Below are 54,168 nucleotides of genomic sequence, written 5' to 3'. Positions count from 1 at the left end.
GTCCTCCTCGTGATCGTCTTCTCAAGGGGGAGATTACTCGCTGGGGCATCGGATTTCGCGGTCGCCCCCATGGGCTTAGGACAAAAGTCCAGCGTCGCGGTCGGACCGGTGAGCGAATGTACGGGGCGGTACGGCAGCATGCGGGAGTGACGAGGAGGTCGCGCATGGTGGAGAACCGCTGCCGACGGTTTGCGTTCGAGGTGCTGGAGGTGACGGGGCCGTCGATGGTGCCGACGCTGCTCCACGGGGACCGGCTGGTGGTCCGCTACGGGGCGGCGGTCCGCCGCGGCGCCGTGGTGGTGCTGCGGCATCCCTTCCAGCAGGACCTGCTGGTCGTCAAGCGGGCGGTGGAGCGCCGGCCGGGCGGCTCGTGGTGGGTGCTCGGCGACAACCCGTACAACGAGACCGGCGACAGCACCGTGTACGGGGCGGTGCCCGCCGACCTGGTGCTGGCGACGGCGGTGCTGCGCTTCCGGCCGCCGGCGGCGGATCAGCGGTCGCTGAGGGCGCGGCTGTCCTGGGCGGTGTCGGCGCTGCGGCCGCTCTGGGCGGACCCCTCGGCCTCGCGCCGCTTGCGGGCACGGTAGGCGGCCACGTTCGCCCGGGTGGCGCAGCGGTCGGAGCAGTAGCGCCGGGAGCGGTTGGTGGAGGTGTCGAGGTAGGCGTTGCGGCAGGGCGGCGCCTGGCACAGGCCGAGGCGGTCGGGGCCGTGCTCGGTGAGGTGGAAGGCCAGGCCCATGGCCGCGATGGCGGCGTAGCCCGCGGAGGCGTTGGAGGGGTGGTCGGCGAGGTGGATGTGCCAGTGGGGGCTGCCGTCGTCGGCGAGGCTGTCGTGGCCGGTCACCTGCGGGCTGACGGGGAACTCCATGAGCAGGGAGTTCAGCAGGTCGACGGCCAGGGCGTGGTCGCCGCCGTCGGCCGCCTCGAAGACGGCGCGCAGCCGGCCGCGGACGTTGCGGAAGCGGGTGACGTCGGTGTCGGTGACCCGGCGGGCCATCTGCACGCTGGCGCCGAACAGGGCGCGGACGGCGTCCACCGAGGTGAGCGAGTCCTTGTTGCGGGCCGGCTCCTCGGTGTTGACCAGGCGCACGGCGTAGTCCGAGTAATGGGCCAGTTCCACTTGTAGTCCTTACGGCTGCGGATTAGTGTCTCGGTAACGGCTGACACAGGTTCGAGGGTATTACGTGCAGAGGGGTTCGTGATGGCGGATACGACGGAAACAGCGGCCTACTGGCAGGCGTGGCAGGACAGCTGGGACCGCCAGCAGGAGTGGTACATGCCCGACCGCGAGGAGCGGTTCCGGGTGATGCTGGACATGGTCGAGGCGCTGGCCGGCCCCGCCCCCCGGGTACTGGATCTCGCGTGCGGTACGGGAAGTATTACGGACCGCGTCCTCAAGCGGTTCCCGGATGCCACCAGTACGGGGGTCGACCTGGACCCGGCGCTGCTGGCCGTCGCCCGGGGCCACTTCGCGGGTGACGACCGGGTCACCTTCGTGACCGCCGACCTCAAGGACCCCGCCTGGCGCGCGGCCCTCCCCCACGACACCTACGACGCCGTGCTGACCGCCACCGCCCTGCACTGGCTGCCCAGCGCGGACCTGGCCGTCCTGTACGGGCAGCTCGCTCCGCTGGTCCGGCCGGGCGGGGTGTTCATGAACGCCGACCGCATGCCCGACCCGGCCACCCCGGGCATCGACGCCGCCGAGCGCGCCCACCGGCACGCCGGGATGGACCGGGCCAAGGCCGCGGGGGTGCTGGACTGGCGCGAGTGGTGGGCCGTGGCCGCCGGGGACCCGGTGCTGGCCGAGGCGGTCGCGGAGCGCTTCGAGATCTACGGGGAGCACGCCGACGGCGACACCCCTCCCGAGGCCTGGCACGCCCGCACCCTCCTCGACGCGGGGTTCGCCGAGGCCCGCACGGTGTGGCGCTCGCCCTCGGACGCACTGGTCCTAGGTCTGAATTGACGATCCTCGCCCCCTGAAGGGGCGATTCCCTTCAGCTCGCGTGCGCGGGCCTCGGAGCTTCACGCATCCGCCTCCGGCCGACGGCCGGGACTCGCACCCTGGGGATGCTGCGCGTGCTGTTGATATCCGAGCCACCCGTCCGGCGGGCTCGGGCCTCGATCTCCACCGAGGCATTGTGGTCGGCGTCATCTACGTGCTCGCAGCGGGTGCAGGCGAACAGCCGACCGCATCCCTTACGGGATTCAGGATCCACCAGGCCGCAAGCGGCGCAGGTCTGGGAGGTGTGGAACGGCGGCACGGCGACAAGTACGGACCCGTACATGCGGGTCTTGTACTCAAGCTGTCGCCGCCGTTCCCCGGGGGTGTTGTCGAGGATTGACCGGTTCAGCGCGGCCTTCGCCCGGACGTTCTTCCCCGGCGACTCGGCGGTTCCCTTCGCGGACTTGCTCATGTTCCTCACGCGCAGGTCCTCGATACCGATCAGGCCGTGGTTTTTGGCGAGGTCGGTGGTGAGTTTGTGCGTGAAGTCCCGGCGCCGGTTGGCCCGCAGGGTGGTGAGCCTTGCGATCTGGGCGATCGTCGTGCGCAGGCGGCGGCTGTACTTCCCGCCCTGGTGCTTCTTCGCGTAGGTGATCTGACGGGCCTTGCGCTGCTCCAGCGCCTTGAGACGCTTCTTCTCGTTGGCGGTCAGTGACGGGGGCATGAGGCGGGGTGTCGCCTCGGTGGAGACGAACGCCGACGCGGCGACCCCGAAGTCCACCCCGCAGGCGGGTTTCCCGTTCGGCGCGTCCGGCTTACGCCCGGTGTGGACACCGAAGGAGACGTGCCAGCCGCTGCCGTCCCGGGACACCGTGGCGTTACGGATCGTGCCACCGATGGCGCGGGAGAGCCGGAACCGCAGCCAGCCGACCTTCGGCAGGCGCACCTCGGCCCACTTGCGGTTCACCTTGCGGACCTCGACCGCCTGCCCGGGAAACGGGACCGGCAGACGATGCCCGCGCTTCTTCCGTGACGGAAACCGAGCCGGATGCTCGGGGTTCCAGAAGTTGTCGTACGCCCGGTCCAGCTGACGCAGGATCTGCTGCCCGGACTGCGCCGGCAGATCACCGATCCAGTCAAGATCCGCACGGGCGGCGGTCAGGTACTTGCACTGCTCAACAGACCGCAGCGTGTACCGGCGCTGCTCCCACAGGTACACCCGCTGCTCCAGGGCCACATTCCACAGAGCACGTGCCGAATGCCCCCACCTGGTCAGGACCTCGCCCTGCCCCCCGGTGGGGTACGCACGATATTTGCGCCCCGCGTCTGCCCGCACGCCCCTGATTCTGCTGACGATCTAAGGCTGATACGACCCAGATCCGGAAAAGACAGGTGTTGTCTGCCCATTTAGCCTTCACGACGAAGCCATGGCGAGAAGTGTTCACTTATGCGCATCTCAAGGCATGGAGTCCTGGTGGGGGCATGACGAAGGGGCGGTACGGGAATCCGTACCGCCCCTCCTTCGCACGTCCGCCCGGTGTCAGAGCACCTTGGACAGGAATGCCTTCGTCCGGTCGTGCTGGGGGTTGCCGAGGACGTCGCGGGGGTTGCCCGATTCGACGACCACGCCTCCGTCCATGAAGACGAGGTTGTCGCCGACCTCGCGGGCGAAGCCCATCTCGTGCGTGACCACGATCATGGTCATGCCGTCCTCGGCGAGGCCGCGCATGACGTCGAGGACGTCACCGACGAGCTCGGGGTCGAGGGCCGAGGTGGGCTCGTCGAAGAGCATCAGCTTCGGCTCCATGGCGAGCGCGCGGGCGATGGCCACGCGCTGCTGCTGGCCGCCGGAGAGCTGGGAGGGGTAGTTCCCGCCCTTGTCGCCGAGGCCGACCCGGTCCAGGAGGCGTACGGCGCGCTCGCGCGCCACCGCCTTGGACTCGCCCTTGACCATGACCGGGGCTTCCATGACGTTCTCTATGGCCGTCATGTGCGGGAAGAGGTTGAAGCGCTGGAAGACCATGCCGATGTCCCGGCGCTGGGCCGCGACCTCGCTGTCCTTCAGCTCGTAGAGCTTGTCGCCCTTCTGGCGGTAGCCGACGAGGTTCCCGTCGACGTACAGCCGTCCGGCGTTGACCTGCTCCAGGTGGTTGATGCACCGCAGGAAGGTCGACTTGCCGGAGCCGGACGGGCCGACCAGGCAGAAGACCTCACGCGGGGCGACCTCCAGGTCGATGCCCTTGAGGATGTGCGCCGCACCGTAGGACTTGTGGACGCCCTCCGCCTTCACCATGGCAGTCGTCATCAGGCCACCGCCTTGCGGTCAGAGAAGCTGGACAGTTTCGCCTTGATCTTCTGCAACGGCGTGGGCGGCAGCGAGCGGAGCGCACCGCGGGCGTAGCGGCGCTCCAGGTAGTACTGGCCGACGCTGAACACACTGGTCAGGGCGAGGTACCAGATCGAGGCGACGAAGAACATCTCCATCACCGCGAACGACGTGGACGCGATGTCCTGGGCCGCACGCAGCAGGTCGAAGTACTGCACGGCGACGACGAGCGACGAGGTCTTGAGCATGTTGATGAACTCGTTGCCCGACGGCGGCACGATGACCCGCATGGCCTGCGGCAGCACGACGCGGCGCATGGTCTGCATCCGGGTCATGCCGAGCGCGTGCGAGGCCTCGGTCTGGCCTTCGTCGACCGACTGGATGCCGGCCCGGACGATCTCCGCCATGTACGCGCCCTCGTTCAGGCCGAGGCCCAGCAGGGCGGCCAGGAACGGCGTCATGACCTGGGTCATCTCGTCCTTGTAGAACCCGAGGTTCAGGACCGGGAAGATCAGGGCGAGGTTGAACCAGATGAGGAGCTGCACGTACACCGGGGTGCCGCGGAAGAGCCAGATGTAGAACCAGGCGATGGTGCTGGTCACCGGGTTCTTCGAGAGGCGCATCACGGCGAAGAGGACACCGAGCACCAGGCCCAGGGCCATCGAGGCGACGCTGATCCAGATCGTGTTGCCGACACCACGGATGATGGTGGGGTCGAACAGCTTCTCCGGGACGGTCGCCCAGCGCACGTTGCCCTGTGAGAAGGCGATCGCGAGCGCCACGACCAGGCCGATCACGACCACGGCGCTGATCCAGCGGCCGTAGTGGCGGACCGGGATGGCGCGGATCGCCTCGGGGGGGACGGCCCCGCCCGGCGGGGTGTCCGCCGGGTCCGGGGCCTTGTCGAGCTTGTCAGTCACAGTGACTGCCCTTCAGTGTGCTGCGGTCTGCGCGGAGGTCAGGAACCTGCGTTGATCTTGGCCTCGGTCACGGCGCCGGAGCCCGCGTTCCACTTGTCCAGGGCGGCCTTGTACGTGCCGTCCTTGATGACCGCGTCGAGGGCTTCCTTGAGCGCGTCGCGCAGCTCGGTGTTCTTCTTGTCCACCGCGATGCCGAAGAGGCCGGCGTCGGTCGGGTTGGCGATGGCCTCGAAGTCGTTGCCGCCGCCGGCGGTCTGCGCGATGTACGCGGCGACCGGGGAGTCGTTCAGGTCGGCGACGGCGCCGCCGGCCTTCACGCGGGTCTGGGCCTCGGCGTCGGTCGGGAAGGACTCGATGCTGATCTCGCCCTTGCCCTCCGTCTTGCACTTCTCGGACTGGTCCTTGGCGGACGTCTCGTACGTGGTGCCGCGCTGGACGGCGACCTTCTTGCCGCACAGGTCGTCGAGGGTCTTGATGCCGTCCGGGTTCCCCTTCTTGACGAGGATGCCGGTGGAGGAGGAGAAGTAGTCGACGAAGTCGACGCCGGCGCCCGTCTTGGCGCCCTTGTCGTCCAGGCCCTCCTGACGGGCCTTGGTGTCGGTGAGCGAGGACATGACCAGGTCGCTGCGGCCCGTCTGCATGCTGCCGATCAGGGTGTCGAAGGTGCCGGACTCGAACTTGAACTGCACACCCAGCTGCTTGCTCAGGGCCGCGGCGATGTCGGGGTCGACACCGACGATCTTGCCGCCCTCGGTGAACTCCATCGGCGCGTAGGTGGCGTCCGTGCCGACCTTGATGACGCCGGCGTCCTGGATCTTCTTCGGGAGCTTGGAGAAGAGCGGGGCGCTGCTGTCGGCCGTACCCGAGGGGGCGGTGGAGGCCTTGTCCGTCTGGTCTCCACAGCCGGTGAGGATCAGGGCGCCGGCGACCGCGATCGCGCCGACCGCGGCGATCCGGGACCGAGCGGCGGTCGTACGACGGGTGATGCTTGCGGTCATGAGCTGGTTCCTCCGGCTGGTGGAAAAGCACCGAAAAACGGTCGGGCACGCACCATCGAGTGTCGCGACCTTGTGTGATTACGGCATCTTGCCATTCGGACTGGCGCATTCAGGCTGCCCATCAGGTCAAAATCAGATAACGGACACCCCCGGCTAGCCAACAGGACTGCGGGCAAGGGCCATCGGAGCCGCACAAAACGCCGTGACCTGGCACTTTCGGCGCATGATTTGCGGCGCGTCTCGCCCATCGGACAACGAGGTTTGGACTTTTAGCCAAAACCAGGACAAGCACCCTATGGTCGAGCAGGAATCGACTCGTCTGGGTGAGTGTTCTTCGGGTAGAACAGATCCTTACACCCCTCATCCGGGGCTCAGGGCGCGCGTGCGGCGCGCCCGCGCGTACGAACCTCCCCTCCGCGGAGACGGTCCAACCGTCGAAGTGGAGTACGGACGCGGTGCCCGCCCACCCCTTAACCAGGAGTGGCCACCCTCAATGATCAAAGGACCTAAGGGGTCACACAAAGTGGCAGCGGAGATCGTCAACCCTCGCAGCGACAGCGCGACGGACAACAACCCGGACGCGGTGTTCGCGCTGCACCGGGGCGGCAAGATGGCCATTCAGGCCACGGTGCCGGTCAACAACAAGGACGACCTGTCCCTGGCGTACACACCCGGTGTGGCGAAGGTGTGCAGCGCCATCGCCGAGCAGCCGGAGCTGGTGAACGAGTACACCTGGAAGTCCAACGTGGTCGCCGTCGTCACCGACGGCACGGCCGTGCTCGGACTCGGTGACATCGGTCCCGAAGCCTCCCTCCCCGTGATGGAGGGCAAGGCAATTCTGTTCAAGCAGTTCGGCGGCGTGGACGCGGTTCCGATCGCGCTCGCGACCAAGGACACGGACGAGATCGTCGAGACGGTCATCCGTCTGGCGCCGTCCTTCGGCGGGGTGAACCTGGAGGACATCTCCGCCCCCCGCTGCTTCGAGATCGAGCGCCGCCTCCAGGAGGCGCTGGACATCCCGATCTTCCACGACGACCAGCACGGCACGGCCATCGTGACGCTGGCCGCGCTGCGCAACGCGGCGAAGCTCACCGGTCGCACCCTCGGCGACCTGCGGGCCGTGATCTCGGGTGCGGGCGCAGCGGGCATCGCGATCGCCAAGATCCTGGTGGACGCGGGCATCGGCGACGTCTGCGTCACCGACCGCAAGGGCGTCGTCTCGGCCGACCGCTCCGACCTGACGGACGTCAAGGCGGAGATCGCGGGCCTGACCAACAAGACGGGGCAGACCGGCTCCCTGGAGCAGGCGCTCTCCGGCGCGGACGTCTTCATCGGCGTCTCCGGCGGTACGGTCCCCGAGGCGGCGGTGGCCTCGATGGCGAAGGACGCCTTCGTCTTCGCCATGGCCAACCCGAACCCGGAGGTCCACCCGGACGTCGCGCACAAGTACGCGGCGGTCGTGGCCACGGGCCGTTCGGACTTCCCGAACCAGATCAACAACGTGCTGGCGTTCCCGGGCATCTTCGCGGGCGCCCTCAAGGTGCGCGCCACCCGGATCACCGAAGGCATGAAGATCGCCGCCGCCGACGCCATCGCCGGTGTCGTGGGTGACGAGCTCGCCGCCGACTACGTGATCCCGTCGCCGTTCGACGAGCGCGTGGCCGAGGCCGTCGCCTCGGCGGTCGCCGCCGCCGCGAAGGCCGACGGCGTGGCCCGCCTGGGCTGAGCACCGCGCTGAGCTGTACGGGCAGGGGCCCGGCCGGAGCAATCCGGCCGGGCCCCTGTCGTTGCCGCGGCGCCCGCGCGGTGCGGCCCGGCGGGTCCCGCCGGCCGCCCGCCGCCGCGCCGGACTCCGTCCGACGGAGCCGGCCCGCCCGGCCCGGTGCGACGAAGGCCTCACCCACGCGGTCACGGGAAGGGCTGGAACCCTGACCTACCGAGCGGTAGCGTCGCCGCATGTTCGCTGCCTACGCCGCCCGAATCGACCGTGACCAGCCGCTGAACGGCCTTGAGCTGGGCGACCGCCCGGCCCCGGAGGCCCGCCCCGGCTGGGTGACCGTGAACGTCAAGGCCGCCTCCCTCAACCACCACGACCTGTGGTCCCTGCGCGGGGTGGGCCTCGGCGAGGACAAGCTCCCGATGATCCTCGGCTGCGACGCCGCCGGGACCGACCAGGACGGCAACGAGGTCGTCCTGCATTCCGTGATCGGCCAGAGCGGCCACGGGGTGGGTCCGGACGAGCCGCGCTCGATCCTGACCGAGCGGTACCAGGGGACCTTCGCCGAGCAGGTGAGCGTCCCCGCCTGGAACGTCCTGCGCAAGCCCGCCGAGCTGACCTTCGAGGAGGCCGCCTGCCTGCCCACCGCCTGGCTGACGGCGTACCGGATGCTGTTCACCAACGCCGGGGTCCGGCCCGGGGACTCCGTCCTCGTACAGGGCGCCGGCGGCGGGGTCGCGACCGCCGCGATCGCCCTCGGCCGGGCGGCGGGCCTGCGGGTCTACGCCACCAGCCGGGACGAGGCCAAGCGCAAGCGGGCCGTGGAACTGGGCGCGGTGGACGCGTTCGAGCCGGGCGCGCGGCTGCCGCAGCGGGTGGACGCGGTGATCGAGACGGTCGGCGCGGCCACCTGGTCCCACTCGGTGAAGTCCCTGCGCCCCGGCGGCACGCTGGTGATCTCCGGCGCGACCAGCGGCGACCGCCCGGCGCACGCCGAGCTGACCCGGATCTTCTTCCTGGAGCTCAAGGTGGTCGGCTCCACGATGGGCTCGAAGGAGGAGCTGGAGGACCTGCTGTCGTTCTGCGCGACCACGGGCCTGCGGCCGGTGATCGACGAGGTCCTGCCGCTGGACCGGGCGCGCGAGGGGTTCGAGAAGCTCGCGTCGGGCGACCTCTTCGGGAAGATCGTCCTCACCCCGTAGGCCGTCCGGGTGTCCCGGGGTCAGTTGTCAATACAGGTTGACGCGCCTCCCTTGTCAACCTACATTGACAGGCATGACCGATGCCACCGATCTCGCCGAGCGGGCCGGCGACCGTGACCCGCGCGTGGGCCTGCGTGCCGTAGTCGCCCTCCGGAAGCTGCTGGAGCAACTGGAGGCCGTACAGGTGCGCAGCGCCCGCGCCCAGGGCTGGTCCTGGCAGGAGATCGCGGCCGAGCTGGGCGTCAGCCGGCAGGCCGTGCACAAGAAGTACGGGAGGCTTTGATGTTCGAACGCTTCACCCGCGACGCCCGGGCCACCGTGACGGGCGCGGTGGCCGAGGCCCACCGCTCCGGCGCGGCCACGGTCACCGAGGAACACCTGCTGCTCGCCCTGCTGGCCCTCGGCGCGCTGGACCCCCTGGGCGTGGACCGCGCCGCCGTGGCCGCCGACCTCGCGGAGGCCCGCCGCCGGGGCGGGATGTCCCGGGCCGACCAGGAAGCCCTGGCCGGACTCGGCATCGACCTCACCGAGATCGTCTCCCGCGTCGAGGAGACCCACGGCGAAGGCGCCCTGGCGGCCCCGGCGCCACGCAGGCGCACCCTGGGCACCTCACTCCGCTCGGCCCTGGGCCGCGGCGGGGCCGACGACCGCTCCGGCAGCCACCACGTCCCCTTCACGCAGGGCGCGAAGAAGATCCTGGAGCAGTCCCTGCGCATCGCCCTGGGCCGCAAAGAGCGCCACATCGGCACCCTGCACCTGCTCCTCGCCCTGCTCTCCCGCCCCGGCCCGGCCGCCGAGGTCCTGACGGACCACGGCGTCACCTACACCTCGGTGGAGGCGGGCCTGGCGGCCTGAAGCGGCCGGCCGGGCCCCGGCCCTACGCCCGGAGGGTCGTGGCCAGCCGGGCGGCGGCGGCCGCGAGACCGGCGCGGGCCTCGTCCAGTTGGGCCGGGGTGACCCCGTGGTCGCGGGCCGCGTCCCGTGCCTCGTCGCGGAAGCGGTCCAGCAGGCGGTCCAGGTCACGGACCGGGTCGCCGGTGGGCGTCAGGTCCGCGGCCCACCGGTCCGCCGCCGCATTCCCGGACGGGGCCGACGTGCCGGACGGGGCGGAGGGGGTTGCGGCCGGGCTGCCGCCGAGCCAGGCTCCGGCCAGGCTGCCGAGGACGCCGCCCGACTTCGCGAACTGCTCCTGGAGCTGCCCCGCGATGCGCTGGACCTCCTCGCGGGCCCGCTCCTGGGCCTCCTTGGCCTGGCGGCGGGCCTGCTGGGCCTCCTCGCGGGCCCGGCGGCTCTCGTCCTTCGCCCGCCGCGCCTGCTCCTTCCACTCCTGCTTGGCCTTGCGCAGCTCCTCCTTGGCCGCCTTCCAGGACTCGTCCTCGACGTGGGCCGCCGACGCGGAGGCCGCCGCCCGCATCTCGCGCCGCAGGTCACCCGCGGCCCCCCGGACGTCGTCGCGGATCTCGGCGGCCAGTTCGGAGACGGAGTCGCGGATCTCCAGCTCCAGGTCGGCGAGTTCACCGCCGCGGTCGGCCAGTTCGGCGCGGCCGGCGTCGGTGATCGAGTACACCTTGCGCCCGCCCTCGCTGGCGTGCGTGACCAGGCCCTCGGCCTCCAGCTTGGACAGCCGCGGGTACACGGTGCCCGCGGAGGGCGCGTACAGGCCCTGGAAGCGCTCCTCCAGCAGCCGTATCACCTCGTACCCGTGGCGCGGGGCCTCGTCCAGAAGCTTGAGGAGGTAGAGGCGCAGGCGGCCGTGGGCGAAGACGGGCGGCATGTCAGATCACCTTCTTGTCGAGCGTCAGGGGGGTGTCCACGGCCGGGCGGCGCAGCAGCGCGATCGCCCCCGAGACGGTGGTGGCCCGCAGGGTCCCCGTGCCGGAACCGAGCGTGCCGGTGATCCGCTTGGCGCCCAGCTGTCCGGAGACCCGCAGGTCCTCGAAGGCGTTGGAGACGCCGCCGGTGGCCGTGTTGGCCTCCACGCGGGCGTCGGCCGGATGCGGCAGCCGGATGGCGACCTGACCGGAGATGGAGTTCAGCGCGATGTCCACCGGGCGCGAGGCGGCCGGGTCGAGGTCCAGGTCGATGAGCATGTCACCGCTGACCGAGTCGGCCCGTACGCTCACCCCCGCACCGTCGACCACCGTCAGACCGCCGGACACCGAGTGGAAGCCGAAGTCGCCGGTGACGGACTGGGCCTCGACGCTGCCGGACACGGTGTGCGCCTTGACCCTGCCGGAGAGCGCGACCAGGGTGGCGTCGCCGGAGACCCCGTTGACGTCGGTGCCGCCGGAGATGCCGGAGACGAAGGACGTGGCGTCGACCGCGGCCACCTGGACGCTGGTGGCGGCCGGAACGGTGAAGGTCACGGACGCGCTGCGCTCCCAGGCCTTGCGCCCCGAGGCGGAGCCGGACCAGGCCTTCCACGGCTTGCCCTCGAGCCACTGCTTGAAGTTCTGGGAACCGTTCCAGGGCAGGTCCTCGTAGGACACGGTGAGGACGCCGCCCTCCTGCACCACGTGCAGGGGCGGTCCGTCGACCCCGGTGACCTCCAGGCGGGCGGGGCCGTCCTCGGCGGCGACGACATTCACCGTGCCGCTGACGAGGCGGACCCGGAGCTCGGTCACCGGCTCCTCGAAGGTGAGCTTCTGCGGTTCGGCGACCGACCACGTCATCTGCTCTGCCATGGTTCTGATCCTCCTCGTGCGTTCACGGACCGGGCCTCGACGCACGCAACATATCGCGTCTTCTGACCAACACGATATATCGCGGCTGACCGAAGTCAAGGCTACGCCGGGGCCCTGCGGGCGGCTCGGCGGTCCTGGTCCGGCTGCGCCGGTGCCCTGCGGGCGGCTCGGCGGTCCTGGTTCGGCTGCGCCCCGGCCCCTGGGGCTCCGCCCCAGACCCCGCGCCTCAAACGCCGGCGAGGCTCTATTTGGCTTCGGCGGGGCCTGGTCGGTGGGGTCGGTCCGCGGTGCCCCTCCGGGCTGTCTCCTCGGCTCGCGCACTGAGCCCCCGCTACGCCCCCTCGGCCCGGGTTGCGCGCTCGTCCTGCGGGGACAGCCCTGCGCGGCACCACTCCCCTCCACCACGAGTTCCCGGACAACCGCCAGGCCTAGCGTCCGAAGCCCAGGCGTGGGACGGGGACGCGCAGGAGAGTCCCCGCAGGACGAGCGCGCAACCCAGGCAACGCTTTCGCAGCCGGGGCTAAGTGCGCGAGCCGAGGAGACGCTCCGGAGCGGCCCCGGCCCACACCCGGTAAGCACGGCGCAGCCGAGGCCGCACCCGCCAAGCCCCCGCAGGGGAAGCGGCGGCCCCGGCCCACACCCGACGCCCAACCCAGCCCCGCCGGCGATTGAGGCGCGGGCCCTGGGACAGAGCCCCAGCAACGACGCCACACCCGGCCAAGCCCCCGCAGGGGAAGCCGCGGCCCCGGCCCACACCCGACGCCAAACCCAGCCCCGCCGGCGATTGAGGCGCGGGGCCTGGGGCAGAGCCCCAGCAACGGCGCCGCACCCGCCGAGCCCCCCGCAGGGGAAGCGGCGGGGGCCCAGACCCACCCGCCGAGCCCGGCCGCAGGCCGTCAGGCCGCCTCCGCCTCCACCCCCGGCTCCGGATTCAGCAGCGGGCTCGCATGGTGCAGGAGCCAGGCCCGGTACGGCGGCGTACGCAGGGCCGCCTCGCGGTAGGCCGCGCGGAGGTCCTCGTAGACCTCCGCGTGCGCGCCCGGCCGGGTCGCCAGCAGCAGCCGCACCGCCAGCGGGTCACCCGACAGCGGCCGGATGGCCATGTCGTCCCGCGGCCCGGAGGTGGGCTGGCACGGCGCCACCGCCTCGCCCGAGACGATCAACGAGGTCGCCGTGTGGTAATCGGCGTGCAGCACGGGCGGGTCGAGCCCGGCCCCGGCGAAGATCCGCCGCAGGCCGTCCCATTCGCCGTCCACCGAGGGGTCCACGGTCCACCGGTCGGCGGCGAGGTCCTGTAACTCCACCACCGGCCGCCGGGCCGCCGGATGGTCCCGGGCCATCGACACGAACTGCGGCTCCCGCTCCATCAGCACGTGCAGTTGCAGCCCGGCTGGCACCCGTAGCGGACTGCCCTCCACCTCGTGCACGAACGCCACGTCCAGCTGCCCCGAATCCACCATCCTCAGCAGGGCGTTGGCCGAAACGTCCACCACCAGCGAGGTCTCGGTGTCCGGCAACCGCCGGTGCAGCCTGCGCAACCAGCCGGGTAACGCCCGGCTGGCCGTGGACCCGATGCGCAGCCGCGGCCCGCGGGCCAGCGCCCGGGCCTCCGCGACCAGTGCGGCCATCTCGGCGAGCAGCGGGCGGGCCCGGCCCAGTACCGTGCGGCCGAACGGAGTGGGGCGGCAGCCGGTGCGCTCACGCAGGAACAGCTCGCCGTCCAGGGCCCGTTCGATCCGGCGCAGCTGGGTCGTCAGGGAGGGCTGGCTCACGCCGAGCTGCCGGGCCGCCTTGTGCAGGCTGCCGGCATCAGCGATGGCGCACAGTGCGCGCAGGTGCCTCACCTCGAGCTCCATGTCCCGAGAGTAGGGGGGTCCAGGCGGACCGCACCAGCCACTTATAGCCCCCCGAATCCCGCCATTCTCTTCCTAGTTGACCATCCGAAAACTCCCCGATAGCTCCGCGCTATCGGTGGCTGACATCATCCGCCCGGCCCACTCGCTCCCGCAGACTCCGGTACCGAACGACCACCCCCCACCGCACCGGATGAGTAGGAGCCCCCCACATGCGCCACTCCCGTAAGGCTTTGCTGGCCGCCACCCTCGGCCTCGGCATGGCCACCGCGCTCGGCGCCGTCCCCAGCGCCAGCGCCGCGACCGCCCCCGTCTCCGGCAACGTCGCGAGCTACGCGGCGTACGAGCGCTCACAGGAGAACGAGGCCGCCAACCGCGCCTTCTTCGACGCCGTGCAGCGCTCGGTGGCCGAGCAGCGCGCCGCGAGCCCGGGCGCCCTGGCCGTGACGGTCACGTACAACACGCGCAACGCGCCGAGCTTCCGCACCCAGATAGCCCGCTCCACGCAGATCTGGAACAGCTCGGTGAGCAACGTCAAGCTGCAGGAGGTCTCCTCCGGCGGGAACTTCTCGTACCGCGAGGGCAATGACCCGCGCGGTTCGTACGCCAGCACGGACGGGCACGGCCGGGGCTACATCTTCCTGGACTACCGGCAGAACCAGCAGTACAACTCCACCCGGGTGACCTCGCACGAGACCGGCCACGTGCTGGGTCTGCCGGACCACTACTCGGGCCCGTGCAGCGAGCTGATGTCGGGCGGCGGACCGGGCACCTCGTGCACGAACGCCACCCCGAACAGCACCGAGCGGGCGCGCGTCAACCAGCTGTGGGCCAACGGCCTCGTCGCCTCCGGCCTGGGGACGAAGGGCTAACCCTCCTCGGTCACGTACCGCGGGCATTCCGGGTTCCGGCAAGGGCCCGCCACCCACACCGGTACGAAGATCCCGAGGGACTTGCGCCGTTTGACCAAGGTGTCGACGGGGCTCCCGCAGGCCGGGCACGTCTGCTGTGCGTGCCCGGCCTGCGGGGCGACCGTCTCGTGCGCTCGCTGCTCCTGTTCACCGGCCATACCTACACGGTAGGCCGGTTTCGCAGGTTTCGGCGGGGTACGGGGCCGACCGGGTGCCGGGGCCCGTACGCGGTCAGCGCTTGACCGCGTACGAGGTGATGACCTGGCCGCCGCCGAGGACGGTGCAGCCGGTCAGCTCCAGCGGGCGCACCCCGAAGCCCGCGCGGGACATCGGCATGCCGGTCCCCACGACGACCGGGTACGTCTTGACGATGTACTCGTCGATCTCGTCGGCCAGCTGGCCCGCGAGGTCGGCGCCGCCGCACAGCCAGATGTCGAGCCCGTCCTGCGCCTTGAGCTCGCGGACCTTGGCGACGACGTCCCCGGCGATCAGCTGGACCTGGGGGTCGAGCGAGGCCGTGAGGGAGCGCGAGACGACGTACTGCTCGCGCATGTGGCCGTACGGGCTGGTCTCGCCGGCCTTGAGGCCCGGCTCGTAGGTGCCACGCCCCATGATCACGGTGTCGAAACGCTTCGGGGCGGCGTCCTCGATCCCGAGGTGCACCCGGCCCTGGGCGGAGACCGTCTCCGGGTACTCGGCCGTCAGGTGGCCGATGAACTCCGGGTCGAGGTAGGCGTAGATGAACTCGGCATCGCCGTCCGGGGCTCCGATGAACCCGTCGACCGTGGTGGCGATGAAGTACGTGAGCTTGCGCAAGCGGTCCTCTTCCGATCGGTAGTGCCACCTCGCCGGGGCACGCCAGTCAAAGTACTGCGCGTGAAGTACTTTGCCAAGCCCCAATTTTCTCCGGCCCCGCGAAGCGGCCCTTGCCCCCCGGACGGTTCACCCCCGCGGCTTGCGCCACATCGGCCACATGAGCGGTCCGTCCGGAAGCCGCACCGCCGCGCCCGTGAACTCCCAGCCGAGGCGCTCGTACAGCCGCCTGCTGCGCTCGCTGCTCGCCTCCAGGTACGCCGGCACGCCCTCCCGGTCGCAGCGCTCCAGCACCGGCCGCATCAGCTCGGTGCCCAGGCCCTCGCCCTGCCGGCCCGGAGCCACCGCGATCATCAGCAGGTACTCGTGCTCCTCCGCCGTCGGGTGCACCGCGCCCGTGAGCCGGCCGACCAGCTCGCAGCGCTCGTTGTCCGGGTCGGCCACCGCCCGCATCTTCGCCGGGATCTCGTCCTCGCCCTCCGGTTCGCCGGCCGGGATCCGCAGCCACAGCGCGGCCGCCGAGCCGTCCGCCGCGTAGTCGATCCGGCCCTCCGCGAGGGCCACGTCCACGAAGACGCCGAGGAACTTGCCGTGCACGGCGGCGCGGTGCTCCGGGTCGGGGAAGACCCAGCTGCTCACCGGGTCGGTGCGGAAGGCCTCGTCGAGCAGCCGCGCCACCGCGTCCCGGTCCGACTGATCCGCCTGACGTATCTCCAGCGCCACTGGTCACACCCTTCACTCACGTGTCAACAACCTTGAGTGATCCTAGAGTTGGGCCGGAAACGGCGTAAGGCCCGTTCCGGCACCATGCGGTGTTCCGGAACGGGCCTTACGCCTTCATCTGCGGGCTCTGCTCACCTCGTGCGGCGCGTCACGAACTCGGCCAGGGCCAGCAGTCCGCCCGCCGCCCCGAGGTCCGGTACGGCCCGGGACAGCTGCTGTACCGCCCGGCCCATCCGGTCCGCGGCGTGGGCCTGGGCCCAGTCGCGCCCGCCCGCCCGGTCCACCGCGTCGGCCGCCATGGCCACCTCGGCCCCGGTCATGGGGCCCGCGTACAGGGCGGCCAGCTCCTCCCCCGCCGCGGTGCCCGAGGTGAGGGCGGCCACGACCGGGAGTGACTTCTTGCGGGCGAGCAGATCGGCCCCGGCGGGCTTGCCGGTGTGCCCCGGGTCCCCCCAGATGCCGATCAGGTCGTCGATCAGCTGGAAGGCCAGTCCGGCCTCCCGGCCGAAGGCGTCCATCGCGTCGACCTCGTCCGGCCCCGCCCCCGCGTACAGCGCGCCCAGTGCGCACGCGCAGCCCAGGAGGGCGCCCGTCTTGGCCGTGGCCATGGTCAGGCACTCGTCGAGCGAGACGTGCGCGCGCTGCTCGAAGGCGCAGTCCGCCTGCTGTCCCGCGCACAGCTCGATGACGCAGGCCGCGAGCCGGGCGGCGGCCGCCCCCGCGGCCGGATGCGCGTCCTGCGCGAGGACCCGCAGCGCGAGCGCCATCATGGCGTCGCCGGTGATGATCGCGTCCGGTATGCCGAACACGGTCCAGGCCGTGGCGCGGCCGCGCCGCCGGGCGTCCTTGTCGATGACGTCGTCGTGCAGCAGCGTGAAGTTGTGGGCCAGCTCCACCGCCACGGCTGCCCGTACGGCCTCCTCGGCCCCGCCCGCCGGCCCGCGCAGGGCCTGGGCCGCCGCGAGCACCAGGGCGGGCCGGACGGCCTTCCCGGCATGGCCCGCGGCGGGGGAGCCGTCCGCCCGTTCCCAGCCGAAGTGGTACATCGCCACCCGCCGCATCGTCCCGGGCAGGCTCTCGACGGTCCGGCGCAGTTCCGGGGTAACCGTTTCTCTTGTTCGTTCCAGCAGGGCCGCAGCCTCCTGGCCCTCGCCGGTCGTGATCGCCTCGGTGGTCGCCATGGCGTGTCCGTGTCCCTGGTGGTCCTGGTATCCCCTGACCTGCCGCCTCAGCGCCAGCGGCCGATCTGGACGTTCTCCAGGACGCCGAGGGCGTCCGGCACCAGTACCGCGGTGGAGAAGTAGGCGGTGACCAGGTAGGAGATGATCGCCTGCTCGCTGATCCCCATGAAGCGGACCGACGTGCTCGGTTCGATCTCGTCCGGGATGCCCGGCTGGTGCAGGCCGATCACGCCCTGCTCCTCCTCGCCGGTGCGCATGCAGAGGATGGAGGTGGTGCGGGCGTCACTGATCGGGATCTTGTTGCTCGGGAAGATCGGCACGCCGCGCCAGGCGGGCACCCGGTTGCCGCCCATGTCCACCGACTCCGGGTACAGCCCGCGCCGGTTGCACTCGCGGCCGAAGGCGGCGATGGCCTTGGGGTGCGCGAGGAAGAACTTGGAGCCGCGCCGCATGCTGAGCAGCTGGTCCATGTCGTCGGGGCTGGGCGCGCCGTCGTGGGGCTGGATGCGCTGGTCGTAATCGGCGTTGTGGAGCAGTCCGAAGTCGCGGTTGTTGAGCATCTCGTGCTCCTGGCGCTCGCGCAGCGCCTCGACCGTGAGCCGCAACTGCTGCTCGGTCTGGTTCATCGGCTGGTTGTACAGGTCGGCGACGCGCGTGTGCACGCGCAGGACCGTTTGTGCAATGGAGAGTTCGTACTCGCGCGGATGGGCTTCGTAGTCAACGAAAGTGCCGGGGAGGACGGCCTCGCCCTGGTGGCCGGCGGAGAGGTCGATGGCGGCCTCGCCGTACTTGTTGGTGCGCTGGGCGGGCATGGTCCGTACGCGCTCCACGTGCTCGCGCAGCGAGTCGACGCGGTCGGCGAGCAGCTGGAAGTCCTGGCGGGTCAGGACGAGCGCGGTGCCGGAGGTGGCGGCGCGGGCGGTGTACTCCCAGATGGCCTCTTCGTCGACGAGGGAGTCCTCACCGAAGTAGGCGCCGTCGGCGACGGTCCTCAGGACGGCGTCCTCGCCGTAGGCGCCGGGGCCGACCTGGTCGATGCGGCCGTGGGCGAGCAGGAACACCTGGTCGGAGGAGTTGCCGAAGGAGGTCAGCTCCTGGCCCGCCTCGAAGTCGATCTGGCGGCACCGCTGGGCGAGTTCGCCGAGCACGTCGAGGTCCTCGTACTCGCGCAGCAGCGGGAGCTCACCGAGCTCGGCCGGGATCACCTGGACCCGGGTGCCGGTCTTGATGAACTCCACACGGCCGTCGCCGACGGAGTAGCTCAGCCGGCGGTTGACACGGTAGGTGCCGCCCTGGACCGAGACCCACGGGAGCATCTTCAGGAGCCACCGCGAGGTGATTTCCTGCATCTGCGGCGCGGACTTGGTCGTGGTTGCCAAGTTCCGTGCCGCCGAAGTACCGAGACTGCGCTGCGGCGTCTGGACCTCGGATTCGGAACCCGCCTGGACCGACATGTGTTTCCCTTTCGATCACTCCATGGATCTGCGGGATGCACCCTTCCAGTACGCAACGCAGTGGGACCATTACACAAAAGAGTGGGACTACTCCCTCCGGGGGTGGGGCACTCTTTGGGACCCCTCCCGCATCACGCACCCCTGGAACCCCACCCTTTTTCGGCCACGCCGCCTCCGACCTGAACGTACGGCCCGTTCTGTCCCGGTTTTAATTTGCACCTCAGATGCATGTTTCCTACGCTGGCCTCATGCGGCTGACCCGATTCACCGACCTGGCACTGCGCGTCCTGATGCGCCTGGCCGTCACGGACGCCGGCGAGACGGCGCTCCCGACGACCCGCGAGGTCGCGGCGGGCATGGCGGTCCCGTACACCCACACGGCCAAGGCGGTCGCCCGCCTGCAGCACCTCGGCCTGGTCGAGGCGCGGCGCGGCCGCGGTGGCGGGCTCGCGCTGACGGCTGCCGGGCGGGCCGCCTCGGTGGGCGGGGTGGTCCGCGAACTGGAGGGGGCCGGCGACGTCGTGGAGTGCGAGGGCAGCACCCCGTGCCCGCTGCGCGGCGCGTGCGTCCTGCGCGGCGCGCTGCGCCGGGCCCAGGAGGCCTTCTTCGCCTCGCTGGACCCGCTGACGGTGAACGACCTGGTGGCGACTCCTACCGGGCCGCTGCTGCTGAGCCTTTCGGCAAGCACACCGAGAGGGGCCGACTGACCCCGGCCGTCCGGGCCGGATGGCCGGTTTCCACCCGCGCCCCCGACCCCCGAGGCCGGAGCCGAGGAGTCTTCGAACGAATGTCCGCACTACCGGCGGACCTTCTTTCTGCATCAAAATACGCATCTCATATACCAGTTCTGAACACCCATGCGAGGAGTCCTGATGCTTTCCGAGACGTCGACGGCGACCGTACGCGCCACCCTGCCCGCCGTCGGAGCCGCGATCGGCGAGATCACCGAGCTCTTCTACCAGAAGCTGTTCGCCGCCCACCCGGAGCTGATCCGCGACCTGTTCAACCGCGGCAACCAGAACGCGGGCCTCCAGAAGCAGGCCCTCGCCGGCTCCATCGCGGCCTTCGCCACACACCTCGTGGCCCACCCGGACCAGCGCCCCGACGTGATGCTGAACCGCATCGCCCACAAGCACGCCTCGCTCGGCGTCACCCGCGAGCAGTACGCCGTCGTCCACGAGCACCTCTTCGCGGCCATCGTGGAGATCCTCGGCGAGGCCGTCACCCCCGAGGTCGCCGCCGCCTGGGACGAGGTCTACTGGCTGATGGCGAACGCCCTCGCCGCCATCGAGGAGCGCCTCTACGCCGAGCGGCAGGTCGTGGCGGGCGACGTCTGGCGCGAGTGGACGGTCGCCGCCCGCGTCGAGGAGACGGCGGACTGCACCACCTTCCACCTCGCCCCGGCGGACGGCTCCCCGGCCCCCGCGCACCTGCCCGGCCAGTACGTCTCCGTCCAGGTCGAACTGGCCGACGGCGCCCGGCAGATACGCCAGTACAGCCTTTCCCGCGCCCCCGGCTCCCCGGTCCGCGCGATCACCGTCAAGCGGGTGCACGGCCCGGCGGCGGGCGGCCCCGACGGCGAGGTCTCCAACCGCCTCCACGCCCACGTCCGCACCGGCGACACCCTGCGCGTCTCCGTCCCGTACGGCGACCTGGTCCTCCGGGACTCCACCGCCCCCGTCCTGCTCGCCTCGGCCGGCATCGGCTGCACCCCCATGCTCTCGATGCTGGAGCACCTCGCCGACAGCGGGCACGCCGCCCCGGTGACCGTCCTGCACGCCGACCGCTCCCCCGCGGACCACGCCCTGCGCGGCGACCACCGCGCCCTGACCCACAAGCTGGCCGACGCCTCGGCCCGCTTCTGGTACGAGGAGGCGGCGGAGCCCGGCGACGGCGAGGGCCGGCTCGACCTCGCGGCCGTCGCGGTCCCGGCGGGCACCAAGGCCTACCTCTGCGGCCCGCTCCCCTTCATGCGCGCCGTCCGCGAGCAGCTGCTCGCCAAGGGCGTGCCCGCCGCGGACATCCACTACGAGGTCTTCGGCCCCGACCTGTGGCTCGCCTCGGCCTGAAGACCGTGCGCGCGGCGGATGTCCGGATCGGATCGCTCGCCGTGCGAATGCACTAGCGACGGAAGGGCCACCTCCACTACACCGGAGGGTAATGAGGCGAACACACAGGGTGTCCGCCCCACCGCAACGAAGGAGGCGGCCATGGCCGCACCCATGTCCGCGGACCGGTTCATCAAGGCATTGCGGGACGAGGGCCTGACCGTCGTCGAGGTCGGCGCGTGGCGCACCCACAACCGCAACCACAAGGGCCCCTGGGGCCCGGTGCACGGGGTGATGATCCACCACACCGTCACCAGCGGGTACTCCTCCACCGTCCCGCTCTGCCGCGACGGTGACTCCGCCCTGCCGGGCCCGCTGTGCCACGGCGTGATCACCAAGGACGGCCGGGTCCACCTGGTCGGCTACGGCCGCGCCAACCATGCGGGCTCCGGCGACGCCGACGTCCTGCGGGCCGTGATCGCCGAGAAGCGGCTCCCGCACGACGACCGCGCGGACACCGACGGCAACCGCCACTTCTACGGCTTCGAGTGCGAGAACCTCGGCGACGGCGAGGACCCGTGGCCCGCCGTCCAGCTCGACGCGATGGCCCGCGCGGCGGCCGCCGTCTGCCGGGTCCACGGCTGGACGGCCCGCTCGGTCATCGGCCACCTCGAATGGCAGCCGGGCAAGATCGACCCGAAGGGCTTCACGATGGACTCGATGCGCGGGCGCGTGGGCGAGCGCCTGAAATAGCCGCCGCACCGCTCCACACGAACCGAACCCGCCAGAGGGTCGGCCCACCCGGCCGACCCTCTCGGCTCCGTCACCAGCTCAGGGCAAGGTCAGCCGAGGTACGGCGCAGGACGGTGCTCCAAGAAGTGTTGGAGGCGCAGGCGTTGGGTGTGGTGCAGGGGCAGGGCGTCGAGGTCAGCCGGTGCCACGAACCGCAGTTCGGTGCTCTCGTCGGAGAGGGCCAGCTCTCCGCCCGTGATGCGGGCCGTGAAGCAGACGTTGAACTGCCTCCGTATCTCACCGTCGCTGTACTCGATGATGTGCCGGGGGTCCGTGTACGTGCCGACCAGTCCCGTGATCTCCACGTCGAGACCCGTCTCCTCCTTGACCTCACGGACGGCGGTGCCGGGCAGCGAGTCGCCCAGGTCCATCCCTCCGCCGGGCAGCGCCCACAGGTCGTTGTCCCGGCGTCGTTGCAGCAGGATGCGGCCCTTGTCGTCGGTGACCACCGCCGAGGCGGCCACGATCATGCTGTTCGGCTCGGGCGCGTGGGGATCGTCGTAGTACTCGGTCCGAGCCATCGGGTTCACGCTCCGGCGACAGGGGTCGCCCGCTCCCACAGCTCCTCGGCGTGCTCCGCGAAGCGGTCGGACATGCCGCGGTCGCCCTGCCTGCGCAGGTGCAGCATCGGGGAGTCGTGCCCGATGACACGGGCCAGATGCGGCGTCACCAGCGCCTCGTGGTCGAACCGGAAGACGCTGAGCCCGATGTGGTTCACCGCGTCGGCGGGTGCGCTGAACCGCGCCTCCAGGTTGTCGAGCGGGCCGAGCCGTGCCAGGTGTTCCAGGGTGATCCTGACCCGCGTGGAGACGGTGAGGGCGGCTGCCTCGATCACCTCGCGCTGCCGGGTGACCTCCCCTTCCGGATCCCCGATGAGGAACCGGACGCGGCAGCCGCTCGCGGCCTTCCGGCGGACGATGCCCGCAAAATCGGGGACCTGGGTCCAGAAGAAGTAGTTCGTGTACCCCGCGAGGAACATGTCCGCTGTGCTGTCCTCCGCCAGCCTGGACCACACGGTGGACGGGCAGGCGGACCGGTACGGGTACGCGTGCACCAGCTCGCGGTCACTGCCGACCTTGACCCGGGTGGTGACTGCCTCCGGCCAGATCACGTGTTCGTCCACTCCCAACACCCGGCACGTGTCGTGCCGGTTTCGCGCGTGCGGCGTGAGCGCCTCGTCCGCGATCCAGCGTTCCACGCTCTTCACCGTCACGCCCACCCTGGCCGCCAACTACCGGGGATTCAAGTGGGCTTGGTCCATAGCGGCACGCAGCGCCTTGTTCAAGGCCTCCCCCAGGGACGTTTGGGCTTTCTCGCAGCCTACTGACGGGCTTCTCAGCCGTCCCGACAATGGAGCGGATACGTCCCGAAGGGTGGCCCACCATCGCACCGACAGGCAGCGACAGGTCGGGAGAGCGGCATGGTGCGAGGACTGTGGCAGCAGGTTGAACAGCGTGATCCGTTCCCGGTGCGCGACCCCGATCCGGCGGACCCGGACTGCGACGTGTGCGGAGCGCTGGTCGCGCAGCGTGCGGATTGCTACCGGCTGGGGGACCTCTCGGGGGTCGTGGACCGCAACGTCGAGCTCCGCCGGCACCCGCACTCCGTGGAGGACCTATGACCCGCACCGGGTTCCGGTACGCGTCTCAGAAGATCCGGCACGCCCCGGAGGGCGGGGTGACCTACGAGGTGTTCTGCGTGGCTTACGGCTGCGGAGCCGAATCCGGCGCGAATGACGATCAGGCGGGAGCCCAGGACTGGGCACTCACCCATGCCGGGCGCACCGGGCACGATCTGTTCCGGCGGATGGTGACGGATCACGGCCGAGTGACCCGCGACGCGTAGGCCAGGGCTCTGACGTGCGACGGCAAGGGCGGGAGCGGACCACAATGGACGGGTGAACCGCCCCGCGAACCTTGACGTGCTCCTGGAGCCGCGCCCGCCGTCCCCCTTGCAGGAGATCCGCGACGACAGGTTCGAGCGGTACGGCGTACGCCTCCTCCTGAAGCGCGACGACCTCGTGCATCCCGAGCTGCCCGGGAACAAGTGGCGCAAGCTCGCGCCGAACCTGCGGGCCGCCGTGGCGGGCGGGTACGGCTGCCTCGTCACCTTCGGCGGCGCCTACTCCAACCACCTGCGGGCCACCGCGGCGGCCGGGCGGCTGCTGGGCCTGCGCACCGTCGGGATCGTGCGCGGCGACGAGCTCGCCGGCCGCCCGCTCAACGAGTCCCTCGCCCGGTGCGCGGCGGACGGGATGCGGCTGCACTTCGTCTCCCGCTCCGACTACCGCCGCAAGACGGAGCCCGGGACGCGGGCCCGGCTGCTGGCCGGGGCCGGGGGCGAGGGGGCGTACGTCGTCCCCGAGGGGGGCAGCAACGCGCTCGCCCTGCGGGGGTGCGCGGAGCTGGGCCGCGAGCTGCGCGGGGCGGCGGACGTGGTGGCGGTGGCCTGCGGCACGGGCGGCACCCTGGCGGGCCTGGCGGCCGGGCTGGGCCCCGGCCAGCGGGCGCTGGGCGTGCCGGTCCTGGCGGGCGGCTTCCTGGGCCGGGAGATACGTTCCCTCCAGACCCTGGCCTTCGGCGCCCCGGCGGGCGACTGGAGCCTCGCGGAGGACTTCTACCACGGCGGCTACGGGCGGGTCCCGGCCCCGCTGGAGGCCTTCGCCGCCGAGTTCGAGGCCGGCCACGGCCTCCCGGTCGAGCGGATCTACGTGGCCAAGCTGCTCTGGGCCCTGACCGAACTCACCGCGTCCGGCGCCTTCCCGCCGGGCACCACCCTGGCCGCCGTCGTCACCGGCCGGCCGTAGTCCCCGGCCTCGCGGAACACCCAGCCCCGCCGGCGTTCGAGGCGCGGGGGTCCGGGGGCGGCGCCCCCGGCAACGGCGCCGCACGTCACGGCCGCACGTCACGGCCGGACGCACCCCGCCGAGCAACGCCGCAGGGGCCACGGCTACGCCTCCTCGCGGTAGGCCGCCGCCTCCTCCAGGTCCAGCCTGCGCAGCAGGACCCGCAGCATCTCGTCGTCGATCCGGCGGCGGTCGCGCAGGGTGACGAAGACCTCCCGCTCGGCCTCGATCATCTCGCGAGCCAGCCGCCGGTAGACGTCGTCCGCGGACTCCCCGGTGATCGGGTTGACCTCGCCCAGCCGCTCCCACACCGCGTTGCGGCGCCGCTCCATGACCGTCCGGAGCCGGTCCGCCAGGGGGCCCGGCAGGCTGTTCGCCGGGTCCTCCAGCAGTTCCGCCAGCCGTTCCTCCGCCGCCCGCGAGGCCTCGCTCTGCGCCTGCGCCTCCGCGAGGGTCTCGGCGTGCAGGTCCCGGGGCGGCAGCCGCAGCAGCCGGATCAGCGGGGGCAGCGTCAGCCCCTGCACCACCAGGGTGCCGATGACCGTGGTGAAGGTCAGGAAGAGGATCAGGTTCCGGTGCGGCACGGACATCGGCACGGAGAAGGCGATGGCCAGCGAGACCACTCCGCGCATCCCCGCCCAGCCCACGACCACCGGGGCCCGCCAGTCGGTCTCCGGCTCCCGTCTGCGGACCCGCGCCGAGAGCCAGCGCGGCAGGAAGGTCGCGGGGAACACCCACACGAACCGGGCCACCACCACCGTGACGAACACCGCGACGGCGTACCAGGCGGCGACCGGGCCCTCGTACTCCCCCAGCCCCTTGAGGACGACCGGCAGCTGGAGCCCGATCAGCGCGAAGACCACGGACTCCAGGATGAAGGCGACCATCCTCCACACGGCCTCCTCCTGGAGCCGGGTGGCGAAGTCGACCTGCCAGTTCCGGTGCCCGAGGTACAGGGCCACCACGACCACGGCCAGCACGCCGGAAGCGTGCACCCGCTCGGCCGCCGCGTACGCCACGAAGGGGATCAGCAGCGAGAGGGTGTTCTGGAGCAGGGGTTCCTTCAGCCGCTTGCGCAGGTGGTGGATCGGAACCATCAGCAGCAGGCCCACCCCGACCCCACCCACCGAGGCCAGCAGGAACTCCGCGATCCCGCCCGCCCAGCCGGCGCCGACCCCCACCACGGCGGCCAGCGCCACCTTGTACGCGGTGATGGCGGTCGCGTCGTTGACCAGGGACTCGCCCTGGAGGATGGTCGTGATCCGGTTCGGCAGCCCGAGCTTGCGGGCGATCGCGGTGGCGGCCACCGCGTCGGGCGGCGCGATCACCGCGCCGAGCACCAGCGCCACGGGCAGCGACAGGCCCGGCACCAGCAGGTACGCCGCGTACCCGACGACGAGGGTCGCGAAGAGCACGTAGCCCACCGACAGCAGCGCGATCGGCCTGATGTTCGCGCGCAGGTCCAGGTACGAGCTGTCCACGGCGGCCGTGTGCAGCAGGGGCGGCAGCAGCAGCGGCAGCACGATGTGCGGGTCGAGGGCGTACGTGGGCACGCCCGGGACGTACGCCGCGAGCAGTCCGGCGGCGACCAGCAGCAGGGGCGCGGGCACGGGCGTCCGGCGGGCCAGGCCCGCTACGACCGCACTGCCGGCCACCAGCGCGACCAGCGTCAATACCTCCATCGAAGCCCATCCTCATCCGTCGTCCGGCGGCGGCCGCGTCGTACGCTCGTCATCATGAGCGAGTGCACCCACGTTGCCGAACTGCCGCGCCCCGAGCCCGTCCCGAGCGCCCAGACATGCCCTGAATGTCTGGTGGTGGGCAGCCACCCCGTGCAGCTGCGGCTCTGCCTCTGGTGCGGATACGTGGCGTGCTGCGACTCTTCTCCCCTGAAGCACGCCACGGCGCACTACCACGAGACCGGTCACCCGGTGATGCGCAGCTTCGAACCGGGCGAGACCTGGCGGTGGTGTTTTGTCGACGGTTCGATCGTGTGAGTTGGGGTAGGTCAACCCTCCGCCGGTTCCCCCGATTTGGGCCCGCAGACCTCTAGCCACTGTGCGTACCCGTGGGCTTACCATCAGTCACCGGGTGGAACTCGGCTGGTCCGGGCGCCCGAGCGGGTGCCATGAGGGGTGCCGCGACACGATCACCCGGATCGCGATAGCGTCACCGGCGAACAGAGCTCGTACCACCTTGGAGGTGAGGGTGTCCCAGATCGCAGGCGAGCCCGGGACCCAGGACTTCGTGGAAGTCCGGCTGCCCGCTGCGGGTGCCTACCTGTCGGTGCTGCGGACGGCCACGGCCGGCCTCGCGGCACGTTTGGACTTCACCCTCGACGAGATCGAGGACCTCCGCATCGCGGTGGACGAGGCCTGCGCGATCCTGCTCCAGCAGGCCGTGCCCGGCTCCGTCCTCAGCTGCGTCTTCCGGTTGGTGGACGATTCGCTGGAGGTCACCGTCTCGGCGCCGACGACGGACGGCCGCGCCCCTGAGCGCGACACGTTCGCCTGGACCGTTCTGTCGGCGCTGGCCGGCAAGGTCGAGTCGACGGTCGAGGAGGACCGGACGGTGAGCATCAGTCTCTACAAACAGCGCGGCGCGGGACCAGGCCCGGCGTGAGCGGCGGGGAGATCCCGGTGCGGGGCGGGGATCGGCCCCCGGTACGGCACGAGGTCGACGGCGGCATCCCGGAGCAGCAGCACGCCCGGCCGCACCCGGCTGACGCGGATGCGGAAGACGGCTTTTTGGACTCGGCGGAGCGACGGGCGGGCCCTATGAGCGAGAACCAGCACGACCAACCACAGCCACCGGCACCCCAGGCCGGGGAGGCCGCTGCCGCGGCCCCGCCGGCGCCGGTGTTCCCGGTGACCCCGGCGCTGCCGGATCCGCGCGACCGCAGTGGCGCGCGGGCCCTGTTCATCGAGCTGCGGGCGCTGCCCGACGGCTCGGTGGAGAAGGCGGAGCTGCGCAACCGGCTCGTACGGATGCACCTGCCGCTGGTCGAGCACCTGGCCCGGCGGTTCCGCAACCGCGGGGAGCCGCTGGACGACCTGACACAGGTGGCGACGATCGGCCTGATCAAGTCGGTGGACCGGTTCGACCCGGACCGCGGGGTCGAGTTCTCCACCTACGCCACCCCGACGGTGGTCGGTGAGATCAAGCGCCACTTCCGGGACAAGGGCTGGGCGGTGCGGGTGCCGCGCCGTCTGCAGGAGCTGCGGCTCTCGCTGACGACGGCCACCGCGGAGCTGTCCCAGCAGCACGGCCGCTCCCCCACGGTGCACGAGCTCGCGGAGCGGCTCGGGATCTCCGAGGAGGAGGTGCTGGAGGGGCTGGAATCGGCCAATGCCTACAGCACGCTCTCGCTGGACGTCCCGGACACGGACGACGAGTCGCCGGCGGTCGCGGACACGCTGGGTGCGGAGGACGAGGCCCTGGAGGGCGTCGAGTACCGCGAGTCCCTCAAGCCGCTCCTGGAGGGGCTGCCTCCCCGGGAGAAGCGGATCCTGCTGCTTCGCTTCTTCGGCAACATGACCCAGTCGCAGATCGCGCAGGAGGTCGGCATCTCCCAGATGCACGTCTCGCGCCTGCTGGCCCGCACCCTGGCCCAGCTCCGCGAAAAGCTCCTCGTCGAGGAGTGACCTGGGCGAGGAGTGACCTGGGCGAGGAGCCGCCCAGGAGGGTCTAGGCGGCTCAGGAGGAAGGGGCCCCGATACCCAGGGCCTCGGTCGCCGTCGGGTTCACGAGCAGGGCCGCGACGGCCACCGCGGCCAGGGCCAGCGCCACGGCGGCGGCGATCATCGCGCCGCCGCCGTTGAACAGGGTCCAGGCCACCGGCAGCGCCATCAGCTGGGTGATCAGTGCCGGGCCGCGGCTCCAGCGGCGGCCCAGGCGCAGCCCGCGGGCCGCGGCGAGCGGCAGCGCGGCGAGCACGATCAGGGTGACCCCGCCGGTCACGGCCTGCCGTACGGAGTCGGGGTCGCCGGTGATGCCCACGACCAGCATGTAGACGCCGAGGCCGGCCAGCGCCAGCCCTTCCAGGGCGGTGAGCACGGCGGCGGCGGTCAGCCGGCCGGGCAGCGCGACGGGCCCGGCGGTGTCGGGGGCGGGGGCATTCGGGGGCTGCTTCTCACTCACCCCAGCAGCGTAGCCGTCCGCCCGGGGCCCGGAGGGGACGGGCAGTAGAGTCGGTGTGCGACGAGGTGGGTAGTCTGGCGCTCATGCGTGCACTTCTCGTGGCCAATCCAGCAGCGACGACCACCAGTGCGCGCACGCGCGACGTCCTGGTCCACGCCCTGGCCAGCGAGATGAAGCTGGAGGCGGTGACCACCGAGTACCGGGGGCACGCCCGGGACCTGGGGCGCAAGGCCGCGCACGAGGGGCTCGACCTCGTGGTGGCGCTCGGCGGCGACGGCACGGTCAACGAGGTGGTCAACGGCCTGCTGCACGACGGGCCCGATCCGGAGCGGCTGCCCCGGCTGGCGGTGGTTCCCGGCGGCTCCACCAATGTGTTCGCACGGGCCCTCGGTCTGCCCAACGACGCGGTCGAGGCGACCGGCGCCCTGCTGGACGCGCTGCGCGAGCAGCGCGAGCGGACGGTCGGCCTGGGTCTGGCGGCGGGGACCCCGGGCACGGAGGACGAGTCGGTTCCGGCGCGCTGGTTCACGTTCTGCGCGGGCTTCGGCTTCGACGCGGGCGTGGTGGGGCGGGTCGAACAGCAGCGGGAGCGCGGCAAGCGTTCGACGCATGCCCTGTACGTACGACAGCTCATGCGGCAGTTCTGGGAAGAGCCGAACCGCCGGCACGGCACGGTCACGCTGGAGCGGCCCGGTGCGGATCCGGTGACGGATCTGGTGCTGTCGATAGTCTGCAACACCTCGCCGTGGACGTATCTGGGCAATCGTCCGCTTTACGCCTCTCCGGAGGCGTCGTTCGATACCGCGCTTGACGTATTGGCACTCAACCGTTTGTCAACTCCGGCGGTCGCCCGGTACGCGACACAGCTCCTGACCTCCACTCCTGAGCGCGGTCCGCACGGCAAGCATGCGGTGTCTCTGCACGATTTGACCGACTTCACCTTGCATTCGAAGGTGCCACTCCCCTTCCAGATGGACGGCGATCACCTCGGACTGCGGACCAGCGTTCGGTTCACAGGCGTACGCCGGGCACTGCGTGTGATTGTGTGAGTGGAAGGGCCAAACGGCCTTTCACTCGAACGTTTACACGCCGGTCCACCCCTAGGAAGTAGGGCTGTGACCTAGTCGACACCGACGAATCAAAAAAAACTTTCCGGAAGGGGTTGTATCCCCGTCCGAGGTTTGCGAATCTCTACATGGCGATCGGGACAGCCCGCAGAACCCGGCACCCACACAGATCGCCAGAACCCCTCCACGAATCACGGACCGCACCGGGCAACTGGGCGTCGGCCCTTCCCTCACGAGGGGATTCGTGAAAGCGTTCACATTCACAAGCAACGTGCATGTCACACAAGAGAGGTAGCAGCCATGGACTGGCGTCACAACGCCGTTTGTCGTGAGGAAGACCCCGAGCTGTTCTTCCCCATCGGCAACACCGGTCCTGCGCTGCTGCAGATCGAGGAAGCCAAGGCCGTCTGCCGCCGCTGCCCCGTCATGGAGCAGTGCCTCCAGTGGGCGCTCGAGTCCGGTCAGGACTCCGGCGTCTGGGGCGGTCTCAGCGAGGACGAGCGCCGCGCGATGAAGCGCCGCGCCGCTCGCAACCGGGCGCGCAACGCCAGCGCCTGATAACGACTTTTGAGCCTCGACGCGCAGCGCGTAGTAACCGTATAAGCGCTTAGCAACGTGCTCTTGAACCCCGGACCGGGAACCCATTCGGTCCGGGGTTCAGTGCTGTCCGGGCCCGCCCGGACCGCGAGTCGGTCACCGTACGTGACCGACCGGACGGTCGGCGCGGGCTACTTCTGCGGGCTGGACGGGATGTCGAGGACGACCTTGGTCCCCCGCGGCTGCGCCCGCAGCATGTCGAACGTACCGCCGAGCTCGCCCTCCACGAGGGTCCGTACGATCTGCAGCCCGAGGTTGCCGGCCCGCTGCGGGTCGAAGCCCTCGGGCAGACCGCAGCCGTCGTCGAGCACCGTGATCATCAGCCGGCCGTCCGTGCGGCCGGTGCCGGTGCGGGTCGCGGACACCTCCACGGTGCCCCCCTCCCCCGCGGTGAAGGCGTGCTCCAGGGCGTTCTGCAGGATCTCGGTCAGCACCATCGACAGCGGAGTGGCGACCTCCGCGTCCAGGATCCCGAAGCGGCCGGTGCGGCGGCAGTCGACCTTGCCGGGGGAGATCTCCGAGACCATCGCGATCACGCGGTCGGCGATCTCGTCGAACTCGACCCGCTCGTCAAGGTTCTGAGAGAGCGTCTCGTGCACGATCGCGATCGAACCCACACGGCGCACGGCCTCGTTGAGCGCCTCGCGGCCGTTCTCCGAATCCATCCGGCGGGCCTGTAGCCGCAGGAGTGCGGCCACCGTCTGGAGGTTGTTCTTCACCCGGTGGTGGATCTCCCGGATGGTGGCGTCCTTGGTGATCAATTCACGTTCGCGACGTCGCAGTTCCGTGACGTCCCGGCACAGCACCAGCGAGCCGATCCGGACCCCCTTCGGCTTGAGGGGGATGGCGCGCAGCTGGATGACCCCGCCGTTGCCCTCGACCTCGGTCTCCCTGGGGGCCCACCCGCTGGCCAGTTTGACCAGGGCCTCGTCCACCGGGCCCCGGGAGGGCGCGAGTTCCGTGGTGGTGTCGCCGAGGTGCTGGCCCACGAGGTCGGAGGCGAGGCCGAGGCGGTGGTAGGCGGAGAGGGCGTTCGGCGAGGCGTAGGTGACCACGCCGTCGGCGTCGAGGCGGATCAGGCCGTCACCCACGCGCGGGGAGGCGTCCATGTCGACCTGCTGGCCGGGGAAGGGGAAGGAGCCCGCCGCGATCATCTGGGCCAGGTCGGAGGCGGACTGGAGATAGGTCAGCTCAAGCCGGCTCGGTGTACGCACAGTGAGCAGGTTGGTGTTCCGGGCGATGACGCCCAGCACCCGGCCCTCGCGGCGGACCGGGATCGACTCGACGCGGACCGGCACCTCCTCGCGCCACTCCGGGTCGCCCTCGCGCACGATCCGGCCCTCGTCGAGCGCGGCGTCGAGCAGGGGGCGGCGGCCGCGCGGCACCAGGTGGCCGACCATGTCGTCCTGGTACGAGGTGGGGCCGGTGTTGGGGCGCATCTGGGCGACCGAGACGTACCGGGTGCCGTCGAGGGTGGGCACCCACAGCACGAGGTCGGCGAAGGAGAGGTCGGAGAGCAGCTGCCACTCCGAGACCAGCAGGTGGAGCCACTCCAGTTCGGTTTCACTGAGAGCGGTGTGCTGGCGGACGAGGTCGTTCATGGAGGGCACGTTGCGAGCGTACCCCGGGTACGGCACATGACTTTCCCCACGGGAATACCCAGGAGTATCCAGGACGGCCGCGGGCCGCGTACTGTTGGAGGAAGTGACGGGATCCCAGGCTCCGTCATTGGATAGACAGAACAGATTGGTCTAGTCCACAATTGAGTAAGCTTCCGCCCTCCCCGCACAGGAGGACGGATCGAGGTAAGCAGCGCGCTCTGCCCTGACCGCGCAGGCACCTCCCACCGGCCGCCGGGAACCGCACACCCGACGGCCGAAAGTACTCCGGGCTACGGTGCCGGATGGGCTGAGGGTCCCGTCCTGCACCGTGGCCCAGAGGAATTTTTGGGCGGAGTTCTCGGGCGGACCTTCGGGACGCCATCCTCAGCGCCGGTACTCCCGCAGTCGGAGCCGGTCCCTGCTGCGCGGGCCAGGCCGGCACGGCCCGCCCGCGAGACCACCTCCAGCCCGCGCGACCACCTCCAGACCATCCCCGCTCGCGCCTCGCGCGACCGTTGGGACACCCCCTTGCGCACGGCCGCGGTACGGCGGTCCGGCACGTCGATCGCACGGGCGGCTTGCAGCTCGCACCTGCCTGATCCCTCCCGGCTGCCGGGAGGCCGCGGGCGCGGATCAGGATCACCATGGATAGCGGCGGGAACCCCTCCCGGGGGCGGCAAGCTCTGCTAGATTGGTCTATACCACACCACCACTCCAGATCGGCAGGCACCGCGTGGAAGTTGTCATCGTCCCGGACGCCAAAGCAGGCGGCGAGCTCATCGCGGAGGCCATGGCCGCCCTGGTCCGCCGCAAGCCCGAGGCCCTGCTCGGCGTGGCGACCGGCTCTACCCCGCTGCCCGTCTACGAGGCCCTCGCCGCCCAGGTCCAGGCCGGCCGGGTGGACGTCTCCAAGGCCCGGATCTGCCAGCTCGACGAGTACGTCGGCCTGCCGGCCGGGCACCCGGAGTCCTACCGGGCCGTGGTGCTCCGCGAGGTCGTCGAGCCCCTCGGCCTGCCGGAGGCGTCCTTCATGGGCCCCGACGGCTCCGCAGAGGACCTCGTCGGCGCCTGCGAGGCCTACGACCAGGCGCTGGCCGCGGCAGGCGGCGTCGACCTCCAGCTGCTGGGGATCGGCACCGACGGGCACATCGGCTTCAACGAGCCGTGCTCCTCCCTCGCCTCCCGGACCCGCATCAAGACGCTGACGGAGCAGACCCGCGTGGACAACGCGCGCTTCTTCGACGACGACATGGAGCAGGTGCCGCACCACGTCATCACCCAGGGCATCGGCACCATCCTCGACGCCCGCCACCTGGTCCTGCTGGCCACGGGCGAGGGCAAGGCCGAGGCCGTCGCGCAGACCGTGGAGGGCCCGCTCTCCGCGCTGGTCCCCGCCTCCGCGCTCCAGCTGCACCGCCACGCGACCGTCGTGGTCGACGAGGCGGCCGCCTCGAAGCTGAAGCTGGCGGACTACTTCCGCCACGCGTACGCCAACAAGCCGGCCTGGCAGGGCCTGTAGCCGTAGCCCGCACGCCTAAGGGCCTGGACTCCCCTGGGGGTCCAGGCCCTTAGGCGTGCGGGGCGGCGGAAGCCGCTGCACGGGGCTTCCCGGGCGCTGCCCGGACCCGCGCCTCAAACGCCGGCGGGGCTGAAACAGGGGCGGAGCCCCGGCAGCGCCGCCGCGGGGGCGCTGCACGCGCTACACCCCCGCGATGACCTCCGCCGCGGCCCGGCCGCAGACCCGGGACGCACCGTGCGTCGCGATGTAGAGCGCTCCGCGCGGCTCCGTCCGAGGAAGGCCCATCTCGACCACGACCGTGTCCGGCCGGGCCGCGACCAGCGCGTCCACCGCTTCGGCCATCCACGGGTGCCGGTGCGCGTCGCGGACCACCGCGACGACGGTACGGTCACCCGCGGCCGCCAGGACCTCCCCGGCCGAGGCGCCTTCCGGGTAGACGCCCGAGGCGGTCCCCGGCACCAGCGCTGCCAGCTCGCCGGCCACGCCCCAGGGGGTCTCGTCGCCCACCGCGAAGTTCGCGACGGGCGCGAACGTGGCCACGTACGGGGCTTCGATCCGGCTCGCCCGGCCGGTGATGACCAGGGCCCGGCGGGCCGCCGTCAGGCCGATGCCGGACGCGCCGCTCCCCTCCGGCGGCGCGTCCGGCCGTACCCGGCGGGTCCATTCGGCCAGCGCGCGGACGCGGGCGGCGGCGTCGGCGAGGCGCTCCTCCGGGAGCGCGCCCTCGTGTACGGCCGCGACCAGCGCGTCGCGCAGCCGAAGGACGGTGGCCTCGTCGGCGAGTCCGCCGCCCACGCAGATCGCGTCGGCGCCGGCCGCGACGGCGAGGACCGAGCCGCGCTCGATGCCGTAGGTCCCGGCGATGGCGTTCATCTCCATGCCGTCGGTGACGATCAGGCCCTCGTAGCCGAGCTCCTTGCGCAGCAGGCCGGTGAGGATCTGCGGGCTGAGCGTGGCGGGTCGGGTCGGGTCGAGGGCGGGCACCAGGATGTGCGCGCTCATCACGGCCTTGGTGCCGGCCTCGATGGCCGCCTTGAAGGGGACGAGCTCGCGGGCCTGGAGGGTGTCCAGGTCCACGTCGATGCGGGGCAGCGCGTGGTGCGAGTCGACGTTGGTGTCGCCGTGGCCGGGGAAGTGCTTGGTGCACGCGGCGACGCCGGCGGCCTGGAGGCCCTCGACGTACGCGGCGGTGTGCCGGGCGGCTAGGTGGGTGTCGGCGCCGAAGGACCGTACGCCGATGACCGGGTTGTCCGGGTTGGAGTTGACGTCCGCGGACGGGGCCCAGTTGAGGTTGACCCCGCACTCGGCGAGGCGGCGGCCCAGCTCGCGGGCGACCTCGCGGGTCAGGGCGGTGTCGTCGACGGCGCCGAGGGCCAGGTTGCCGGGGAAGGACGAGCCGCCGCGGACCTCCAGGCGGGTGACGTCGCCGCCCTCCTCGTCGATGGCGACGAGGACGTCGTCCCGCTCGGCTCGCAGCTGCATGGTCAGCGCGGCGAGCTGCTCGGGCGAGGCGATGTTGCGGCCGAAGAGGCCGACGGCGGTGAGGCCCTCGCCGACGCGGCGCAGCAGCCAGGCCGGGGCGGTGGTGCCCTCGAAGCCGGGCTGGAGGACGGCGAGCGCGTCGCGGGTGACCGCGTCGTTCGAATCGGACGCAGTGGTCCGGTGCGCGAGGACAGTCATGGCGGCCGTTATCCCTTCACGGCGCCGGCGGTCATGCCGCCGACGGCCTTGCGCTGGAGGAAGATGAAGATCAGCAGGACCGGGACCGCGAAGAGCGAGGACGCGGCCATGGTGGCGCCCCAGTCGTTGCCGAAGGCCGACATGAACTCGGTCAGCCACAGCGGCAGGGTCTGCGCGGACTTGTCCTTGTTCAGGATCAGGACCATCGCGAACTCGTTCCAGGCGGTGATGAAGCCGAAGAGCGAGGTGGACATCAGACCGGGGGCCAGCAGCGGGAAGATCACCTTGCGGAACGCCTGGCCGCGGGTGCATCCGTCGATCTGGGCCGCTTCCTCCAGGGTCACCGGGACCGCGGCGATGAAGCCGCGCAGGGTCCAGATGGTGAAGGGGAGGATCATCACGAAGTAGATCGCGGTGAGCAGCGGGAGGCTGTTCAGCATCTCGCCGTCACGGGCGATCATGTACATCGCGATGACCATGACCTCCCAGGGGGCCATCTGGGCCATCATCACGGTGAGGACCAGGCCCTTGCGGCCCTTGAACCTCATCCGGGCGATGGCGAAGCTCGCGGCGAGGGCGACGAGCAGGGCCAGCGCGACGGCGCCGACGGTGACCAGGACGCTGTTGGTGACGTACGTCCAGAAGTTGGAGACCCCGGTGGCCTTGGTGAAGTTGTCCAGCGTCGGGGTGAAGACGAAGACCGGGTCCTTCGTGAGCATCTCGCTCGACGGCTTGAGCGCCGAGGAGAACATCCAGTACACGGGGAAGACGAAGACCAGGGCGAGGAGGAGCGCGCCGAGGTTCTTGGCCACGGTTGCGGGGCGGACCGGCCGGCGCTTGCGGAGCTGCTGCGCGGGCTTCGGCGCGGTGGTGGTGGTGGTGCTGCTCACTGCTCCTCCTCCTGCTTCAGGATCAGGCGGAAGTAGAAGGACATGACGACCACGAGGATCAGGATCGTCAGGACGGAGATCGCGGCGGCGAGGCCGTAGTGGGACTGGCTCTGGCCCTCGACGTAGGCGAAGACCGGGAGGATCTCGGAGGCGCGGTCGGGGCCGCCCTTGTTCATCGCGTAGACCTGGGTGAAGGCCTTGAAGACCCAGATCACCTCGAGGAACGTGGTGATGAGGAAGAAGGGCTTGAGGTTCGGGAAGACGATCTTCCAGAAGGTCTGCCAGCCGTTGGCGCCGTCCATCCGGGCGGCCTCGTACAGCTCGGCGCCGACCGTGGTCAGTCCGGCGTACATGTTGAGGGCCACGAAGGGGATGGAGCCCCAGACCACGAGGACGGTGACGATCGTCAGGGTGGAGAGGCCCGTCTGCATCCAGTTGTGCTGCTCGTAGCCGGCGAAGCCGGCGGTGCGCATCACCCAGTTCATGACGCCGAACTGCTCGTCGAACAGCCACTTGAAGACCTGTACGGAGGCGACGATCGGCATGGCCCAGGCCATCACCAGCGCCATCGACAGGACCAGCCGCACCTTCTTGCCGAGCCGGTTCAGCAGGATGCCGATGAGGCTGCCGAGCACCATGATCAGTACGACGTTGGCCGCGGTGAAGGCGAAGCTGCGGACGACCACGGTCCAGAAGTCCGCGTCACCGATCAGCTCGGTGTAGTTGGAGAATCCCGCGAAGGGGTACTTCCGCTGGATGAACTCGATCTTGTTGATGTCCTGGAACGACAGGATCACGTTCTTGATCAGCGGATACAGCAGCAGTGTCGCGAGGGCGAGCACCGCGGGCCCGACCAGCAGGTAGGGCAGCCACCCCGAGGGGAGTGACTTTCTGCCCCCGCGAGGAGACTTGGGACCGGGGCCGGTCGGGGACTCGGACTTCTCGGGCCGTCCGGCGGACTTCTGTGGTGCGTCCTGTGGAGCGGCGGTCATCGCTCCCTGGGAGTGCACGGTCATGGCGTGGCTTCCTCGCGGTTGACTGTGGAGTCAAATGCGCGACCGGGGACACGGCGGGCGGCTGGGCCGCCTGCCGTGCCCCCCGGTGCGATCACACTGCTGGGTGGTGCGGGAACTGCGGGGTGGGACTACTTGTTGATGCGGTTCGCGATTTCCTTGTCCGCGTCCGCACCCGCCTTGGCGGCGTCCTCACCGTTCAGGACCTTGGTCATGAACTCCTTGATGGGGTTCGGCTCGGTCTCGACGTTCGCCCAGCCGGCCGTGACCGGGGTGATCTTGCCGTTGAGGCCGGCCTTGGCCATGGCCTCGGCGAAGGAGCCCGCCGGGGCGGCGAAGTTCGCACCGGACTGGTTCGGGAGCAGCGCGCCCTTGGTCTCGGCGGCGTACTTGGTCATCTGGTCCTTGCCTGCGGCGAGGGCCAGCCACTCCTTCGCGAGCTCCTTGTTCTTGGAGCGCTCGGCGATCGCGAGGTTCGAGCCGCCGAGGAAGACGGTGCCGGACTTGTCGGCGGTCTTGCCCGGGATCGGGAAGTAGCCGAAGTCGGCTTCCTTGCCCGCGTCCTTCAGGGCCTTCTCGGCACCGCCGGCCTCCCAGCCGAGACCGATCCAGGAGGCGACGCCACCCTTGGGAACGATGTCGGTGGACTGCTGCGGGGTGGCCTCGTCCTTGTCCTTGGGGGCGGTGGAGAAGGACTGGAGCTTCTTGTAGAAGTCCATCGCGGAAGCGGCCTGCGGGGTGCCCAGTCCGCCCTTCCACTTGCCGCCGTCCTTGACGGCGAGGTCGCCGCCCTCGTCCCAGATGAGACCGGCGAGGATGTACCAGCTCTGGCCCGGGAGGTAGATCGGCTGCGAGGCCGGGTCGGCCGCCTTCAGCTTCTCCAGACCGGCGACCCACTCGTCGCGGGTCTTCGGCGGGGTGACGCCGGCCTTCTCGAAGGCCTTCCTGTCGTAGATGACGACGCGGTTGGCGGCGTACCAAGGGGCGGAGTAGAGCTTGCCGTCGACCTCGGCGGAGGCGAGCATGCTCTTCTGCCAGGCGTCGGCACCGAGCTTGGCCTTGTCGCCGCTCAGGTCGGCGAGACCGCCGGTGACCGCGTAGCCGGCGGTCTGGGTGTTGCCGAGCTCAAGGACGTCCGGAGGGGTGTTCTCGGAGAGGGCCGTGGTGACCTTCTCCTGGATGCCGGTCCACTTCTGCTCCTCGACCTTGACCGTGACACCGGGGTGCTTGGCCGAGAACTCCTTGTTGACCTCGTCGATCCAGGCCTTCGGCGCGGAGCCGTCCATCACCCAGACGGTGATCTCCTTGGGGCCCGCGTCGGCCTTGGCCTTGTCGTCGCTGCTGTTGCCGCACGCCGCGACTCCGGCCATCATGCCCGCGACACTGACCGCCACGATGAGCTTGCGCTTCACGCCACCCTCCTCAGGGATGCCTGCCTGCACTTCCCTTGCCCGCCGCGGTGACATACGCGAAGTACTGCCGTGGGGCCGGGATCTGATCCATATTGGTTTAGACCAGTAACCGGAGCTTGGCCTAGACCTTTAGGGGTGTCAAGGGTCTAATGATCGGGTGCCCGGTCCGTTATCGGACCGACACCTGGGTGGAGAGAAGGCCTGTCCCCCCGCACGTGTCACGATGTGACCGCACATATCGGAGGAGCCGGTGACGGCAGCGAAACTGGAGTCGGGAAGGCGGGCGGCGATGGCCACCGAAGGGGCGATCACGGAGCCGGAAAGCGGGGCAGCCACTCGCACGGCGCGCGTACCCAAGTACTACCGACTCAAGCGGCACTTGCTCGACATGACCGAGACGCTGCCGCCCGGCACACCCGTACCGCCGGAGCGCACGCTCGCGGCCGAATTCGACACCTCGCGGACCACCGTCCGCCAGGCGCTCCAGGAGCTCGTCGTCGAGGGACGGCTGGAACGCATCCAGGGCAAGGGCACCTTCGTCGCCAAGCCCAAGGTCTCCCAGCCGCTCCAACTCTCCTCCTACACCGAGGACATGCGGGCCCAGGGGCTGGAACCGACCTCCCAGCTGCTGGACATCGGCTACGTGACGGCCGACGACACCCTCGCCGGCCTGCTCAAGATCGCCACCGGCGGGCGGGTGCTGCGCATCGAACGGCTGCGCCTGGCCAGCGGCGAGCCGATGGCCATCGAGACCACGCACCTGTCGGCCAAGCGCTTCCCCGCGCTGCGCCGCTCCCTCGTCAAGTACACCTCCCTCTACACCGCCCTCGCCGAGGTGTACGACGTGCGCCTCGCCGAGGCCGAAGAGACGATCGAGACCTCGCTGGCCACGCCGCGCGAGGCCGGACTGCTCGGCACCGACGTGGGGCTGCCGATGCTGATGCTCTCCCGCCACTCGCTGGACGCCGACGGCGAACCGGTCGAATGGGTGCGTTCGGTGTACCGCGGGGACCGCTACAAGTTCGTCGCCCGGCTCAAGCGCCCCGCCGTCTGACCCTCCGTCCGGATACCGGAATACGGACGGGGTCTTACGTTCAGCGGGTAACCCCCCGTAGATTCCCTGCGCTCACGCAGATGATCGACGAGGGGACGAGGGCCATGCCCGAACCGGAAGCAACAGGGACAGAACAGGACGCGGCGAGTCCGGACACCACGCCGGGCTCGCCCTCTGCGAGGTCCATCGCCCTATGGGTGCTCGTCGGGCTCATCGGAGCCCTCGGCTGGGGCGTGCTGGCCCTCTCGCGCGGCGAGGAGATCTCGGCCGCCTGGCTGCTCGCCGCCGCGCTGGGCTCGTACGCGATCGGCTACCGCTTCTACGCGCGCTTCATCGCGCACCGCGTACTGAAGGTGGACAAGACGCGGGCCACCCCCGCCGAACGCCTTGACAACGGTGTCGACTTCCACCCGACCGACCGGCGGGTGCTCTTCGGGCACCACTTCGCCGCCGTCGCCGGCGCCGGCCCGCTCGTCGGGCCCGTGCTCGCCGCGCAGATGGGCTACCTGCCGGGCACCATCTGGATCGTCGCGGGCGTCATCTTCGCGGGCGCCGTCCAGGACATGGTCACGCTGTTCTTCTCCACCCGCCGCGACGGGCGTTCGCTCGGCCAGATGGCCCGGGACGAGATCGGCCCCGTCGGCGGGGCCGCCGCCCTGGTGGCGGTGTTCGCGATCATGATCATCCTGCTGGCGGTGCTGGCGCTGGTCATCGTCAACGCGCTGGCCCACTCCCCCTGGGGCGTCTTCTCCATCGGCATGACCATCCCGATCGCCCTCTTCATGGGCTTCTACCTCCGCGTGCTGCGGCCGGGACGGGTCACCGAGGTCTCCGCCATAGGCGTCGCGCTGCTCCTGCTCGCCATCGTCGCGGGCGGCTGGGTCGCGGAGTCCTCGCTGGCCGACACCTTCACCCTGGAGAAGGAGACGCTGGTCGTCTGGATGATCGGGTACGGCTTCGTCGCGTCGGTGCTGCCGGTGTGGATGCTGCTCGCCCCGCGCGACTACCTCTCCACCTTCATGAAGGTCGGCACGATCGCGCTGCTCGCCCTGGGCGTGGTCATCGCGATGCCCACCCTGAAGATGCCCGCGGTCACCGACTTCGCCGCCCGTGGCGACGGCCCGGTCTTCGCCGGCTCGATGTTCCCCTTCGTCTTCATCACCATCGCGTGCGGGGCGCTGTCCGGCTTCCACTCCCTGGTCTCCTCGGGCACCACCCCGAAGATGATCCAGAAGGAGACCCAGGTCCGGGTCATCGGCTACGGAGCGATGCTCACCGAGTCCTTCGTCGCCATCATGGCGATGATCGCGGCGTCCATCATCGACCCGGGTCTGTTCTTCGCCGTGAACTCCCCGGCGGGCGTCATCGGCACCACGGTCGAGACCGCCTCGGCGGCGGTGACGAACTTCGGTTTCGCCATCTCCCCGGAGGCCCTCGCGCAGGCCGCGAAGGACGTGGAGGAGGCCAGCCTGCTCTCCCGTACGGGTGGCGCCCCGACGTTCGCACTCGGAATGGCGGAGATCTTCTCGGCCGTCATCGGCGGCGCAGGGATGAAGGCCTTCTGGTACCACTTCGCCATCATGTTCGAGGCCCTGTTCATCCTGACGACGGTGGACGCGGGCACCCGCGTCGGGCGGTTCATGCTCCAGGACACCCTGGGCAACGTGCACAAGTCCTTCCGGAACGTCAGCTGGAAGCCGGGCGTGTGGCTCGCGAGCGCGATCGTCGTCGGCGGCTGGGGCTACTTCCTGTGGGTCGGCATCAAGGACCCGCTGGGCGGCATCAACCAGCTCTTCCCCCTGTTCGGCATCGCGAACCAGCTGCTCGCGGCGGTCGCCCTGGCCGTCTGCACCACGCTGCTGGTCAAGTCCGGGCGGCTGAAGTGGGCCTGGGTGACGGGTGTCCCGCTGGCCTGGGACGTCGCGGTCACGCTGACCGCGAGCTACCAGAAGATCTTCTCGGAGGACGTGAAGGTCGGCTTCTTCGCGCAGCGCGACAAGTACCAGGCCGGCATCGACGCCGACAAGGTCCTGCCGCCCGCGAAGAACATGGGCGAGATGCACACCGTGGTCACCAACGCCACGGTGGACGGCGTGCTGTCGGTGCTGTTCGCGGTCCTGATCATCATCGTCCTGCTGGACGCGGCCCGGACCTGCTTCAAGGCCATCAGCAGCCCGGAGTCCGTGAAGCTCTCCGAGGTTCCGTGGACCGAGTCGAAGATCATCGCCCCGGCCGGGCTGATCCCGACCCCCGAGGAGCGCGCCGAGCTCGCGGCGGCCGGGCTCGACTCGGGCGGCGGCGCCGTGAAGGAGCCGGTGTCCTCATGAGCGGCCTGCGCGGGGCCCTGGCCAAGGCCTGGTTCTACCTGCGGGAGTTCTCCGGCGAGGCGGCGTACGACCGGTACGTGGCCCACGCCCGCTCCCACGACCCGGCCGCGGCGGTCCCGAGCCGCCGGGAATTCGAACGCGCCCGTACGGACTCCCGCGAGGCGGACCCCCGCGAGGGCTTCCGCTGCTGCTGAGCCCATGCCTTACATACGAAGGCCCCGCCGGATGGTCCGGCGGGGCCTTCGGCCTGGACGGTCAGCGCACCCAGTCCTTGAGGACCTCGGTCTGGAGCGTGATGCCGACGGGGTCGGGAAGCTTGACTTCCTTGCCGAAGGGGACGGTGCGCACAGTCTCGTAGCGGTCGCCACCCGGGTCGCTGTAAACGAGAACCTGGCACTTGAGCCGGTCGATGAGCAGGTACACGGGGATACCGGTCTGCGCATAAGCGCGCGGCTTCTCGATCCGGTCGCGCCGCTCGGTGTCGGAGTCCCACGACGTCACCTCGACGGCCATCAGGATCGGGCTCGGGTCCACCCAGTCGCCCTGCCCCACGAACGCGTCCTCGTGCGCCAGAACCCCGTCCGGAATGGCGCGGCCCTCCCGGTACCCTTCCGCCTTGATCCCCTGCCCTGGGTGCAGCCAGAACTCCGGGTGGTGCTGCATGCAGATCCGCGTCAGCCACAGAATGATCCGCCCGTGGTCCCCGTCTGGCATGGCCTTGCTCCTCAGCACCCCACCGATGAATTCCAGTCGCAGCCCTTCCCCCTCGCGGGCCGCTATGCGGGCCAGGTGCTCGAACTCTTCGATGGTCATGTGGGGCCGGTCGGTCATCACGGTCACGCCTCGCTCGCCTTCCTCGACGGTGCTGCCTCCGACGATAGCGCCGGGCACCGACAGCCGTCCTGCACACTCGACCGCATGGACATCGTCATCAGGGCCGCACTGCCCACCGAGTACGAACAGCTGGGCGAGATCACCGCGCGGGCCTACCTGGGCGACGGGCTCCTCGGGGCCGACGAGGCGTTCTACGCGGACGTGCTGCGCGATGTCGCCGCCCGCGCCGCCGACGGGGAGGTGCTCGTCGCCGTCGACGAGGAGGACGGGGAACGCGTGCTCGGCGGTGTGACCTTCGCCCCGCCCGGGAGCCCGCTGGCCGACATCGCCGGGCCCGGCGAGGCCGAGTTCCGGATGCTGGCCGTCTCCCGCGCGGCGCGCGGGCGCGGCGCGGGCGAGGCGCTGGTGCGCGCCTGCGTGGCCCGCGCGGGGGAGCTGGAGGGCGTCACGCACCTGGTGCTCTCCACCCAGAGCGGCATGATCAGCGCCCGGCGGCTGTACGAGCGGCTGGGATTCGTACGGACTCCCGAGCGGGACTGGGCACCCGTCCCGGGCCTGACACTGCTCACCTACCGCCTCAGCCTGTAGCCACGCCGACACAAGATGTGGGGGCTACCGCAACGGTCCGCCCCCACATGTATGCTCATGCCTGCTGTCGCCGCAGGGGAATCCGGTGCGAATCCGGAACTGTCCCGCAACGGTATGAAGTACACCCATTGGTGCACATGCAAGTCCGAGGACCTGCCGACAGCGCGCCCGGCTCGACCGAACCGGGTGCCGACACGTCCGGGCCTCGCGGTTGGGCTGGTGGACGCCATGCGGTGTACGCGTTTCTGCCACGCCCGCATGCGCCCGCTCGCGCCCCGCCGACGGCCGGCCGAGCGAGGGAGAGCTCCCGCCGTGACCATCGCGCCTTCCGCACCGCGCGCCGAGTCCATTTCTGGCGACAACACCGAGGGCCCGGGGGCCACGCTGCTGCGTACCCTCACCGAGCTGACGGCGGACCTCCCCGACACCGACCCCGGCCGGGTCGCGGCCTCCGCGCTGCGCGGCCGCAGCTCCGCCGCCGACGATGCCGAGCTGCGCGGGCTCGCCACCGAGGCCGCCGCCGGTCTGATCTCCGAGGACCCGGCCTACTCCCGGCTCGCCGCCCGGCTGCTGACGCTGGCCGTCCGTGACGAGGCCGCGGGCCAGGGCTCCACGTCCTTCTCCGCCTCCGTCGCCGTCGGCCACCGCGAGGGGCTCATCGCCGACCGCACGGCCGAGTTCGTGAAGACCCACGCCCCCCGCCTGGACGCGCTGGTCGAGCACACCCTCGCCGAGGGCGCCGACGACCGCTTCGGCTTCTTCGGCCTGCGCACCCTGCACAGCCGCTACCTGCTGCGCCACCCCATCACCCGTCAGGTCATCGAGACCCCGCAGTACTTCATGCTGCGCGTGGCCTGCGGCCTCGCCGCGGACGAGAGCGTCCAGGCCGTCGAGGAAGTGGCCTCGCTGTACCGGCTGATGAGCCGCCTCGACTACCTGCCGTCCTCCCCCACGCTCTTCAACTCCGGCACCCGGCACCCGCAGATGTCCTCCTGCTACCTGCTGGACTCCCCGCTGGACGAGCTCGACTCGATCTACGACCGCTACCACCAGGTCGCCCGCCTCTCCAAGCACGCCGGCGGCATCGGCCTGTCGTACTCCCGCATCCGCGCCCGCGGTTCGCTGATCCGCGGCACCAACGGCCACTCCAACGGCATCGTGCCGTTCCTGAAGACCCTCGACGCCTCCGTCGCCGCCGTGAACCAGGGCGGCCGCCGCAAGGGTGCCGCCGCCGTCTACCTGGAGACCTGGCACGCGGACATCGAGGAGTTCCTGGAGCTGCGCGACAACACCGGTGAGGACCAGCGCCGTACGCACAACCTGAACCTCGCCCACTGGGTGCCGGACGAGTTCATGCGCCGCGTGAACGCCGACGCCGACTGGTCGCTGTTCTCCCCGGCCGACGTGCCCGAGCTCGTCGACCTGTGGGGCGATGAGTTCGACGCCGCCTACCGCAAGGCCGAGGCGGCCGGCCTGGCCCGCAAGACCATGCCCGCCCGCGACCTGTACGGCCGGATGATGCGCACCCTCGCGCAGACCGGCCAGGGCTGGATGACCTTCAAGGACGCCTCCAACCGCACGGCGAACCAGACCGCCGAGCCGGGCACCGTCGTCCACTCGTCGAACCTGTGCACCGAGATCATCGAGGTCACCAACGACGGCGAGACGGCCGTCTGCAACCTCGGCTCGGTCAACCTCGGCGCGTTCGTGGTCGACGGCGGGATCGACTGGGAGCGGATCGACGAGACCGTCCGCACCGCGGTGACCTTCCTCGACCGCGTGGTGGACATCAACTTCTACCCGACCGAGCAGGCAGGCCGCTCCAACGCCCGCTGGCGCCCGGTGGGCCTGGGCGCGATGGGCCTCCAGGACGTCTTCTTCAAGCTGAAGCTGCCCTTCGACTCCCCCGAGGCGAAGGCCCTGTCCGCCAAGCTCTCCGAGCGCATCATGCTGGCCGCGTACGAGGCCTCCTGCGACCTCGCCGAGCGCAGCGGCCCGCTCCCGGCCTGGGAGCAGACCCGCACCGCCCGCGGCGTCCTGCACCCGGACCACTACGACGTCGAGCTGAACTGGCCGGAGCGCTGGGACGCGCTGCGCGCCCGGGTCGCGAAGACCGGCATGCGCAACTCCCTGCTGCTGGCCATCGCCCCGACGGCGACGATCGCCTCGATCGCGGGCGTGTACGAGTGCATCGAGCCGCAGGTCTCCAACCTCTTCAAGCGCGAGACGCTCAGCGGTGAGTTCCTCCAGGTCAACGGCTACCTGGTGGAGGAGCTGAAGCAGCTCGGCGTGTGGGACGCCCAGACCCGCGAGGCGCTGCGCGAGTCCAGCGGCTCGGTCCAGGGCTTCGGCTGGATCCCGGCCGAGGTCCGCGAGCTGTACCGGACGGCGTGGGAGATCCCGCAGCGCGGTCTGATCGACATGGCGGCGGCCCGTACCCCGTTCCTCGACCAGTCCCAGTCGCTGAACCTGTTCCTGGAGACGCCCACCATCGGCAAGCTCAGCTCGATGTACGCGTACGCCTGGAAGCAGGGCCTCAAGACCACGTACTACCTGCGTTCGCGCCCGGCGACGAAGATCGCCCGCGCGGCCTCCGGCAGCGCCGTCCCCGCCGCCGCGACCCCCCTCCCGCAGGCCGTCGACGCCGACGCGCTGGCCTGCTCCCTTGAGAACCCCGAGTCCTGCGAGGCCTGCCAGTAATGAGCTCCAACGACAACAAGAACCTCCTGGACCCGGGCTTCGAGCTCACGCTCCGTCCGATGCGCTACCCGGACTTCTACGAGCGCTACCGGGACGCGATCAAGAACACGTGGACGGTGGAGGAGGTCGACCTCCACTCGGACGTCGCCGACCTGGCGAAGCTGACGCCCTCCGAGCAGCACATGATCGGCCGGCTGGTCGCGTTCTTCGCGACGGGCGACTCGATCGTCTCGAACAACCTGGTACTGACGCTCTACAAGCACATCAACTCCCCGGAGGCGCGCCTGTACCTGTCGCGCCAGCTGTTCGAGGAGGCCGTGCACGTCCAGTTCTACCTGACGCTGCTCGACACCTACCTGCCCGACCCGGACGACCGCGCGGCCGCGTTCGACGCGGTCGAGGAGATCCCCTCCATCCGCGAGAAGGCGCAGTTCTGCTTCAAGTGGATGGACTCGGTCGAGAAGATCGACCGGCTGGAGACGGCTGCCGACCGCCGCCGCTTCCTGCTGAACCTGATCTGCTTCGCGGCGTGCATCGAGGGCCTGTTCTTCTACGGTGCCTTCGCGTACGTGTACTGGTTCCGCTCCCGCGGCCTGCTGCACGGTCTGGCGACGGGCACCAACTGGGTGTTCCGCGACGAGACGATGCACATGAACTTCGCCTTCGAGGTCGTGGACACGGTCCGCAAGGAGGAGCCGGAGCTCTTCGACGACGCCCTCCAGCAGCAGGTCACCGACATGCTGAAGGAAGCCGTCGAGGCGGAGCTGCAGTTCGGCCGCGACCTGTGCGGTGACGGCCTGCCGGGCATGAACACCGAGTCGATGCGCGAGTACCTGGAGTGCGTCGCGGACCAGCGTCTGGTGCGCCTCGGCTTCCCGCCGGTGTACGGCTCGCAGAACCCGTTCTCCTTCATGGAGCTCCAGGGCGTCCAGGAGCTGACGAACTTCTTCGAGCGCCGTCCGTCGGCCTACCAGGTCGCGGTCGAGGGCACGGTCGACCTGGACGAGGACTTCTAGTCCGCGTCGTCGTGAGCACGGCTTGACAGCGTCCCCGCCCATGGGGAGACCGACCTGGAAGACCAGGTTCCTGGGCGGGGACGCTGCTGTTTCGGCGCCGGTGCCCGTGCCGGTGCCGGCATGAGCCGCCCCCGTACGCGCCGCCTTCGAGGCGGAGCCGGCCCGTGCCGGGGCCGCCTGGCCGGGCAGGTCGTACGGATCCTCGTGGCGGGCCCCGGGTCACTCGCAGGACGCGTGCCGCAGGGCAACACGGGACGCACCCGGGCGGGTCTGCTGACGCCGATGCCCGTGCCGGACGATCTGCGCGCGCTGCTGGGCGGCGCTCAGCTGCCGGTCGATCCGGCGGTCGTGGACGATGCCGTACAGCGTCGGGCCGAGCAGCAGGGCGGCGACGGCGAGGACGACGAGGTGGTCAAGGAGCGTGTCGGTGTTCATGGCTCTACCTTCGTCGGCTCGACGAAGATCGAACAGTGGCAGGACTGTCACGGAAGGTGGAATTACTGCCACACTGTGGTCATGCTGAACAACGTGGCCGTGGCCCTTGTCAATGGCGTCGCCCCCTTCGAACTGGGGATCTTCTGCGAGGTCTTCGGGATCGACCGCAGCGAGATGGGCGTGCCGGTGTGCGACTTCGCCGTGTGCGCTGCCGAGGAGGGCCCGCTCAGCGCGGGGGGCGGTGCCTTCGGGATCACCCCCGCCCACGGTCCGGAGCGCCTGGAGGAAGCCGACCTGATCTGCCTGCCGGCCGACCGGGACGCCCCCGTGCGCGAGTACCCCGAGCCGCTGCTCGCGGCCCTGCGCCGCGCGGTGGACCGCGGCGCGCGCGTGCTCAGCGTGTGCAGCGGCGCCTTCGTCCTCGGCGCGGCCGGGCTGCTGGACGGCCGGCGCTGCACCACGCACTGGCTGCACGCCCCGGCCCTGATGCGCCGCTACCCCCTGGCACTGGTCGACCCCGACGTGCTGTACGTCGACGAGGGCTCGGTGATCACCGCCGCCGGCACCGCCTCGGGCATCGACGCCTGCCTGCACCTCGTCCGCCAGGCGCACGGCGCGGAGGTGGCGAACACCATCGCGCGCCGGATGGTCGTACCGCCGCACCGGGACGGCGGGCAGGCCCAGTACATCCAGCGGCCCCTCCCCCGCGCGTCCTGCGACACGATGGGCGAGGTGATCGGGTGGATGACCCGCCACCTGGAGGACGAGATCACCGTCGAGCAGCTCGCGGAGCGGGCGCACATGTCCCCGCGCACCTTCGCCCGCCGGTTCCTCCAGGAGACCGGCACCACCCCCTACCAGTGGGTCCTGCGGCAGCGGGTGCTGCTGGCCCAGGAGCTGCTGGAATCCACCGACGAGACGGTCGACGCGATCGCGGGCCGCTGCGGCTTCGGCAACGCGGCCGCCCTGCGCCACCACTTCCTGCGGACCCTCGGTACGACGCCGAACGTGTTCCGGCGCGCCTTCCGCGGCCCCGGGGCCGCCGTGGCGTGAGCGGACCCTGTCATTGGCCGAGAAACACAGGTCACTTGACCCAAACCTGCCCCATGCGTAGCCGAATGCTGACGTACGGTGAAGACGAATGGCCGGATCGCGCCCGCAGGCTGCTCCGGTCTCGTATCGAGTACACCGCTTTGGGGGCCTTCATGTCTCGCACCGTCCGCACCGCCACCGCCTCCGCCACCACCTCCGGGGACAGCGGCTGGACCTGCGTCCCGCGCTGAGTCCTGGTCCGGGCACCGATGCGGACGGCCCCGCTCCTGCAAGGGAGCGGGGCCGTTCGCGTAGGCGTGCGGGGCGGACCGACCGGTCAGTCGTTCGGGACGGTCTCGTAGCGCGGGGTGCCCTCTTCCATCTGGCGCAGGGCGTCCTTGCGGTCCCGCTTCGAGAGCCGGTCGATGTACAGGTACCCGTACAGGTGGTCGGTCTCGTGCTGGAGGCAGCGCGCGAAGTAGCCGGTGCCGCGCACCTTGATCGGGTTGCCCTGCGCGTCCTGGCCCTCGACCTCGGCGTAGTCCGGGCGGGCCAGGGAGGCGTACGCCGTCGGGACGGACAGGCAGCCCTCGTTCGAGTCGTCCAGCACGCGGGCGCCCGCGGGCAGCTCCACGAGCTTCGGGTTGACCACGACACCGGTGTGCCGGTTGCCGTCGTCGTCCGGGCAGTCGTAGACGAAGACCTTGGCGTCCACGCCGATCTGGTTCGCGGCCAGGCCCACGCCCTCGGCGGCCTTCTGGCTGGCGAACATGTCGTCGATCAGCTGGGCCAGCTCGTCGCCGAACTCCGTGACGTCCTTGCACTCCCGGTGCAGGACCGGGTTGCCGACCACCGTGATGGGGCGGGCGGTGCCGCGCTCGCGGTGGGCGAGCTCGCGCTCCGCACAGTCCTCGGTGTCCACGACGTACCCGTCGTTCACCTCGGCCTCGACAACCTCGTTCTCCTGCTGAGCCATGTCCGCCGTACGCCTTCCGTAAGTCAACAAGTCACCGTGCGGCCGATGGCCACCGATGTGCCCGTACAGCCTACGGCCCCGGCTCAGCAGACTTCTTCGAGATCCCGCCACTCACGGCTGTCCGGACTGTCCGCGACCCAGCCGTCGAGCAGCCCGCGCACCAGGCCGGCCGGCGCCGCGATGCCGCACTCCCGTTCGGGCACCCACAGCGAACCGGAACCGGCCGTACGGTGCCCCAGCGGCCCGGGATGCCCCGGTTCGCTGTGGTCGTGCGGATCCAGGTGCTCCCCGTCGCCCTCGTCGCTCGGCATCTCGCTCTCGGAACAGGTCCGGCACAGCAGCCGCACCGACGAGGACCAGTCCTCGGCGGCGAAGCCCGCGTCCGCGGCGAGCTGCTCCAGCGCGTCGCGGTCGGCCTCGGAGGCCGCCTCCAGCAGCACCACCCAGGTCGGCACCGGCGAGGGGGCCCACAGCTCGATCTCGTCGAACACCGGGTAGGAGGGGCCGGCCGCGGTCACGCGCTCGCCGTGCGGGACCCCGTCGTGCAGGACCACCTCGCCCCAGCGCCGCCCCGAGGAGGGCAGCGGGATCGACAGGACCTCCATGCGGGCCGGGTCCAGCCTGCGGCCCCAGACCACCTCGGCCTCGCCCTCGGGCGACAGCCGCACGGCCGCGCTGCCGAGCTCCATGCCGACCGGTTCGCCGCTGTGCCTGCCGTTGCCGCCGCCCGCGCCGTGCGGGTCGCCGGGCACCTTCAGCCCGTACGCCTGCCAGGCCCGGCGGGCCAGCGGCCAGTCCTGGAGCGCGGTCGCGGCGATCCCCACGTTCCACCAGTCCGGGGCGCCCGTCTCGCGGTCCAGCAGGGCCACGGCGCGCAGCCCGGCGGCCCGCGCCTGCTCCCAGTCGTGCCGGAACTTGTGCAGCAGCGCCAGGTTGAACCAGGACTCGGACAGCCAGGGCTCCAGGTCCGCGGCTCTGGTCAGGAGCGCCCCCGCGTCCTCGTACCGCCCGTCGCCGATCAGCGTGAACGCGCGGTCGGTGGCCTGCCGCCACGAGGCGGAGGGCCGATGCCGTACCTTCCCGAAGATCCTCACGATTCCCGCCTGCCGGTCCTACGGTGCAGCCTTGCGGACACTCCTACGGTCCCTCTTACTGGCATCCAACCATGCCCACTCGGACGGCCGCTCATTACCCATGGGTTACCCAGGTGGGACGGGAACAACTCTGTCACGCCCACCCCTGGCCAGAACCCTCGCCAGGCATTCCACCACCTCCGGCTGGTAGTCCTGGCCGGTGCCCAGGCGCAGCTGTTCCAGGGCGGCCAGTGAGCCGCCCGGGTGACGGCCCCCGCAGGCCAGGTCGTCGTACGCGTTCACCGCGCGCACGATCCGGGCGGCGACGGGCTGCTCCCGGTAGGGGTCGGCCTGCCGCTCCACCACCACGGCGACCTCGGCGGGCACCCCGGTCTGGCGGGCCACTTCCCCGCCGAGCCCGGCGATCCGGCGGGCCTCGGCGGCGGGCAGCTGCGCGGTGGCCCCGTCCGGGACGGGGTCGACGAGGGAGAGCTGCCCGATGTCGTGCATCAGGGCCGCGTACTCCAGGACCGTGAGCTCCCGCTCCGACAGGCCCAGCTCCCGGCCGACGGCGCAGCTCAGGGCGGCGACCCGGCGGGAGTGCCCCGGCGGGGTGCAGCCGGCGATCTCGGTGGCCCGGGCCAGCGAGGTGATGGTCTGGCGGTAGGTGGTGCGGATGGCGGTGATCCGGTGGAAGGACATCTGGGTCAGCAGGAGGGGCACGCTGAACACGGGCAGGGCCCACAGCCCGGCGACGGCCGCGCCCAGTGCCATCACCACCCCGGTGGCGCAGATCGCGGAGCCGATGCCGAGCTGGGCGCGCAGCTCGTCGCGGAGCAGGGGACCGTACGGCCAGCCGGTGCGGGCCCCGGCGAGCGCGGCGGCGAGCACGGCGTCGCACAGGGCGGTGAGGCCGAGCAGGAGGACCAGGAAGAGCACGAGGTACGGGCTCTGGCCGAGCCGTTCCTCCAGCCTCCCGGAGTTGTAGAGCGGCTGGAAACAGACGGCGGCGAAGCCGACGGTGAGGACCCGGCGGGCCAGGTGGTCGAGGGCCGGGCCGCGGCCGCGCGCGATGTGCGGGACGATCCCGATGAGGGCCGCGGCGACGACGACCGCGACGATCTGGAGCACCCCGTGCTGGGTGGGCTGCCCGGCGTTCTGGCCGAGCAGGGCGTAGGCGAGGGCTCCGGCGGAGCCGAGCGGTGCGGGCTGGCGGTCCTCGGCCGGGAGGTGCCCGGCGGCGTCGCGGCCGTCGCGGCGGGCGAGCTCCCCGATGGCGACCAGGGTGCCGAAGGCCAGGGCGACACCGGGCTCGACCAGGCCGGACCACAGGGTGTGACCGAGCGCGACGGCCGTCAGCAGGGCCGCCGCGCCGCGGACGGTCCACGCGGCGGCGGCCCTCACGCCCCGCCTCCCGTCCCGCGCCGCCCCGCACCCCTGCCGGGCGGCGGGACGGCCAGGGCCCCGGCCGGCTCCCCGGCCGGCTCCGTGCCCGGCTCCGTGCCCGGCTCCGTGCCCGGCTCCGTGCCCGGCTCCGTGCCCGGCTCCGTGCCCGGCGGGCCCGGGAGCGCCGGGCCGCCCGGCCCGCCCCCGGCGGGGGCACCGGTGGCGATCACCTGGAGGTCGTCGTCGGAGGTGACCACCGGATGCCAGCCGTGCCGTCCGATCGCCCCCGCCAGGGCCCGCACCATCGCCGGGTCGAACTGCGCCCCGGCGCAGCGCTCCAGCTCGGCGAGGGCCGTCGGCACCGGCCGGGCCCGGCTGTACGAGCGGGTCGAGGTCATCGCGTCGAAGGCGTCGGCCACCGCCACCACCCGGGCCAGGACCGGGATCTGCTCGCCGGTCAGCCCGTACGGGTAGCCGGAGCCGTCGACCCGCTCGTGGTGGTGCAGGATCGCGGACCGGGCCTCCCCCAGGAAGCCGATGCCGCGCACCATTTCGTGCCCGTACTCGGGGTGCAGCTCGATGATCCTGCGCTCCTGCGGGGTGAGCGGGCCGTCCTTGCGCAGCAGCCGGGTGGGGACGCCGAGTTTGCCCACGTCGTGCAGGATCCCGGCGATCCGGACGACTTCGAGGCGGTCCTCGCCCATGCCGAGCTCGCGGGCGATCATCGCGGAGGCCTGGCCGACGCGTTCGCTGTGGCCCCGCGTGTACCGGTCCTTGATGTCGACGGCCTGGACGAGGGCGCGGATGGTGGCCCGGTGGGCGGCGCGCTCACGGTGGTACTGGGCGAAGACCCAGCAGGAGATGTACATCGGCAGCAGGACGAGCAGCGCGGCCGGGGGTCCGTAGGGGCTGCGCCACATGACGGCCATCATCAGCCCGGCGAGGCCGTGCAGGCAGTGCGGGGCCAGCGACCGGGTCAGGAGGCCGCGCCACGCGGTGGCAGCGGGCCGGCGTTCGGCGGTGACCAGGATGCCCCCGTCGAGGGCGGTGAGCACCAGGCAGAAGGTGACGGCCGCGGCCGCCGCGGGGAGCATCGCGTACGGGAAGTCGGCCACCCAGCCCGGCGGTCCGGACCCCCCGGAGAGCCCGCCGGAGTGGGCCGCTCCGAGGGTGGCCGGGCCGTGCAGGAGCGCGTAGGTGTGCCCGGCGGCCCAGGCGGCTGTCGCCTGCTGGGCCCCGTGCCACACCCGGCGCACCCACGCGGGCCGCTCGACCACGAGCCCCGCGAGGCCCCCGGGCAGCGCCACGAGCGCGGCGGCGGAGGGGGGCAGCAGGAACACGGCGGCCAGGAGTACGGGGAAGAAGGAGCCGATGCCCTCGGGCACCCGGCTGCCCAGCAGCGGGCAGACCTTGACGAGTTCGCAGCCGAGGTACAGCGCGGCGAGCAGGGCCACGGTCACCCAGGGGGTGCCGGCGTCGGTGAGGGCCGGGGCGGCGCACGCGAATGCCGCGAGGACGGCGCACAGGATGTATCCGCGCGCCCCCGGCGGAAGTACCCGCATGGCGCTCTCCTCCCCTGAGCTGTGCAAGCCAGGTACCGAATCAAACCAGCACCGGTTGGGGAGAATATGTGGGGCCCCTTGCGCAGCGGACCACATTTTCACATTGCGACATGCGGACGCCCCCGGATTAGCACCTTCGAGTGAACGAAGTGGCTTTCCGGGGGCGGGTGTTCAGCTGCCGGCCGAAACGTCAGCCGGGGGCCGGGTTGTCGGCGGCGACCGGGCCGTCGGCGGTGACGTCGTGATCGGGCACCGCCTGGCCCGACCTGATCAGTTCGATCCGGCCCATCACCTTCGACCGCAGGTCCGTCGGCACGTCGTCCGACCCGCAGCAGCGCTTGACCAGCTTCTTCACGGCCTGCTCCAGGCCGTACTTCTCCAGACAGGGGTTGCACTCGCCGAAGTGGTTCTCGAACTTCGTGCAGTCACTGTCGGGCATCTCGTGGTCCAGAAACTCGTAGAGGTGATCCAGGACCTCAGAGCACTCCGTCTCGTGCGGCTCTCCGCAACTCATGAGCCCGAGCCTTTCCGGTCGTTCGACTCTCCGGCGCCCGCGGGGACGAGCCCGCGTTCGCGGGCATAGTCCTCCAGCATTCCGCGGAGTTGACGGCGGCCACGGTGCAGTCGCGACATGACTGTACCGATGGGTGTACCCATGATGTCCGCGATCTCCTTGTACGCAAACCCCTCCACGTCAGCAAGATAGACCGCGATGCGGAACTCCTCCGGAATCGCCTGCAGGGCTTCCTTCACATCCGAATCGGGCAGGTGGTCCAGCGCCTGCGACTCCGCCGAACGCAGTCCGGTCGACATGTGCGACTCGGCGCGCGCCAGCTGCCAGTCCTCGATCTCCT

General features: G+C 71.0%; 57 protein-coding genes, 1 pseudogene and 1 riboswitch (1 of these 59 cut by a window edge). Of the genes and pseudogenes, 28 read left to right on the top strand and 30 right to left on the bottom strand.

Translation table 11 applies throughout. The annotated features are described in order from the left end of the window. Positions 1 to 164 precede the first annotated feature (164 nt). A complete protein-coding gene (gene sodX, locus AB0D94_RS15995; RefSeq protein WP_362051575.1) occupies positions 165 to 587 on the top strand; it encodes a nickel-type superoxide dismutase maturation protease in 423 nt (140 codons plus the stop codon). Here the strand turns inward: sodX and AB0D94_RS15990 are convergent. Continuing rightward, positions 491 to 1,120 carry a CGNR zinc finger domain-containing protein gene (locus AB0D94_RS15990; protein WP_362051573.1) on the bottom strand — a complete coding sequence of 210 codons (630 nt, stop codon included), beginning with the start codon at positions 1,118 to 1,120 and terminating at the stop codon, positions 491 to 493. The genes sodX and AB0D94_RS15990 overlap by 97 nt on opposite strands. Positions 1,121 to 1,201: 81 nt before the next feature. Between AB0D94_RS15990 and AB0D94_RS15985 the strand changes: the two genes are divergently transcribed. After that, positions 1,202 to 1,966 carry a class I SAM-dependent methyltransferase gene (locus AB0D94_RS15985; RefSeq protein WP_362051571.1) on the top strand — a complete coding sequence of 255 codons (765 nt, stop codon included), beginning with the start codon at positions 1,202 to 1,204 and terminating at the stop codon, positions 1,964 to 1,966. A gap of 31 nt (positions 1,967 to 1,997) precedes the next feature. Here the strand turns inward: AB0D94_RS15985 and AB0D94_RS15980 are convergent, their stop codons facing one another. The 4 genes from AB0D94_RS15980 to AB0D94_RS15965 form a co-directional block, all read right to left on the bottom strand. Continuing rightward, positions 1,998 to 3,281, bottom strand: a complete 1,284-nt coding sequence (locus AB0D94_RS15980) for a transposase (protein ID WP_362051569.1) — start codon at positions 3,279 to 3,281, stop codon at positions 1,998 to 2,000. Positions 3,282 to 3,485: 204 nt separating this feature from the next. Further along, the gene (locus AB0D94_RS15975) at positions 3,486 to 4,250 is read right to left on the bottom strand and encodes an amino acid ABC transporter ATP-binding protein (protein ID WP_362051567.1); all 765 of its coding nucleotides are present in this window, start codon (positions 4,248 to 4,250) and stop codon (positions 3,486 to 3,488) included. After that, positions 4,250 to 5,119, bottom strand: a complete 870-nt coding sequence (locus AB0D94_RS15970) for an amino acid ABC transporter permease (RefSeq protein WP_266938699.1) — start codon at positions 5,117 to 5,119, stop codon at positions 4,250 to 4,252. Before AB0D94_RS15970 ends, AB0D94_RS15975 begins: the two co-directional genes overlap by 1 nt. A 110-nt stretch (positions 5,120 to 5,229) precedes the next feature. Continuing rightward, positions 5,230 to 6,189: an ABC transporter substrate-binding protein gene (locus AB0D94_RS15965; RefSeq protein WP_362051565.1), complete on the bottom strand. Its 960-nt coding sequence runs from the start codon at positions 6,187 to 6,189 to the stop codon at positions 5,230 to 5,232. A gap of 523 nt (positions 6,190 to 6,712) precedes the next feature. Here AB0D94_RS15965 and AB0D94_RS15960 point away from each other — a divergent pair. The 4 genes from AB0D94_RS15960 (at position 6,713) to AB0D94_RS15945 (ending at position 9,963) form a co-directional block, all read left to right on the top strand. Then, positions 6,713 to 7,915, top strand: coding sequence for an NADP-dependent malic enzyme (locus tag AB0D94_RS15960; protein WP_362051563.1), 1,203 nt, complete (start codon positions 6,713 to 6,715; stop codon positions 7,913 to 7,915). A gap of 230 nt (positions 7,916 to 8,145) precedes the next feature. Beyond that, positions 8,146 to 9,108, top strand: coding sequence for a zinc-binding dehydrogenase (locus AB0D94_RS15955; protein ID WP_362051561.1), 963 nt, complete (start codon positions 8,146 to 8,148; stop codon positions 9,106 to 9,108). Between the two features lie 73 nt (positions 9,109 to 9,181). Beyond that, the gene (locus AB0D94_RS15950) at positions 9,182 to 9,391 is read left to right on the top strand and encodes a helix-turn-helix domain-containing protein (protein ID WP_266934314.1); all 210 of its coding nucleotides are present in this window, start codon (positions 9,182 to 9,184) and stop codon (positions 9,389 to 9,391) included. Beyond that, complete coding sequence (locus tag AB0D94_RS15945) at positions 9,391 to 9,963, top strand: Clp protease N-terminal domain-containing protein (protein WP_362051558.1); 573 nt, start codon at positions 9,391 to 9,393, stop codon at positions 9,961 to 9,963. Before AB0D94_RS15950 ends, AB0D94_RS15945 begins: the two co-directional genes overlap by 1 nt. A 22-nt stretch (positions 9,964 to 9,985) precedes the next feature. Here the strand turns inward: AB0D94_RS15945 and AB0D94_RS15940 are convergent, their stop codons facing one another. From AB0D94_RS15940 to AB0D94_RS15930, 3 genes are all read right to left on the bottom strand, one after another. Next, positions 9,986 to 10,882 carry a helix-turn-helix transcriptional regulator gene (locus tag AB0D94_RS15940; protein ID WP_362051556.1) on the bottom strand — a complete coding sequence of 299 codons (897 nt, stop codon included), beginning with the start codon at positions 10,880 to 10,882 and terminating at the stop codon, positions 9,986 to 9,988. Between the two features lies 1 nt (position 10,883). Continuing rightward, positions 10,884 to 11,792, bottom strand: coding sequence for a DUF4097 family beta strand repeat-containing protein (locus AB0D94_RS15935; protein ID WP_362051554.1), 909 nt, complete (start codon positions 11,790 to 11,792; stop codon positions 10,884 to 10,886). Between the two features lie 896 nt (positions 11,793 to 12,688). Further along, positions 12,689 to 13,648, bottom strand: a complete 960-nt coding sequence (locus AB0D94_RS15930) for a LysR family transcriptional regulator (RefSeq protein ID WP_362051552.1) — start codon at positions 13,646 to 13,648, stop codon at positions 12,689 to 12,691. A gap of 209 nt (positions 13,649 to 13,857) precedes the next feature. Here AB0D94_RS15930 and snpA point away from each other — a divergent pair, with 209 nt between their 5' ends. Continuing rightward, a complete protein-coding gene (snpA, locus tag AB0D94_RS15925) occupies positions 13,858 to 14,517 on the top strand; it encodes a snapalysin (protein WP_362051550.1) in 660 nt (219 codons plus the stop codon). Here snpA and AB0D94_RS15920 read toward each other — a convergent pair. From AB0D94_RS15920 to AB0D94_RS15900, 5 genes are all read right to left on the bottom strand, one after another. Continuing rightward, positions 14,514 to 14,714, bottom strand: coding sequence for a hypothetical protein (locus tag AB0D94_RS15920; RefSeq protein WP_362051548.1), 201 nt, complete (start codon positions 14,712 to 14,714; stop codon positions 14,514 to 14,516). The genes snpA and AB0D94_RS15920 overlap by 4 nt on opposite strands. A gap of 73 nt (positions 14,715 to 14,787) precedes the next feature. Then, positions 14,788 to 15,372, bottom strand: coding sequence for a dihydrofolate reductase family protein (locus tag AB0D94_RS15915; RefSeq protein ID WP_362051546.1), 585 nt, complete (start codon positions 15,370 to 15,372; stop codon positions 14,788 to 14,790). Between the two features lie 126 nt (positions 15,373 to 15,498). Further along, entirely contained in the window at positions 15,499 to 16,092 is a 594-nt protein-coding gene (locus AB0D94_RS15910) for a GNAT family N-acetyltransferase (protein ID WP_362051544.1), read from the bottom strand. Between the two features lie 131 nt (positions 16,093 to 16,223). Further along, complete coding sequence (locus tag AB0D94_RS15905) at positions 16,224 to 17,273, bottom strand: family 2 encapsulin nanocompartment cargo protein polyprenyl transferase (RefSeq protein ID WP_362051542.1); 1,050 nt, start codon at positions 17,271 to 17,273, stop codon at positions 16,224 to 16,226. A gap of 47 nt (positions 17,274 to 17,320) precedes the next feature. After that, on the bottom strand, positions 17,321 to 18,727 hold the full coding sequence (locus AB0D94_RS15900; protein WP_362051540.1) for a family 2B encapsulin nanocompartment shell protein: 1,407 nt from the start codon (positions 18,725 to 18,727) through the stop codon (positions 17,321 to 17,323). A 248-nt stretch (positions 18,728 to 18,975) separates the two neighbouring features. On the opposite strand from AB0D94_RS15900, the gene AB0D94_RS15895 reads away from it, so the two are divergent. From AB0D94_RS15895 to AB0D94_RS15885, 3 genes are all read left to right on the top strand, one after another. Beyond that, entirely contained in the window at positions 18,976 to 19,434 is a 459-nt protein-coding gene (locus AB0D94_RS15895) for an Rrf2 family transcriptional regulator (protein WP_362051538.1), read from the top strand. 165 nt (positions 19,435 to 19,599) lie between these two features. After that, the gene (locus tag AB0D94_RS15890; protein ID WP_362051536.1) at positions 19,600 to 20,796 is read left to right on the top strand and encodes a globin domain-containing protein; all 1,197 of its coding nucleotides are present in this window, start codon (positions 19,600 to 19,602) and stop codon (positions 20,794 to 20,796) included. A 141-nt stretch (positions 20,797 to 20,937) separates the two neighbouring features. Then, positions 20,938 to 21,528 carry an N-acetylmuramoyl-L-alanine amidase gene (locus AB0D94_RS15885; RefSeq protein ID WP_362051534.1) on the top strand — a complete coding sequence of 197 codons (591 nt, stop codon included), beginning with the start codon at positions 20,938 to 20,940 and terminating at the stop codon, positions 21,526 to 21,528. 89 nt (positions 21,529 to 21,617) lie between these two features. On the opposite strand, the gene AB0D94_RS15880 is transcribed toward AB0D94_RS15885, so the two are convergent. Together AB0D94_RS15880 and AB0D94_RS15875 are read right to left on the bottom strand one after the other, a co-directional pair. Further along, entirely contained in the window at positions 21,618 to 22,088 is a 471-nt protein-coding gene (locus AB0D94_RS15880; RefSeq protein WP_362051532.1) for an NUDIX domain-containing protein, read from the bottom strand. A 5-nt stretch (positions 22,089 to 22,093) separates the two neighbouring features. After that, a complete protein-coding gene (locus AB0D94_RS15875; protein WP_362051654.1) occupies positions 22,094 to 22,690 on the bottom strand; it encodes an XRE family transcriptional regulator in 597 nt (198 codons plus the stop codon). 297 nt (positions 22,691 to 22,987) lie between these two features. Between AB0D94_RS15875 and AB0D94_RS15870 the strand changes: the two genes are divergently transcribed. The 3 genes from AB0D94_RS15870 to AB0D94_RS15860 are packed head-to-tail and all read left to right on the top strand — an operon-like array spanning position 22,988 to position 24,373. After that, positions 22,988 to 23,188: a hypothetical protein gene (locus AB0D94_RS15870; protein ID WP_362051530.1), complete on the top strand. Its 201-nt coding sequence runs from the start codon at positions 22,988 to 22,990 to the stop codon at positions 23,186 to 23,188. Continuing rightward, a complete protein-coding gene (locus AB0D94_RS15865) occupies positions 23,185 to 23,412 on the top strand; it encodes a hypothetical protein (protein ID WP_362051528.1) in 228 nt (75 codons plus the stop codon). Before AB0D94_RS15870 ends, AB0D94_RS15865 begins: the two co-directional genes overlap by 4 nt. A 52-nt stretch (positions 23,413 to 23,464) precedes the next feature. Next, positions 23,465 to 24,373, top strand: a complete 909-nt coding sequence (locus AB0D94_RS15860) for a pyridoxal-phosphate dependent enzyme (RefSeq protein ID WP_362051526.1) — start codon at positions 23,465 to 23,467, stop codon at positions 24,371 to 24,373. A gap of 143 nt (positions 24,374 to 24,516) precedes the next feature. Here AB0D94_RS15860 and AB0D94_RS15855 read toward each other — a convergent pair whose 3' ends face one another. Next, the gene (locus tag AB0D94_RS15855; RefSeq protein WP_362051524.1) at positions 24,517 to 26,094 is read right to left on the bottom strand and encodes a Na+/H+ antiporter; all 1,578 of its coding nucleotides are present in this window, start codon (positions 26,092 to 26,094) and stop codon (positions 24,517 to 24,519) included. A 54-nt stretch (positions 26,095 to 26,148) separates the two neighbouring features. Between AB0D94_RS15855 and AB0D94_RS15850 the strand changes: the two genes are divergently transcribed. The 3 genes from AB0D94_RS15850 (at position 26,149) to AB0D94_RS15840 (ending at position 28,056) form a co-directional block, all read left to right on the top strand. Further along, positions 26,149 to 26,409: a UBP-type zinc finger domain-containing protein gene (locus AB0D94_RS15850; RefSeq protein ID WP_362051522.1), complete on the top strand. Its 261-nt coding sequence runs from the start codon at positions 26,149 to 26,151 to the stop codon at positions 26,407 to 26,409. 211 nt (positions 26,410 to 26,620) lie between these two features. Continuing rightward, positions 26,621 to 27,034 carry an anti-sigma regulatory factor gene (locus tag AB0D94_RS15845; protein WP_030153599.1) on the top strand — a complete coding sequence of 138 codons (414 nt, stop codon included), beginning with the start codon at positions 26,621 to 26,623 and terminating at the stop codon, positions 27,032 to 27,034. A gap of 11 nt (positions 27,035 to 27,045) precedes the next feature. Continuing rightward, complete coding sequence (locus AB0D94_RS15840; protein ID WP_362051652.1) at positions 27,046 to 28,056, top strand: RNA polymerase sigma factor SigF; 1,011 nt, start codon at positions 27,046 to 27,048, stop codon at positions 28,054 to 28,056. A gap of 52 nt (positions 28,057 to 28,108) precedes the next feature. Here AB0D94_RS15840 and AB0D94_RS15835 read toward each other — a convergent pair whose 3' ends face one another. Then, positions 28,109 to 28,552, bottom strand: a complete 444-nt coding sequence (locus AB0D94_RS15835; RefSeq protein WP_362051520.1) for a hypothetical protein — start codon at positions 28,550 to 28,552, stop codon at positions 28,109 to 28,111. A gap of 83 nt (positions 28,553 to 28,635) precedes the next feature. Here AB0D94_RS15835 and AB0D94_RS15830 point away from each other — a divergent pair, with 83 nt between their 5' ends. Both AB0D94_RS15830 and AB0D94_RS15825 read left to right on the top strand, forming a co-directional pair. Continuing rightward, positions 28,636 to 29,601 carry a diacylglycerol kinase family protein gene (locus AB0D94_RS15830; protein ID WP_362051649.1) on the top strand — a complete coding sequence of 322 codons (966 nt, stop codon included), beginning with the start codon at positions 28,636 to 28,638 and terminating at the stop codon, positions 29,599 to 29,601. 318 nt (positions 29,602 to 29,919) lie between these two features. Then, positions 29,920 to 30,177, top strand: a complete 258-nt coding sequence (locus AB0D94_RS15825) for a WhiB family transcriptional regulator (protein ID WP_003953983.1) — start codon at positions 29,920 to 29,922, stop codon at positions 30,175 to 30,177. A gap of 170 nt (positions 30,178 to 30,347) precedes the next feature. Here AB0D94_RS15825 and AB0D94_RS15820 read toward each other — a convergent pair whose 3' ends face one another. Continuing rightward, positions 30,348 to 31,817: a PAS domain-containing sensor histidine kinase gene (locus tag AB0D94_RS15820; RefSeq protein ID WP_362051647.1), complete on the bottom strand. Its 1,470-nt coding sequence runs from the start codon at positions 31,815 to 31,817 to the stop codon at positions 30,348 to 30,350. Positions 31,818 to 32,550: 733 nt separating this feature from the next. Here AB0D94_RS15820 and nagB point away from each other — a divergent pair. Further along, positions 32,551 to 33,336, top strand: coding sequence for a glucosamine-6-phosphate deaminase (gene nagB, locus AB0D94_RS15815; RefSeq protein WP_362051518.1), 786 nt, complete (start codon positions 32,551 to 32,553; stop codon positions 33,334 to 33,336). A 180-nt stretch (positions 33,337 to 33,516) separates the two neighbouring features. Here the strand turns inward: nagB and AB0D94_RS15810 are convergent, their stop codons facing one another. The 4 genes from AB0D94_RS15810 to AB0D94_RS15795 form a co-directional block, all read right to left on the bottom strand. Continuing rightward, positions 33,517 to 35,016, bottom strand: a complete 1,500-nt coding sequence (locus AB0D94_RS15810) for a glycoside hydrolase family 3 protein (protein WP_362051516.1) — start codon at positions 35,014 to 35,016, stop codon at positions 33,517 to 33,519. An 8-nt stretch (positions 35,017 to 35,024) separates the two neighbouring features. After that, complete coding sequence (locus tag AB0D94_RS15805) at positions 35,025 to 35,906, bottom strand: carbohydrate ABC transporter permease (RefSeq protein ID WP_362051514.1); 882 nt, start codon at positions 35,904 to 35,906, stop codon at positions 35,025 to 35,027. Beyond that, positions 35,903 to 36,922, bottom strand: coding sequence for a sugar ABC transporter permease (locus AB0D94_RS15800; protein ID WP_362051512.1), 1,020 nt, complete (start codon positions 36,920 to 36,922; stop codon positions 35,903 to 35,905). The genes AB0D94_RS15805 and AB0D94_RS15800 overlap by 4 nt, the downstream gene beginning before the upstream one ends. Positions 36,923 to 37,050: 128 nt before the next feature. Further along, a complete protein-coding gene (locus AB0D94_RS15795; RefSeq protein WP_362051510.1) occupies positions 37,051 to 38,331 on the bottom strand; it encodes an extracellular solute-binding protein in 1,281 nt (426 codons plus the stop codon). Between the two features lie 289 nt (positions 38,332 to 38,620). On the opposite strand from AB0D94_RS15795, the gene AB0D94_RS15790 reads away from it, so the two are divergent. From AB0D94_RS15790 to AB0D94_RS15780, 3 genes are all read left to right on the top strand, one after another. Further along, entirely contained in the window at positions 38,621 to 39,385 is a 765-nt protein-coding gene (locus tag AB0D94_RS15790; protein WP_031144861.1) for a GntR family transcriptional regulator, read from the top strand. 104 nt (positions 39,386 to 39,489) lie between these two features. Further along, positions 39,490 to 41,712: a carbon starvation CstA family protein gene (locus AB0D94_RS15785; RefSeq protein WP_362051507.1), complete on the top strand. Its 2,223-nt coding sequence runs from the start codon at positions 39,490 to 39,492 to the stop codon at positions 41,710 to 41,712. Beyond that, positions 41,709 to 41,906, top strand: a complete 198-nt coding sequence (locus tag AB0D94_RS15780; protein ID WP_362051505.1) for a YbdD/YjiX family protein — start codon at positions 41,709 to 41,711, stop codon at positions 41,904 to 41,906. Before AB0D94_RS15785 ends, AB0D94_RS15780 begins: the two co-directional genes overlap by 4 nt. Before the next feature lie 61 nt (positions 41,907 to 41,967). Here AB0D94_RS15780 and AB0D94_RS15775 read toward each other — a convergent pair whose 3' ends face one another. Then, positions 41,968 to 42,552 (bottom strand): Uma2 family endonuclease, encoded by a 585-nt coding sequence (locus tag AB0D94_RS15775; protein ID WP_362051503.1) that lies wholly within the window; start codon positions 42,550 to 42,552, stop codon positions 41,968 to 41,970. A 78-nt stretch (positions 42,553 to 42,630) separates the two neighbouring features. On the opposite strand from AB0D94_RS15775, the gene AB0D94_RS15770 reads away from it, so the two are divergent. The 4 genes and pseudogenes from AB0D94_RS15770 to AB0D94_RS15755 all read left to right on the top strand — a co-directional run. Continuing rightward, positions 42,631 to 43,134, top strand: a complete 504-nt coding sequence (locus AB0D94_RS15770) for a GNAT family N-acetyltransferase (protein WP_362051501.1) — start codon at positions 42,631 to 42,633, stop codon at positions 43,132 to 43,134. 16 nt (positions 43,135 to 43,150) lie between these two features. Next, a riboswitch (cobalamin riboswitch) is annotated at positions 43,151 to 43,310 on the top strand. 136 nt (positions 43,311 to 43,446) lie between these two features. Further along, positions 43,447 to 45,834, top strand: a complete 2,388-nt coding sequence (locus AB0D94_RS15765) for a ribonucleoside-diphosphate reductase subunit alpha (RefSeq protein WP_362051499.1) — start codon at positions 43,447 to 43,449, stop codon at positions 45,832 to 45,834. Further along, the gene (locus AB0D94_RS15760) at positions 45,834 to 46,850 is read left to right on the top strand and encodes a ribonucleotide-diphosphate reductase subunit beta (protein ID WP_030385960.1); all 1,017 of its coding nucleotides are present in this window, start codon (positions 45,834 to 45,836) and stop codon (positions 46,848 to 46,850) included. Before AB0D94_RS15765 ends, AB0D94_RS15760 begins: the two co-directional genes overlap by 1 nt. A 120-nt stretch (positions 46,851 to 46,970) precedes the next feature. After that, positions 46,971 to 47,105, top strand: a pseudogene (locus AB0D94_RS15755) (DUF3703 domain-containing protein); the annotation flags it as partial. Here the strand turns inward: AB0D94_RS15755 and AB0D94_RS15750 are convergent. Beyond that, positions 47,070 to 47,285 (bottom strand): hypothetical protein, encoded by a 216-nt coding sequence (locus AB0D94_RS15750; RefSeq protein ID WP_362051659.1) that lies wholly within the window; start codon positions 47,283 to 47,285, stop codon positions 47,070 to 47,072. The pseudogene AB0D94_RS15755 and the gene AB0D94_RS15750 overlap by 36 nt on opposite strands. Before the next feature lie 81 nt (positions 47,286 to 47,366). Between AB0D94_RS15750 and AB0D94_RS15745 the strand changes: the two genes are divergently transcribed. Together AB0D94_RS15745 and AB0D94_RS15740 are read left to right on the top strand one after the other, a co-directional pair. Then, positions 47,367 to 48,338, top strand: coding sequence for a helix-turn-helix domain-containing protein (locus tag AB0D94_RS15745; protein WP_362051644.1), 972 nt, complete (start codon positions 47,367 to 47,369; stop codon positions 48,336 to 48,338). A 53-nt stretch (positions 48,339 to 48,391) separates the two neighbouring features. Continuing rightward, entirely contained in the window at positions 48,392 to 48,568 is a 177-nt protein-coding gene (locus AB0D94_RS15740) for a hypothetical protein (RefSeq protein WP_362051496.1), read from the top strand. Positions 48,569 to 48,654: 86 nt separating this feature from the next. On the opposite strand, the gene def is transcribed toward AB0D94_RS15740, so the two are convergent. From def to AB0D94_RS15710, 6 genes are all read right to left on the bottom strand, one after another. Continuing rightward, positions 48,655 to 49,293, bottom strand: coding sequence for a peptide deformylase (gene def, locus AB0D94_RS15735; RefSeq protein WP_362051494.1), 639 nt, complete (start codon positions 49,291 to 49,293; stop codon positions 48,655 to 48,657). 83 nt (positions 49,294 to 49,376) lie between these two features. Continuing rightward, positions 49,377 to 50,387, bottom strand: a complete 1,011-nt coding sequence (locus AB0D94_RS15730) for a hypothetical protein (protein WP_362051492.1) — start codon at positions 50,385 to 50,387, stop codon at positions 49,377 to 49,379. A gap of 105 nt (positions 50,388 to 50,492) precedes the next feature. Beyond that, positions 50,493 to 51,770 (bottom strand): HD domain-containing protein, encoded by a 1,278-nt coding sequence (locus AB0D94_RS15725; protein WP_362051490.1) that lies wholly within the window; start codon positions 51,768 to 51,770, stop codon positions 50,493 to 50,495. Beyond that, on the bottom strand, positions 51,767 to 53,314 hold the full coding sequence (locus tag AB0D94_RS15720; protein ID WP_362051488.1) for an HD-GYP domain-containing protein: 1,548 nt from the start codon (positions 53,312 to 53,314) through the stop codon (positions 51,767 to 51,769). The genes AB0D94_RS15725 and AB0D94_RS15720 overlap by 4 nt, the downstream gene beginning before the upstream one ends. Positions 53,315 to 53,504: 190 nt before the next feature. Beyond that, a complete protein-coding gene (gene rsrA, locus AB0D94_RS15715; protein ID WP_362051486.1) occupies positions 53,505 to 53,828 on the bottom strand; it encodes a mycothiol system anti-sigma-R factor in 324 nt (107 codons plus the stop codon). Next, positions 53,825 to 54,168: the 3' portion of a sigma-70 family RNA polymerase sigma factor gene (locus AB0D94_RS15710; RefSeq protein ID WP_030709911.1), read on the bottom strand. 301 nt of this gene lie beyond the right edge of the window; only the last 344 of its 645 coding nucleotides appear in the window; its start codon lies off the right edge, out of view — the gene reads right to left on this strand; the stop codon is at positions 53,825 to 53,827. Before AB0D94_RS15710 ends, rsrA begins: the two co-directional genes overlap by 4 nt.

Source organism: Streptomyces sp. NPDC048255, assembly GCF_040652415.1.
Lineage (GTDB): Bacteria > Actinomycetota > Actinomycetes > Streptomycetales > Streptomycetaceae > Streptomyces.
This window is presented reverse-complemented; position numbering and strand designations above follow the sequence as displayed.

What these genes read in the sequence shown, in the direction of transcription:
- AB0D94_RS15885 (WP_362051534.1), top strand. Translation starts at nt 20,938, where the DNA reads ATGGCCGCACCCATGTCCGCGGACCGGTTCATCAAGGCATTGCGGGAC.
- AB0D94_RS15810 (WP_362051516.1), bottom strand. Translation starts at nt 35,016, where the DNA reads ATGACTGTCCTCGCGCACCGGACCACTGCGTCCGATTCGAACGACGCG.
- snpA (WP_362051550.1), top strand. Translation starts at nt 13,858, where the DNA reads ATGCGCCACTCCCGTAAGGCTTTGCTGGCCGCCACCCTCGGCCTCGGC.
- AB0D94_RS15780 (WP_362051505.1), top strand. Translation starts at nt 41,709, where the DNA reads ATGAGCGGCCTGCGCGGGGCCCTGGCCAAGGCCTGGTTCTACCTGCGG.
- def (WP_362051494.1), bottom strand. Translation starts at nt 49,293, where the DNA reads ATGGCTCAGCAGGAGAACGAGGTTGTCGAGGCCGAGGTGAACGACGGG.
- AB0D94_RS15855 (WP_362051524.1), bottom strand. Translation starts at nt 26,094, where the DNA reads ATGGAGGTATTGACGCTGGTCGCGCTGGTGGCCGGCAGTGCGGTCGTA.
- AB0D94_RS15750 (WP_362051659.1), bottom strand. Translation starts at nt 47,285, where the DNA reads ATGAACACCGACACGCTCCTTGACCACCTCGTCGTCCTCGCCGTCGCC.
- AB0D94_RS15900 (WP_362051540.1), bottom strand. Translation starts at nt 18,727, where the DNA reads ATGTCGGTCCAGGCGGGTTCCGAATCCGAGGTCCAGACGCCGCAGCGC.
- AB0D94_RS15740 (WP_362051496.1), top strand. Translation starts at nt 48,392, where the DNA reads ATGCGTAGCCGAATGCTGACGTACGGTGAAGACGAATGGCCGGATCGC.
- AB0D94_RS15940 (WP_362051556.1), bottom strand. Translation starts at nt 10,882, where the DNA reads ATGCCGCCCGTCTTCGCCCACGGCCGCCTGCGCCTCTACCTCCTCAAG.
- AB0D94_RS15935 (WP_362051554.1), bottom strand. Translation starts at nt 11,792, where the DNA reads ATGGCAGAGCAGATGACGTGGTCGGTCGCCGAACCGCAGAAGCTCACC.
- AB0D94_RS15955 (WP_362051561.1), top strand. Translation starts at nt 8,146, where the DNA reads ATGTTCGCTGCCTACGCCGCCCGAATCGACCGTGACCAGCCGCTGAAC.
- AB0D94_RS15880 (WP_362051532.1), bottom strand. Translation starts at nt 22,088, where the DNA reads ATGGCTCGGACCGAGTACTACGACGATCCCCACGCGCCCGAGCCGAAC.
- AB0D94_RS15830 (WP_362051649.1), top strand. Translation starts at nt 28,636, where the DNA reads ATGCGTGCACTTCTCGTGGCCAATCCAGCAGCGACGACCACCAGTGCG.
- AB0D94_RS15820 (WP_362051647.1), bottom strand. Translation starts at nt 31,817, where the DNA reads ATGAACGACCTCGTCCGCCAGCACACCGCTCTCAGTGAAACCGAACTG.
- rsrA (WP_362051486.1), bottom strand. Translation starts at nt 53,828, where the DNA reads ATGAGTTGCGGAGAGCCGCACGAGACGGAGTGCTCTGAGGTCCTGGAT.
- AB0D94_RS15890 (WP_362051536.1), top strand. Translation starts at nt 19,600, where the DNA reads ATGCTTTCCGAGACGTCGACGGCGACCGTACGCGCCACCCTGCCCGCC.
- AB0D94_RS15770 (WP_362051501.1), top strand. Translation starts at nt 42,631, where the DNA reads ATGGACATCGTCATCAGGGCCGCACTGCCCACCGAGTACGAACAGCTG.
- AB0D94_RS15975 (WP_362051567.1), bottom strand. Translation starts at nt 4,250, where the DNA reads ATGACGACTGCCATGGTGAAGGCGGAGGGCGTCCACAAGTCCTACGGT.
- AB0D94_RS15865 (WP_362051528.1), top strand. Translation starts at nt 23,185, where the DNA reads ATGACCCGCACCGGGTTCCGGTACGCGTCTCAGAAGATCCGGCACGCC.
- AB0D94_RS15800 (WP_362051512.1), bottom strand. Translation starts at nt 36,922, where the DNA reads ATGACCGTGCACTCCCAGGGAGCGATGACCGCCGCTCCACAGGACGCA.
- AB0D94_RS15920 (WP_362051548.1), bottom strand. Translation starts at nt 14,714, where the DNA reads ATGGCCGGTGAACAGGAGCAGCGAGCGCACGAGACGGTCGCCCCGCAG.
- AB0D94_RS15870 (WP_362051530.1), top strand. Translation starts at nt 22,988, where the DNA reads ATGGTGCGAGGACTGTGGCAGCAGGTTGAACAGCGTGATCCGTTCCCG.
- AB0D94_RS15985 (WP_362051571.1), top strand. Translation starts at nt 1,202, where the DNA reads ATGGCGGATACGACGGAAACAGCGGCCTACTGGCAGGCGTGGCAGGAC.
- AB0D94_RS15850 (WP_362051522.1), top strand. Translation starts at nt 26,149, where the DNA reads ATGAGCGAGTGCACCCACGTTGCCGAACTGCCGCGCCCCGAGCCCGTC.
- AB0D94_RS15945 (WP_362051558.1), top strand. Translation starts at nt 9,391, where the DNA reads ATGTTCGAACGCTTCACCCGCGACGCCCGGGCCACCGTGACGGGCGCG.
- AB0D94_RS15905 (WP_362051542.1), bottom strand. Translation starts at nt 17,273, where the DNA reads ATGGCGACCACCGAGGCGATCACGACCGGCGAGGGCCAGGAGGCTGCG.
- AB0D94_RS15825 (WP_003953983.1), top strand. Translation starts at nt 29,920, where the DNA reads ATGGACTGGCGTCACAACGCCGTTTGTCGTGAGGAAGACCCCGAGCTG.
- AB0D94_RS15785 (WP_362051507.1), top strand. Translation starts at nt 39,490, where the DNA reads ATGCCCGAACCGGAAGCAACAGGGACAGAACAGGACGCGGCGAGTCCG.
- AB0D94_RS15930 (WP_362051552.1), bottom strand. Translation starts at nt 13,648, where the DNA reads ATGGAGCTCGAGGTGAGGCACCTGCGCGCACTGTGCGCCATCGCTGAT.
- AB0D94_RS15720 (WP_362051488.1), bottom strand. Translation starts at nt 53,314, where the DNA reads ATGCGGGTACTTCCGCCGGGGGCGCGCGGATACATCCTGTGCGCCGTC.
- sodX (WP_362051575.1), top strand. Translation starts at nt 165, where the DNA reads ATGGTGGAGAACCGCTGCCGACGGTTTGCGTTCGAGGTGCTGGAGGTG.
- AB0D94_RS15760 (WP_030385960.1), top strand. Translation starts at nt 45,834, where the DNA reads ATGAGCTCCAACGACAACAAGAACCTCCTGGACCCGGGCTTCGAGCTC.
- AB0D94_RS15895 (WP_362051538.1), top strand. Translation starts at nt 18,976, where the DNA reads ATGCGGCTGACCCGATTCACCGACCTGGCACTGCGCGTCCTGATGCGC.
- AB0D94_RS15950 (WP_266934314.1), top strand. Translation starts at nt 9,182, where the DNA reads ATGACCGATGCCACCGATCTCGCCGAGCGGGCCGGCGACCGTGACCCG.
- AB0D94_RS15745 (WP_362051644.1), top strand. Translation starts at nt 47,367, where the DNA reads ATGCTGAACAACGTGGCCGTGGCCCTTGTCAATGGCGTCGCCCCCTTC.
- AB0D94_RS15965 (WP_362051565.1), bottom strand. Translation starts at nt 6,189, where the DNA reads ATGACCGCAAGCATCACCCGTCGTACGACCGCCGCTCGGTCCCGGATC.
- AB0D94_RS15790 (WP_031144861.1), top strand. Translation starts at nt 38,621, where the DNA reads ATGGCCACCGAAGGGGCGATCACGGAGCCGGAAAGCGGGGCAGCCACT.